Annotated in this window: 49 protein-coding genes; 30 read left to right on the forward strand and 19 right to left on the reverse strand. The window is 71.4% G+C overall.

What is annotated here, in order from left to right:
* Window positions 1–156: 156 nt before the first annotated feature.
* Window positions 157–747: a TetR/AcrR family transcriptional regulator gene (locus AB0O15_RS04545; RefSeq protein ID WP_364313936.1), complete on the reverse strand. Its 591-nt coding sequence runs from the start codon at window positions 745–747 to the stop codon at window positions 157–159.
* A 102-nt stretch (window positions 748–849) separates the two neighbouring features.
* On the opposite strand from AB0O15_RS04545, the gene AB0O15_RS04550 reads away from it, so the two are divergent.
* The 9 genes from AB0O15_RS04550 (at window position 850) to AB0O15_RS04590 (ending at window position 10,405) form a co-directional block, all read left to right on the forward strand.
* Entirely contained in the window at window positions 850–1,839 is a 990-nt protein-coding gene (locus AB0O15_RS04550; protein ID WP_364313938.1) for a hypothetical protein, read from the forward strand.
* Between the two features lie 64 nt (window positions 1,840–1,903).
* Window positions 1,904–2,161, forward strand: a complete 258-nt coding sequence (locus AB0O15_RS04555) for a hypothetical protein (protein WP_364313941.1) — start codon at window positions 1,904–1,906, stop codon at window positions 2,159–2,161.
* 213 nt (window positions 2,162–2,374) lie between these two features.
* Entirely contained in the window at window positions 2,375–3,457 is a 1,083-nt protein-coding gene (locus AB0O15_RS04560) for a BMP family ABC transporter substrate-binding protein (RefSeq protein WP_364313944.1), read from the forward strand.
* A 226-nt stretch (window positions 3,458–3,683) separates the two neighbouring features.
* A complete protein-coding gene (locus tag AB0O15_RS04565) occupies window positions 3,684–5,153 on the forward strand; it encodes an ABC transporter ATP-binding protein (RefSeq protein WP_364313947.1) in 1,470 nt (489 codons plus the stop codon).
* Complete coding sequence (locus AB0O15_RS04570) at window positions 5,150–6,409, forward strand: ABC transporter permease (protein WP_364313950.1); 1,260 nt, start codon at window positions 5,150–5,152, stop codon at window positions 6,407–6,409. Before AB0O15_RS04565 ends, AB0O15_RS04570 begins: the two co-directional genes overlap by 4 nt.
* 5 nt (window positions 6,410–6,414) lie before the next feature.
* Window positions 6,415–7,686, forward strand: coding sequence for an ABC transporter permease (locus AB0O15_RS04575; protein WP_364317043.1), 1,272 nt, complete (start codon window positions 6,415–6,417; stop codon window positions 7,684–7,686).
* Between the two features lie 35 nt (window positions 7,687–7,721).
* A complete protein-coding gene (locus tag AB0O15_RS04580) occupies window positions 7,722–8,441 on the forward strand; it encodes a cytidine deaminase (RefSeq protein WP_364313953.1) in 720 nt (239 codons plus the stop codon).
* Window positions 8,420–9,718, forward strand: a complete 1,299-nt coding sequence (locus AB0O15_RS04585) for a thymidine phosphorylase (RefSeq protein WP_364317046.1) — start codon at window positions 8,420–8,422, stop codon at window positions 9,716–9,718. The genes AB0O15_RS04580 and AB0O15_RS04585 overlap by 22 nt, the downstream gene beginning before the upstream one ends.
* Window positions 9,719–9,724: 6 nt before the next feature.
* On the forward strand, window positions 9,725–10,405 hold the full coding sequence (locus tag AB0O15_RS04590) for a DUF4272 domain-containing protein (RefSeq protein WP_364313956.1): 681 nt from the start codon (window positions 9,725–9,727) through the stop codon (window positions 10,403–10,405).
* On the opposite strand, the gene AB0O15_RS04595 is transcribed toward AB0O15_RS04590, so the two are convergent.
* A complete protein-coding gene (locus AB0O15_RS04595; RefSeq protein ID WP_364317049.1) occupies window positions 10,347–11,180 on the reverse strand; it encodes a putative RNA methyltransferase in 834 nt (277 codons plus the stop codon). The two genes, AB0O15_RS04590 and AB0O15_RS04595, sit on opposite strands and share 59 nt — an antisense overlap.
* A gap of 29 nt (window positions 11,181–11,209) precedes the next feature.
* On the opposite strand from AB0O15_RS04595, the gene AB0O15_RS04600 reads away from it, so the two are divergent.
* The 6 genes from AB0O15_RS04600 to AB0O15_RS04625 all read left to right on the forward strand — a co-directional run bounded on the left by AB0O15_RS04600 (window position 11,210) and on the right by AB0O15_RS04625 (window position 18,428).
* Complete coding sequence (locus tag AB0O15_RS04600; RefSeq protein WP_364313959.1) at window positions 11,210–12,286, forward strand: adenosine deaminase; 1,077 nt, start codon at window positions 11,210–11,212, stop codon at window positions 12,284–12,286.
* A gap of 448 nt (window positions 12,287–12,734) precedes the next feature.
* Window positions 12,735–16,235, forward strand: coding sequence for a sensor histidine kinase (locus AB0O15_RS04605; RefSeq protein WP_364313961.1), 3,501 nt, complete (start codon window positions 12,735–12,737; stop codon window positions 16,233–16,235).
* Window positions 16,232–16,636, forward strand: coding sequence for a roadblock/LC7 domain-containing protein (locus AB0O15_RS04610; RefSeq protein WP_067706828.1), 405 nt, complete (start codon window positions 16,232–16,234; stop codon window positions 16,634–16,636). The genes AB0O15_RS04605 and AB0O15_RS04610 overlap by 4 nt, the downstream gene beginning before the upstream one ends.
* 97 nt (window positions 16,637–16,733) lie before the next feature.
* Window positions 16,734–17,114 carry a DUF742 domain-containing protein gene (locus tag AB0O15_RS04615; protein WP_364317051.1) on the forward strand — a complete coding sequence of 127 codons (381 nt, stop codon included), beginning with the start codon at window positions 16,734–16,736 and terminating at the stop codon, window positions 17,112–17,114.
* Window positions 17,095–17,703: an ATP/GTP-binding protein gene (locus AB0O15_RS04620; protein ID WP_364313963.1), complete on the forward strand. Its 609-nt coding sequence runs from the start codon at window positions 17,095–17,097 to the stop codon at window positions 17,701–17,703. The genes AB0O15_RS04615 and AB0O15_RS04620 overlap by 20 nt, the downstream gene beginning before the upstream one ends.
* Before the next feature lie 206 nt (window positions 17,704–17,909).
* A complete protein-coding gene (locus tag AB0O15_RS04625) occupies window positions 17,910–18,428 on the forward strand; it encodes a GNAT family N-acetyltransferase (protein WP_364313965.1) in 519 nt (172 codons plus the stop codon).
* A gap of 18 nt (window positions 18,429–18,446) precedes the next feature.
* On the opposite strand, the gene AB0O15_RS04630 is transcribed toward AB0O15_RS04625, so the two are convergent.
* From AB0O15_RS04630 to deoC, 6 genes are all read right to left on the reverse strand, one after another.
* Window positions 18,447–19,880 (reverse strand): methionine--tRNA ligase, encoded by a 1,434-nt coding sequence (locus AB0O15_RS04630; protein WP_364313968.1) that lies wholly within the window; start codon window positions 19,878–19,880, stop codon window positions 18,447–18,449.
* A gap of 164 nt (window positions 19,881–20,044) precedes the next feature.
* Window positions 20,045–22,276, reverse strand: a complete 2,232-nt coding sequence (locus AB0O15_RS04635) for a transposase (protein WP_364313970.1) — start codon at window positions 22,274–22,276, stop codon at window positions 20,045–20,047.
* Window positions 22,277–22,310: 34 nt separating this feature from the next.
* Window positions 22,311–23,174 carry a DNA primase gene (locus AB0O15_RS04640; protein WP_364313972.1) on the reverse strand — a complete coding sequence of 288 codons (864 nt, stop codon included), beginning with the start codon at window positions 23,172–23,174 and terminating at the stop codon, window positions 22,311–22,313.
* 137 nt (window positions 23,175–23,311) lie between these two features.
* Window positions 23,312–24,121, reverse strand: coding sequence for an aldehyde dehydrogenase family protein (locus AB0O15_RS04645; RefSeq protein ID WP_364313975.1), 810 nt, complete (start codon window positions 24,119–24,121; stop codon window positions 23,312–23,314).
* Complete coding sequence (locus AB0O15_RS04650) at window positions 24,114–25,538, reverse strand: aldehyde dehydrogenase family protein (protein WP_364313977.1); 1,425 nt, start codon at window positions 25,536–25,538, stop codon at window positions 24,114–24,116. The genes AB0O15_RS04645 and AB0O15_RS04650 overlap by 8 nt, the downstream gene beginning before the upstream one ends.
* 2 nt (window positions 25,539–25,540) lie before the next feature.
* Window positions 25,541–26,467: a deoxyribose-phosphate aldolase gene (deoC, locus tag AB0O15_RS04655; protein WP_364313980.1), complete on the reverse strand. Its 927-nt coding sequence runs from the start codon at window positions 26,465–26,467 to the stop codon at window positions 25,541–25,543.
* A gap of 63 nt (window positions 26,468–26,530) precedes the next feature.
* Here deoC and upp point away from each other — a divergent pair, with 63 nt between their 5' ends.
* The 4 genes from upp to AB0O15_RS04675 all read left to right on the forward strand — a co-directional run bounded on the left by upp (window position 26,531) and on the right by AB0O15_RS04675 (window position 32,201).
* The gene (upp, locus tag AB0O15_RS04660; RefSeq protein WP_364313982.1) at window positions 26,531–27,163 is read left to right on the forward strand and encodes a uracil phosphoribosyltransferase; all 633 of its coding nucleotides are present in this window, start codon (window positions 26,531–26,533) and stop codon (window positions 27,161–27,163) included.
* 296 nt (window positions 27,164–27,459) lie between these two features.
* Window positions 27,460–28,566, forward strand: a complete 1,107-nt coding sequence (locus tag AB0O15_RS04665; protein WP_364313984.1) for a DegT/DnrJ/EryC1/StrS family aminotransferase — start codon at window positions 27,460–27,462, stop codon at window positions 28,564–28,566.
* Window positions 28,563–29,564, forward strand: a complete 1,002-nt coding sequence (locus AB0O15_RS04670) for a Gfo/Idh/MocA family oxidoreductase (RefSeq protein ID WP_364313986.1) — start codon at window positions 28,563–28,565, stop codon at window positions 29,562–29,564. The genes AB0O15_RS04665 and AB0O15_RS04670 overlap by 4 nt, the downstream gene beginning before the upstream one ends.
* Window positions 29,565–29,606: 42 nt before the next feature.
* Complete coding sequence (locus tag AB0O15_RS04675; RefSeq protein ID WP_364313988.1) at window positions 29,607–32,201, forward strand: glycosyltransferase; 2,595 nt, start codon at window positions 29,607–29,609, stop codon at window positions 32,199–32,201.
* Here the strand turns inward: AB0O15_RS04675 and AB0O15_RS04680 are convergent.
* The 5 genes from AB0O15_RS04680 to wecB are packed head-to-tail and all read right to left on the reverse strand — an operon-like array spanning window position 32,198 to window position 37,005.
* Entirely contained in the window at window positions 32,198–32,833 is a 636-nt protein-coding gene (locus AB0O15_RS04680; protein ID WP_364313990.1) for a class I SAM-dependent methyltransferase, read from the reverse strand. The genes AB0O15_RS04675 and AB0O15_RS04680 overlap by 4 nt on opposite strands.
* Before the next feature lies 1 nt (window position 32,834).
* Window positions 32,835–34,178, reverse strand: a complete 1,344-nt coding sequence (locus AB0O15_RS04685) for a glycosyltransferase (RefSeq protein WP_364313992.1) — start codon at window positions 34,176–34,178, stop codon at window positions 32,835–32,837.
* Window positions 34,175–34,717, reverse strand: a complete 543-nt coding sequence (locus tag AB0O15_RS04690) for a hypothetical protein (protein WP_364313995.1) — start codon at window positions 34,715–34,717, stop codon at window positions 34,175–34,177. The genes AB0O15_RS04685 and AB0O15_RS04690 overlap by 4 nt, the downstream gene beginning before the upstream one ends.
* Window positions 34,710–35,915 carry a glycosyltransferase gene (locus AB0O15_RS04695; RefSeq protein WP_364313998.1) on the reverse strand — a complete coding sequence of 402 codons (1,206 nt, stop codon included), beginning with the start codon at window positions 35,913–35,915 and terminating at the stop codon, window positions 34,710–34,712. The genes AB0O15_RS04690 and AB0O15_RS04695 overlap by 8 nt, the downstream gene beginning before the upstream one ends.
* Window positions 35,916–35,925: 10 nt before the next feature.
* Complete coding sequence (gene wecB, locus AB0O15_RS04700) at window positions 35,926–37,005, reverse strand: UDP-N-acetylglucosamine 2-epimerase (non-hydrolyzing) (protein ID WP_364314000.1); 1,080 nt, start codon at window positions 37,003–37,005, stop codon at window positions 35,926–35,928.
* A 197-nt stretch (window positions 37,006–37,202) separates the two neighbouring features.
* Between wecB and AB0O15_RS04705 the strand changes: the two genes are divergently transcribed.
* Genes AB0O15_RS04705 through AB0O15_RS04715 form a run of 3 tightly spaced genes read left to right on the forward strand, consistent with a single transcriptional unit; the run spans window position 37,203 to window position 42,301 of the window.
* Complete coding sequence (locus tag AB0O15_RS04705; protein ID WP_364314002.1) at window positions 37,203–39,404, forward strand: glycosyltransferase family 4 protein; 2,202 nt, start codon at window positions 37,203–37,205, stop codon at window positions 39,402–39,404.
* 17 nt (window positions 39,405–39,421) lie between these two features.
* On the forward strand, window positions 39,422–40,966 hold the full coding sequence (locus tag AB0O15_RS04710; protein WP_364314005.1) for a glycosyltransferase: 1,545 nt from the start codon (window positions 39,422–39,424) through the stop codon (window positions 40,964–40,966).
* Window positions 40,967–41,017: 51 nt separating this feature from the next.
* Window positions 41,018–42,301 carry a nucleotide sugar dehydrogenase gene (locus AB0O15_RS04715; protein ID WP_364314008.1) on the forward strand — a complete coding sequence of 428 codons (1,284 nt, stop codon included), beginning with the start codon at window positions 41,018–41,020 and terminating at the stop codon, window positions 42,299–42,301.
* A 154-nt stretch (window positions 42,302–42,455) separates the two neighbouring features.
* Here AB0O15_RS04715 and AB0O15_RS04720 read toward each other — a convergent pair whose 3' ends face one another.
* Complete coding sequence (locus tag AB0O15_RS04720) at window positions 42,456–42,971, reverse strand: acyltransferase (RefSeq protein WP_364314011.1); 516 nt, start codon at window positions 42,969–42,971, stop codon at window positions 42,456–42,458.
* 141 nt (window positions 42,972–43,112) lie between these two features.
* On the opposite strand from AB0O15_RS04720, the gene AB0O15_RS04725 reads away from it, so the two are divergent.
* A complete protein-coding gene (locus AB0O15_RS04725) occupies window positions 43,113–43,796 on the forward strand; it encodes a GPP34 family phosphoprotein (RefSeq protein ID WP_364314013.1) in 684 nt (227 codons plus the stop codon).
* A 29-nt stretch (window positions 43,797–43,825) separates the two neighbouring features.
* On the opposite strand, the gene AB0O15_RS04730 is transcribed toward AB0O15_RS04725, so the two are convergent.
* Both AB0O15_RS04730 and AB0O15_RS04735 read right to left on the reverse strand, forming a co-directional pair.
* Window positions 43,826–45,484, reverse strand: a complete 1,659-nt coding sequence (locus tag AB0O15_RS04730) for a phospho-sugar mutase (RefSeq protein ID WP_364314016.1) — start codon at window positions 45,482–45,484, stop codon at window positions 43,826–43,828.
* A gap of 23 nt (window positions 45,485–45,507) precedes the next feature.
* Window positions 45,508–47,370 (reverse strand): protein kinase, encoded by a 1,863-nt coding sequence (locus AB0O15_RS04735; protein WP_364314019.1) that lies wholly within the window; start codon window positions 47,368–47,370, stop codon window positions 45,508–45,510.
* 155 nt (window positions 47,371–47,525) lie between these two features.
* Between AB0O15_RS04735 and AB0O15_RS04740 the strand changes: the two genes are divergently transcribed.
* Both AB0O15_RS04740 and AB0O15_RS04745 read left to right on the forward strand, forming a co-directional pair.
* Window positions 47,526–49,082, forward strand: a complete 1,557-nt coding sequence (locus tag AB0O15_RS04740) for a methylmalonyl-CoA mutase family protein (protein ID WP_364314021.1) — start codon at window positions 47,526–47,528, stop codon at window positions 49,080–49,082.
* 140 nt (window positions 49,083–49,222) lie between these two features.
* A complete protein-coding gene (locus tag AB0O15_RS04745; protein WP_364314024.1) occupies window positions 49,223–50,464 on the forward strand; it encodes an amidohydrolase in 1,242 nt (413 codons plus the stop codon).
* Here AB0O15_RS04745 and AB0O15_RS04750 read toward each other — a convergent pair.
* Entirely contained in the window at window positions 50,461–51,441 is a 981-nt protein-coding gene (locus tag AB0O15_RS04750) for a DUF4349 domain-containing protein (protein WP_364314027.1), read from the reverse strand. The two genes, AB0O15_RS04745 and AB0O15_RS04750, sit on opposite strands and share 4 nt — an antisense overlap.
* A gap of 111 nt (window positions 51,442–51,552) precedes the next feature.
* Here AB0O15_RS04750 and AB0O15_RS04755 point away from each other — a divergent pair, with 111 nt between their 5' ends.
* The 4 genes from AB0O15_RS04755 (at window position 51,553) to AB0O15_RS04770 (ending at window position 54,941) form a co-directional block, all read left to right on the forward strand.
* A complete protein-coding gene (locus AB0O15_RS04755) occupies window positions 51,553–52,188 on the forward strand; it encodes an MBL fold metallo-hydrolase (protein WP_364314030.1) in 636 nt (211 codons plus the stop codon).
* Window positions 52,188–53,117, forward strand: a complete 930-nt coding sequence (locus AB0O15_RS04760; RefSeq protein WP_364314033.1) for a hypothetical protein — start codon at window positions 52,188–52,190, stop codon at window positions 53,115–53,117. The genes AB0O15_RS04755 and AB0O15_RS04760 overlap by 1 nt, the downstream gene beginning before the upstream one ends.
* Window positions 53,118–53,206: 89 nt before the next feature.
* Window positions 53,207–53,944: a hypothetical protein gene (locus AB0O15_RS04765; RefSeq protein WP_364314036.1), complete on the forward strand. Its 738-nt coding sequence runs from the start codon at window positions 53,207–53,209 to the stop codon at window positions 53,942–53,944.
* A 40-nt stretch (window positions 53,945–53,984) separates the two neighbouring features.
* Window positions 53,985–54,941 (forward strand): GNAT family N-acetyltransferase, encoded by a 957-nt coding sequence (locus tag AB0O15_RS04770; RefSeq protein WP_364314038.1) that lies wholly within the window; start codon window positions 53,985–53,987, stop codon window positions 54,939–54,941.
* Window positions 54,942–54,944: 3 nt separating this feature from the next.
* On the opposite strand, the gene AB0O15_RS04775 is transcribed toward AB0O15_RS04770, so the two are convergent.
* Complete coding sequence (locus tag AB0O15_RS04775) at window positions 54,945–55,406, reverse strand: gamma-glutamylcyclotransferase (RefSeq protein WP_364314040.1); 462 nt, start codon at window positions 55,404–55,406, stop codon at window positions 54,945–54,947.
* Window positions 55,407–55,498: 92 nt separating this feature from the next.
* On the opposite strand from AB0O15_RS04775, the gene AB0O15_RS04780 reads away from it, so the two are divergent.
* Window positions 55,499–56,899 (forward strand): NAD(P)H-quinone dehydrogenase, encoded by a 1,401-nt coding sequence (locus tag AB0O15_RS04780; protein ID WP_364314043.1) that lies wholly within the window; start codon window positions 55,499–55,501, stop codon window positions 56,897–56,899.
* Here AB0O15_RS04780 and AB0O15_RS04785 read toward each other — a convergent pair.
* Window positions 56,826–57,551: a DedA family protein gene (locus AB0O15_RS04785; RefSeq protein ID WP_364314046.1), complete on the reverse strand. Its 726-nt coding sequence runs from the start codon at window positions 57,549–57,551 to the stop codon at window positions 56,826–56,828. The two genes, AB0O15_RS04780 and AB0O15_RS04785, sit on opposite strands and share 74 nt — an antisense overlap.
* Between the last annotated feature and the right edge of the window lie 120 nt (window positions 57,552–57,671).

Genomic DNA, 57,671 nt, shown 5'->3' on the forward strand with positions numbered 1-57,671 from the left:
CAAACCGGGCGAACGGCGGGGCTCTGCGCACCTATACGCGTCACTCGCGCGACAAACCGGGCGAACGGCGGGGCTCTGCGCACCTATACGCGTCACTCGCGCGACAAACCGGGCGAACGGCGGGGCTCTGCGCACCTATACGCGTCACCTCGGCGGTCAGCGGGTGAGGATCGCGCGCATTCCGGCGGCGAACGTCTCCTTGTCAGGCTTGCCGATGATCATGCGTTGCAGGGCGAAGCCGGGCACCATGCTGAACAGCACCGCGGCCATTGCCTCGGGGTCGACGCCGGCGGGCAGCTCGCCACGCTCGGCCGCGCGCTCGGCCAGGAGCGTGAAGGTGCCGTGCATCGCCGCGTACCGCTCGCGCACGATGTCGCCGATCGCCGGGTCGATCGTCGCCTCGCCCCAGACCTGCACACCCAGCGGGAAGTTGCCGCCCGGGCCGACCTGCGCGTCGACCAGCTCGAGCACCTGTTCCATGGCGTCCGGCAGCGGCACCGGCGGCTCCTGGTCGGCGATCTCCTGGATGCGCGCGGCGATGCCGCCGGCGACCTGCTCGGCGATCGCGCTGATGATCTCGTTCTTGGACTTGAAGTAGCGGTAGACCGCGCCCACCGAGAGGCCGGCCTCGCGGATCAGGTCCTGCATCGACGTGGCATGCAGGCCGTTGCGCAGGAAGCAGGCGCGGGCGGCGGCCAGGATCTGCTCGCGGCGGGCGGTCAGGTGGTTCTCGGATACGCGTGGCACGCCCCACACTGTAAAACGAACGCTCGTTCTTGACTACGGGCGACGCCGGGGAGCATTCTGGGCAAGTCAAAGAGAACGAGCATTCGTTTTAGGAGATCCCTGATGCGATCCCACCGCACTCCGCTGACCGCGGGCCTGCTCATCGCCCTCGTCGTCGTCGCGCTCCAGGCGCTGCTGGTGCCGCTCTTCGCCGGCCCGGCCGCCAACCTCGCGCCCCGTGACCTGCCGATCGCGGTCGCCGGCCCGCCGCCGGCCACCGCCGCGATCACCCAGAAGCTGGCCGCTGAGCACCCGGGCGCGTTCGAGGTCACCACGCTCCCGGACGCCGCCGCCGCGGACGCCGCGATCCGCGACCGGTCGGTCTACGGGGCGATCGTCGTGGCCGGCCCCGCGCCCGAGGTGCACGTGGCGTCGGCCGGCAGTCCCACCGTCTCCGCCCTGCTCGGCCAGGCCGCCGGGCCGCAGGCCAAGGTCGTCGACGTGGTTCCGCTGCACGCCGGTGACCCGCGGGGCACCGGATTCGGTGCCGGCTTCCTGCCGCTCGCGATCACCTCGCTGCTGGCCGGGTTGCTGATCTTCTTCGTCGTCCGGCGCCGGGGCGCCCGGCTGACCGCGCTGCTCGGCTACGCGGTCGCGGCCGGTCTGGCCGGCGCGGCGGTGCTGCAGGGGTGGCTCGACGTGCTGCCTGGCGACTACCTCGCGGTGGCCGGGGTGCTCGGGTTGTTCGGCCTGGCCGTGGCCGGCGCGATGACCGGTCTGGGCGCCATGTTCGACCGGCCCGGGCTGGGGCTCGGCGCGGTCACGATGTTCCTGGTCGGCAACGCGCTCGGCGCGGTCGCGGCGGCGCCCGAGCTGCTGCCCCAGCCGTGGGGCGCGGTCGGCCAGGCGTTGCCGATCGGCGCCGGGGCGACGCTGCTGCGGTCGGTCGCCTACTTCGACGGCCACGGCGGGCTGACCGCGGCGATCGTGCTGGGGTCGTACGCGATCGGGGGTCTGGTCCTGACCGCCCTCGGCCGTCGCCGCACCGCCCCGGCCACGACGGAGGCCTCGCCGGTCGCCACGCCCGACCCGGAACACGCGCCGGCCCACTGAGGGCCGACCGAGAAGGCGCCGGCCCGCTGAGCGCCCGACCCCGAAGACCGCCCATACTCTCCGCGTGGTGATCTCGCGGAAATGGGCGGTCTTCCTGGTGCTGGTGGGCGTCTGGACCTGGCTGATCTGGCCGCGGTTCGGGCTGGCGATCTGGCGGGACGACCGGGCGTTCGACGGCGGCTCGCCCACCGCGTTCCTGTGGATCCACGCCCTGCTGATCGGCGCCTCGCTGGCCATCGGAACCGTCGTCGGAGTGCTCGGGGTCCGGGCCTGGCGGGCCGAACGATCCGTCGCCGACCAGGGCGCGTCGCCGAAAGATTAACGGCACGTTTCGCGGTCCACCGGGCAATTCCCCGCCGATTCCACCGAAAGCCGCAGCCTGTCCGCCGGGCGGTCGCCCGGAGGTAACGGTGCGCCAACAGTCCGGCCGGATTTCCTGACGCGGCTCTGGCCTGCGCGTACGCTCGCGGCCGAGAACTCACCACGAGTCTTCGGTGTGCTGTGGAAGGAGGGCGTTTTGCGCCCAGTACGTGGGATGCGGATCGTTGCGATTCTCGCGGCCGGTGGGCTCACGCTCGCTGCTGCCGCGTGTGGCGACGCTCCCGTTGAGACCCCGAGCGGTTCCGGCAGCAGTGCCGGCGCCGGAGCCCCATACAAGGCCTGCATGGTCACCGACGTCGGCGGCATCGACGACAAGTCGTTCAACGCGTCGGCCTGGGCCGGCGTGCAGGCGGCCAAAACCGCGCAGAGCAACATCGCGCCCGAGTACGTCGCCTCGACCGCCGAGGCCGACTACGAGCCCAACCTGCGTGGCTACGTCACCAAGAAGTGCAACTTCATCCTCGCGGTCGGCGGCCTGATGGGCGACGCCACCAAGAAGGTCGCGGCCGAGAGCACGAGCCAGCAGTTCGGCATCGTGGACAGCGCGATCGAGGGCGCCAGCAACGTCTACCCGATGCAGTTCGCCACCGACCAGGCCGCGTTCCTGGCCGGCTACGTCGCGGCGGGCTACTCGAAGTCCGGCAAGGTGGCCACCTACGGCGGCCTGAAGATCCCGCCGGTGACCGTCTTCATGGACGGCTTCGCCGACGGCGTGGCGTACTACAACAAGCAGAAGAGCAAGAACGTCCAGGTGCTCGGCTGGACGAAGGCCTCACAGAACGGCACGTTCGCCGAGTCCTTCACCGACCAGAACAAGGGCAAGGCGATCGCCAACAACTTCGTCTCGCAGGGCGCCGACGTGATCATGCCGGTGGCCGGTGGCACCGGGCTGGGCAGCGCCGACGTGGCCAAGGCGGGCGGCGGCAAGACCGCGATCATCTGGGTCGACCAGGACGGCTGCAAGAGCGCCGAGCAGTACTGCGACGTCTTCCTGACGACGGTGGTCAAGAACATCACCGACGCCGTGGAGCAGGCCGTCGCGGCCGGTGGCGCGGGCCAGCCGCTCAACGCCGACCCGGGCTACCTGGGCACGCTGGAGAACAACGGCGTCTCGATCGCGCCCTACAACAAGTTCGACAGCAAGGTCGACGCCGGGCTCAAGGCCGAGGTCGACAAGCTCAAGGCGGACATCATCGCCGGCACGGTGAAGGTGGAGTCGGCCAGCTCCCCCAAGTAGCCCTGTGAGATTTGTTCACGACGGTGGAGACCGCGTGGCCGGCCTGCGGATCGGCGTCGGTCCAGGCAGGTCGTGAACAAACCTCGATAGGTAGCATCCAGGCCGCCGCACGGTACGTGAGTCCAGCTCAGCTCACGACCGGGCGGCGGCTCTGCACCGTTTACGCCACCGGGAGAATCCGCTGAGACTCGAACTGCGCGGCATCACCAAGCGCTTCGGCGACCTGGTGGCCAACGATCACATCGACATCACCGTCGAGCCCGGCGAGGTGCACGCGCTGCTGGGCGAGAACGGCGCCGGCAAGTCCACCCTGATGAACCAGCTCTACGGCCTGCTCCAACCGGACGAGGGCGAGATCCTGGTCGACGGCGAGCCCAAGGTGTTCCGCAGCCCCCGGGACGCGATCGCGGCCGGCATCGGCATGGTGCATCAACACTTCATGCTGGTACCGGTGTTCAGCGTGGCCGAGAACATCGCGCTCGGCTCCGAGGAGACCCGCGGCGGCCCGCTCGGCTGGCTCGACCGCCGCCGCAACCGGCGCGACGTGCTGGAGACCTCCCAGAAGTACGGCCTGCCGGTCGACCCGGACGCCCTGATCGAAGACCTGCCGGTCGGCGCGCAGCAGCGGGTGGAGATCGTCAAGGCGCTCACCCGCGACGTCGACCTGCTGATCCTGGACGAGCCGACCGCGGTGCTGACCCCGCAGGAGACCGAGGAGCTGCTCGCGGTGATGCGCGGGCTCTCCGACTCGGGCAAGTCGATCGTCTTCATCACGCACAAGCTCAAGGAGGTCAAGGCCATCGCCGACCGGATCACCGTGATCCGGCGCGGGCGCACGGTCGGGACCGCCACCCCGGACACCCGCGAGGACGAACTGGCCACGCTGATGGTCGGCCGGCAGGTGAGCCTCGAGGTCAGCAAGACCGCGGCCGAGGCCGGGCGGGACGTGCTGACCGTGTCCGGCCTGGTCGTCGAGGATGACCGGGGCGTCCGCGCGGTGGACGGGGTCGACCTGGTGGTCCGGGCCGGCGAGGTGCTGGGCGTGGCCGGCGTGCAGGGCAACGGACAGACTGAGCTGGTCGAGGCGATCATGGGGCTGCGCGAGGCGCGCGCCGGGTCGATCACCCTCGACCACGAAGACCTGACCAGCATGGGTACGAAGCAGATCCTCCGTTCCGGGGTCGGTTACGTCCCCGAGGACCGCAGCCTCGACGGCGTGGTCAAGGAGTTCACGGTGGCCGAGAACCTTGTGCTCGACATGTACGACCGGCCGCCCTACGGCAACGCGCTCAGTCTGAACCCGGGCGCGATCGCCCGGGCGGCGCGGGAACGGGTCGACCAGTTCGACATCCGCACCTCGTCACCGGACGCCACCGTCGGCACGCTCTCCGGCGGCAACCAGCAGAAGGTCGTGGTGGCCCGGGAGATGTCGCGGCCGCTGCGGCTGTTCATCGCGGCGCAGCCGACCCGGGGCGTGGACGTCGGCTCGATCGAGTTCATCCACGGCCGGATCATGCACGAGCGCGACATCGGCACCGCGGTGCTGGTCGTCTCCAGTGAGCTGGACGAGGTGGTCGGGCTGGCCGATCGGATCGCGGTCATGTACCGGGGCAAGATCCTCGCCGTCGTACCGCCGGACACCCCGCGTGAGGAGCTGGGTCTGCTGATGGCCGGCATCGTCGGTGACGCGGCATGACCGACGTCACCGAGAAGACCGAGAAGACCGGGGAGCCGAAGGAAGAGTCCTTCGTCGCCCACTTCGTGCGCAACCTCTGGTCGGCCAACACGGTCACCGTGACCGTACTGTCGATCGTGCTCGCCATGGTCATCGGCGCGATCCTGATGATCGTCTCGGACGAGGAGGTGCGGGCCACCTTCGCCTACCTCACCGCCCGGCCGAGCGACGCGCTCACCGGCAGCTGGAACCTGGTCAGCACGGCGTACGCCGATCTGTTCAAGGGCGCGATCCTCGACCCGGCCGCGATCTCCGCGTGGGCCGACGGCAGCGGCACCTGGCAGGCCGCGATCACCCCGCTCTCGGAGACCCTCACGTACGCCGCGCCGCTGGTCTTCACCGGCCTGTCGGTGGCGCTGGCCTTCCGCGGCGGCCTGTTCAACATCGGTGGTCAGGGCCAGGCGGTCATCGGCTGCGTGACCGCGGCCGTGGCCGGGTTCGCGTTCCCGATGCCGATCGTCATCCACGCCGTGGTGGCGCTGGTGGCCGGTCTGATCGGCGGCGCCGCCTGGGGCTTCCTGCCGGGCATCCTCAAGGCCCGGACCGGCGCCCACGAGGTGATCATCACGATCATGCTCAACTACATCGCCGGGCTGTTCCTGAGCTGGCTGATCATCCAGAAGGGCGTGCAGAACCCGGCCCGGACCGACGCGATCAGCAAACCGGTGGACGCCTCGGCCCAGCTCGCCTCGATCGGCGGGCCGGTCCGCGTACACCTCGGCATCGTGCTGGCCGTGCTGGTCACCGCCGGCGTCGCCTGGCTGCTCAACCGGTCGGCGTTCGGTTTCGAGCTGCGGGCGGTCGGCGCCAACCCGGCCGCGGCCCGGACCGCCGGCATCAGCGTGGCCCGGACGTACACGATGCTCATGGTGGTGGCCGGCGGCCTGGCCGGGCTCGGCGGCGCGACCCAGGTGCTGGGCACGGCACACACGCTGACCCCGGCGGTGGCCGGCAACATCGGCTTCGACGGCCTGCTGGTCGCGCTGCTCGGACGCAACCGGCCGTGGGGCACGCTGTTGGCCGCGATCCTGTTCGGCGCGCTGCGCGCCGGCGGCAACCGGATGCAGTCGTTCAGCGGCGTCTCGATCGAGCTGGTCACCGTGGTCCAGGCGGTGATCGTGGTCTTCATCGCCGCGCCCGCCCTGGTGAAGACGATCTTCCACCTGCGCGCCGCCCGCTCCGCGCGGCTCGGCGCCTCGATGGCGAAGGGCTGGTGAGCGGGTTGTCGACCGCAACGGCAGATGTGGCCGGGGTCGAGGCGCCCGCCCCACCTCGGTTCTGGGACCGGCACCGCCGGCTGGGCGCCGCGCTGGTGCTGCTCGGCCTGGCCGCCGCGATCGCGTTCGGCGCGGTCGCCAAGTCGGCCACCGCCCGGTTCACGCTCAGCCCCGGCAACGAGGGCCCGGCCCTCTCCATCAACGGCCAGCTCGGCGCGATCCTGTTCGGCGTGATCACGGTCGTCTTCGGCGGCCTGCTGCTGGCCGGGGTGGCCCAGCGCCGGCGGACCGCGTTCCTCGGCCTGGGCATCGCCGGGCTGGTGCTGTCCTTCCTGAGCTGGCAGGTGGCCGGCCAGTTCATGTCGCTGGTCGACGCCGCGAACGGCGCCCTGGTCTTCGCCCTGCCGCTGATCCTCGGCTCGTTGGCCGGTGTGCTCGGCGAGCGATCCGGCGTGGTCAACGTGGCCATCGAGGGTCAGTTCCTGATGGGCGCGTTCTTCGCCGCGCTGGTCGGCACCATGGCCGGCAGCGTCTGGGCCGGTCTGTTCAGCGCGGCGCTGGGCGGGGTGCTGATCGCGGCGCTGCTGGCCGTGCTGGCCATCCGCTTCCTGGTCGACCAGGTCGTCGTCGGCATCGTGCTCAACCTGCTCGCCCTCGGCGTCACGGGCTTCCTGTACGAGCGGCTGATGCAGCCGGAAGCGGCCCGGTACAACGAGCCGCCGGACATGCCGACCTGGCGGGTGCCCGGGCTGGCCGACATCCCGGTGATCGGGCCGGTGCTGTTCAACACCACGGTGCTGGTCTGGATCGCGCTGATCCTGGTCGTGGCCATCCACTTCGGCCTGTCCCGCACCCGCTGGGGCCTGCGCACCCGAGCCGTCGGCGAGCACCCGACCGCGGCCGACACGGTCGGCATCCGGGTCCGTGGCCTGCGCTACTTCAACGTGCTGGTCGGCGGCGTGATCGCGGGCTTCGGCGGCGCCTACTTCACGCTGATCGGGGCCGGCTCGTTCACCAAGAACATGACCTCCGGGGCGGGCTTCATCGCCCTGGCCGCGCTCATCTTCGGCCGGTGGACCCCGCTCGGCGCCCTGGCCGCGGCGCTGTTCTTCGGCTTCGCCCAGAACCTGACGTTCTTCCTGAGCTCGATCAACAGTCCGGTGCCGAGCCAGTTCCTGGGCATGCTGCCGTACGTCGCGACGATCATCGCGGTGGCCGGTCTGGTCGGCCGGGTCCGCGCGCCCGCGGCCGACGGCGTGCCATACGTCAAGAGCTGACAACGAGCACAGCCGGGACTGGCAGAATCAGCCACATGGAGATCGACTGGGCCGGGTTGCGGGAAGCCGCGATCGAAGCCATGCGGCATGCGTACGCGCCGTACTCGGACTTCCCGGTGGGGGTCGCGGGGCTGGTCGACGACGGCCGGGTGGTGGTCGGCTGCAACGTCGAGAACGCGTCGTACGGTGTCGGGCTCTGCGCCGAGTGCGGCCTGGTGACCTCGCTGCACGCCACCGGCGGCGGCCGGCTGGTCGCGGTGTCCTGCGTCGACGCCACCGGCTCGCCGCTGATGCCGTGCGGCCGCTGCCGTCAGCTGCTGTACGAGCACGGCGGGCCGGACTGCCTGGTCGAGGCCACCCCGCGCCCGCTGCGCATGTCCGAGCTGCTGCCGGACGCGTTCGGGCCGGCCGACATCGAGAAGGTGACCGGCGCGACGCCGGTGCCCGAGGTGCCGACCGCGCTGGCCAAGTGGCGCGGTCGCGGGACCGTGTTCGTCCACCCCGACCTGGCCGGCGGCGAGCAGGTGTGGACGGCGTACTGGGAGCGCTCGGCCGGCAGTTCGGACGCCGTCGACGCCGAGAAGGGCGTGCTCGAGGAGGGCCCGAACTTCCCGGCCACCGCCGACGCGGTCGAGTGGGGCCGCGTGCGTACCCCTCGGATCGTGGTCGTCGACGCGTCGGGCGGCCTGTCCTGGGCCGGTGAGGGCTCCCCGCCCGAGGGCATCGACGTCCGCTGGGAGGAGGAGCCCTCGTGACCTTCGCCGCGGTGGACGTGATCCGGGCCAAGCGCGACGGCCAGGTGCTCAGTGACGCGCAGATCGACTGGGTGGTGGACGCGTACACCCAGGGGGTGGTGGCCGACGAGCAGATGGCCGCGCTGGCCATGGCGATCCTGCTGCGCGGGATGACCCCGGGGGAGATCTCCCGGTGGACCGCCGCGATGATCGCCAGCGGCGAGCGGATGGACCTGGGCGGCGTGGGCCGGCCGACCGCCGACAAGCACTCCACCGGCGGCGTCGGCGACAAGATCACGCTGCCGCTGACCCCGCTGGTGGCCGCCTGCGGCGCCGCCGTGCCGCAGCTCTCCGGGCGGGGCCTCGGCCACACCGGCGGCACGCTGGACAAGCTGGAGTCGATCCCGGGCTGGCGGGCGTCGCTAACCGGCGCCGAGTTCCGCGACCAGCTGCGCGACGTGGGCGCGGTGATCTGCGCGGCCGGCGCCGACCTCGCACCGGCCGACCGCAAGCTGTACGCCCTGCGTGACGTCACCGGGACGGTCGAGTCGATCCCGCTGATCGCCAGCTCGATCATGAGCAAGAAGATCGCCGAGGGCACCGGCGCGCTGGTCCTGGACGTCAAGGTGGGCAGCGGCGCGTTCATGAAGGACGCCGTCACCGCGGGCGAGCTGGCCCGGACCATGGTCGACCTGGGCACGGCCGCCGGCGTGCGGACCGTCGCCCTGCTCACCGACATGAGCACCCCGCTCGGGCTGGCCGTCGGCAACGCGGTCGAGGTGGCCGAGTCGGTCGAGGTGCTGGCCGGTGGGGGACCGGCCGACGTGGTCGAGCTGACCCTGGCGCTGGCCCGGGAGATGCTCGACGCGGCCGGGCTGACCGACGCCGACCCGGCGGAGGTGCTGGCCTCGGGGGCCGCGATGGACTCCTGGCGGTCGATGATCCGGGCCCAGGGCGGTGACCCGTCGGCGCCGCTGCCCGAGGCGCGGGAGACCGAGGTGGTGCGGGCGGCGGCCGACGGGGTGGTGCGTTCGATCGACGCGTACGGGGTCGGCGTCGCGGCCTGGCGGCTCGGCGCGGGCCGGGCCCGCAAGGAGGATCCGGTCAGTTTCGGGGCCGGCGTGGTGCTCCGGGTGAAGCCGGGCGCCACCGTGCGGGCCGGCGATCCGCTCTGCGAGCTGCGTACCGACGAACCGGATCGGTTCGCCTCGGCCCGCGATCTGGTGGCCGGGGCCATCGTGGTGGACGATGGCGCTCCGCCCGTACCCTCATCGCTCCTGATCGATCGGATCGCCTGACCACCGATGAACAAGGCCGCACCCGACCCCCGAGCGGTACGCAAGGCCAGCCTGGACGAGGTCGACCGCCTCGGACTCGAGCTACCGCCGGCCGGCTTCCCCCTGGTCTGGGAACCCGGCGACTCCGTCGAGCTGCGCCCGACCGCCGAGATCGAGGCCCGCGCGGCGGTGCTGCACGTGGTGGTGGCCCGCTGCTTCGGGATGCCCACCGAGGCCGCCATGCACTGGCTGCTCGGCTCGCACCTGGTCGAACAGGTCACCCCGCCGGAGTGGGAGTTCGTGATCGGCGCCAAGGGCGACCACCGGTCGTTCGTGCTGCACCACGACGCGGTGTTCGCGCTGTCCTGGCTGCTCGGCCTGGCCCGGCACCTGGACCCGACGGCGCCGCCCGAGGACCGGCTGATGCAGCAGATGCCCGACCTGCCCAGCGGGGAGGCCTTCGACAGCTGGCGGTCGCGGTCGCTGATGTCGCCGCGTGACCCGATCGAGGCGGCCGTGCTGCTCGATCTCTACTACTGCCTGGACTGGGCGTTCCAGGACGCCGAACAGAACGGGCGGCCGCTGCCGGGCGACATCAACGGCAACGCGATCGGGCAGCGGCGGTGGGCTCTCGAATGGGCGGTGGTGTTCACCGGTCCGTTCCACGAGCGGCCGCCGGACTGGGAAGAGGTCGATCTGAGCGTCTGAACACGGTGACGTCGACGGCCGCGGTCACCGTTCCGCCGTCCGGGTCGGCCGACACGTGCCGGGCGCTCGGCGTCATGTCGATCAGCGTGCGCACCTCGGCGCCGGTCAGGGTGAGGCGGCGACGGACCGTCGTGACGGATTCCGGCGCGAAGGCGGACAGCGTTTCGGCCAGCCGCTCCCGTTTGGCCGGGTCGACCGACAGCAGGCCATGCTCCGCGACCAGCTCGTGCAGATGGTCGGCGGCCGGGGTCACCACCAGCAGGATCCCGCCGGGCGGCAGCAGCCGGGCGAACTCCGGGCCGTTGCGCGGCGCGAAGACGTTCACGATCAGATCGGCCCGGGCCACCGGCAGCGGCTGCCAGAGGTCGGCGAGCACTGCGGCGGCGCGGGGGTGCGCCCTGGCCGCGCGGCGCAGCGCCGGCTTCGAGACGTCGACCGCCAGCCCGGTGGTCTGCGGGTGCCGGTCCAGCAGGGCGGCGAGGTACCAGCCGGTGCCGGCGCCGGCGTCCAGGACGAGGCCGTCGACCACCGGAGCCGCGTCGGTGAGCGCCGCCCGGATGAAGTCGTAGTGGCCGGCCGCCAGGAAGGCGTCGCGGGCCTCGATCATCGGGGCGGAGTCGCCCTCGTGCGGCATCCGGCCACGCGTCAGGTTGGCGTACCCCTGCTTGGCGATGTCGAAAGCGTGACCCCGCGGACAGCGCAGGGTGCGCTCGGCGCCGTGACTCAACGTGTCGTCGCACACAGGGCACCGCAGGTACGGCAATGCGCCGTCCAACACTCGCCCCACCCCCGTAAAGTCATCGGATGGCCATCTCGCACGCCGACATCCTCAAGGCACCCAAGGCGCTGCTGCACGACCACCTGGATGGTGGTCTGCGCCCCGCGACCATCGTCGAGCTCGCCGGGGCCGTCGGGCACGCCCTGCCCGAGACCGACCCGGAACGACTGGGCGCGTGGTTCGCCGCCGCGGCCGACTCGGGGTCGCTGGAACGCTACCTGGAGACCTTCGCGCACACCGTCGCGGTGATGCAGACCGAGGAGGCGCTGCACCGGGTGGCCCGCGAGTGCGCGCTCGACCTGGCCGCCGACGGGGTGGTCTACGCCGAGGTGCGTTATGCCCCGGAACTTCACCTGGAGCGCGACCTTAGCCTCGATCAGGTGGTCGAGGCGGTGCTGGCCGGGTTCCGGGACGGCACGGCCGAGGCGGCCGCCGAGGGCCGGCAGATCCGGGTCGGCGCGCTGCTCACCGCGATGCGCCACGCCGCCCGCTCGCAGGAGATCGCCGAGCTGGCGGTGCGTTACCGGGACGGCGGCGTGGTCGGCTTCGACATCGCCGGCGCCGAGGCCGGTTACCCGCCCACCCGGCACCTGGACGCGTTCGAGTACCTGCAGCGGGAGAACTTCCACTTCACCATCCACGCCGGCGAGGCCTTCGGCCTGCCGTCGATCTGGCAGGCCCTCCAGTGGTGCGGCGCCGACCGGCTCGGTCACGGTGTGCGCATCGTCGACGACATCACGGGTACGAGCAACGACCCGATCCTGGGCCGGCTGTCCGCGTACGTCCGCGACAAGCGCATCCCGCTGGAGCTCTGTCCGTCGTCGAACGTGCAGACCGGCGCCGCGCCGTCGATCGCCGAGCACCCGATCGGGCTGCTGCGCGACCTCCAGTTCCGGGTCACCGTGAACACCGACAACCGGCTGATGAGCGGCACCACCCTCTCCCGCGAGATGGCACTGTGCGTCGAGGCGTTCGGCTGGGGCTGGGCCGATCTGCAGTGGCTGACGGTGAACGCGCTCAAGTCGTCGTTCATCCCGTTCGACGAGCGGCTCGCCATCATCACCGATGTGATCAAGCCCGCCTACGCCAAGTTGCTGGGCTGAAACCGAGAAATTTTCGCGCATGGCGGAATGCGCGATCCGGGTTGCCGAAAACTGACCGTTTCGGTCATCGGAATCAACCTTTCGGACAGACTGGTGTCTACAAAAGCTGCAAAATGCGGCAACTCACCTTGCCGTATCCCGGCCGCCGAGCAATCGTCTGTCCTGCCACGATCCGAGAGGATCAAGTACGACCGGTGCGCGTAATCCCCCGCGCCGCATCAGTCGTCCGGAGTGACAGTAAGAGACGTAGACATATACGAGCAGTGACGACGGACCCGGCGATGTGCAACCACTCGGGCGCAACATCGCATCACACAGCCGGTCCGGGTCCGGCTGCTCTTTCTCTTTGACACTCGTCGTGATGGAATCTCGGGGGCCCGACCCCCGTGTCGGCCGTGTGTGGGGTCCGGACGAGCCGACGACGGGCCCGAATCAGGAGGACGGTGACGTGAGCAAGCGCCCCAAGCCGGCGAACGGCGTCATGTCGCGTCTTCGACGGCCGGCCGGACGGCTGCGGGACCTTCCCATCTGGTCGAAGCTCGGCCTGATCATGCTGGTTCCCACGCTCGCGACGATCATCGTCGGCGTGAGCGGTCTGGTCGACCACATCGAAGAGGCGAGCAACGCCGAGCAGGCGCGCACCCTGGCCGTCCTGTCCCAGGCGTCAGGTGGACTGGTCGACCAGCTCCAGAACGAGCGGGCCTACGCGGTCATGATCGCCCGCACCATCGACACCAAGAGCAACAAGAACGACCCGGTGCGGCTCAAGGGCGTCCAGCTCTACCAGGCCGAACACCCCAAGGTCGACGCGGCCAAGGTGCCGTACGCGCAGCAGAAGGCCGCACTCGACCTGGAGGGCCAGGACAACGTCAACATCCTGCTCACCCGGCTCGACCGGAACCTGAGCGAACTTCCCGTGGTGCGCAGTGAGGTGGTCAACCTCAACCGCAACGAGAAGGACGTCGACGACACCTACGGCAACATCATCAATGACCTCCTGAACGTCCGCGACGTCTCCGCGCAGCTCGCGTCGGACACGACGCTGGGCGACCAGATGCGCACCGCCGCCGCGGTGGCCCGGATGAAGGAATTCATCGCTCAGACCCGCGACGTCGGCATCAAGATCGTCGACGAGAAGCGGCTGACCGTCGGGCTCCGCCGGCAGCTCGACCTGGCCGAGACCGGCCGGCTGCTCGCCTACAGCAACCTGGAGCAGGTCGGCACACCCCAGGAGCAGGCGTTCTACAACGGCACGGTGAGCGGCCCGGCCCAGCGCCAGGCGACCAACCTGATCGGGCCGCTGAGCGCCCTGCAGGGGGCGAACGCCGACCGGATCGACTTCACGCTCGACAACTGGGAGAAGGCGCTCCAGGGCTACAACGGCCTGTTCCGCCAGGTCGAGACCAAGTCCGACGCCGACATCGTGACCGCCGCGACCGGTCTGCGCGACGACGTGCAGCGCCGGGTGTTCATCGAGACCAGCGCGCTGCTCGGCATGCTGCTGCTGGCCATCCTGTTCGCCTGGCTGGTCGCCCGGTCGATGGCCCGCTCGCTGCGTGAGCTGCGCCAGGGCGCCCTGTCGGTGGCCCAGTACGGCCTCCCGCACGCGGTGAACCGGCTGCGTGACCCGTCGCTGTCCAGCTCACTGACCCCGGCCCAGATCGCCGACCAGGTGGCCGAGCCGCTGCCGGTCCGCAGCCGGGACGAGTTCGGGCAGGTGACCGAGGCGTTCAACGCGGTCCACCTGGAAGCGGTGCGGACCGCGGCCGAGCAGGCCGCCCTGCGGTCGTCCGTCGCGACCATGTTCGTCAACCTCGCCCGCCGTTCGCAGATCCTGGTCGACCGGCTCATCGGTCACCTCGACCGGCTGGAGCGTGGCGAGGAAGACCCGGACCGCCTGGCCGAGCTGTTCCAGCTCGACCACCTGGCCACCCGGATGCGTCGGAACGACGAGAACCTCCTGGTCCTCGCCGGCGCCGACTCGACCCGGGTCCAGCGCGAGCCGGCCGCCCTGATCGACGTGCTCCGTGCCGCGCAGTCCGAGGTCGAGCACTACACCCGCATCGAGTTCGGCACGGTCGACCGGGACATCGAGGTGGCCGCCCACGCGGTCAACGACATGGTCCACCTGGTCGCCGAGCTGTTCGACAACGCGACCGCGTTCTCCCCGCCGAACTCGACCGTGCTGGTCGAGGCCCGCCGCCTCGGCGACGGCGCCATCCTCTCGGTGGAAGACCGCGGCATCGGCATCAGCCACGAGCAACTGCGCGACCTGAACGAGCGGCTGGCCAACCCGCCGATGGTGGACGTGGCCGTCTCCCGGATGATGGGCCTCGTCGTGGTCGCCCGGCTGGCCAGCCGGCACACCGTCAAGGTCGAGCTCCGCCCGGCCGGCGCCGAACGCGGCACCGTGGCCGAGGTGGGCCTGCCGGTCAGCGTGCTGATCTCGTCGTCCGGGGCCGGTCGGCTCCCGTCGGCCCAGCCGCAGCCCCCGCAGCAGCCGACGTTCGGCGGCGACCCGGCCGTCACCCAGGCGCGTCCGGCCTTCCCCGAGCCCCTGGCTCTGGAGAGCGGCCGCGGCTCGGGTGGCTACCCCGGCGGCCGCCCGTTCGACCCGAACCCGCCGATGTCCAACGGTGGCATGCTCGGCACCGGCCGCAACGTGCCGGCCTGGTCCGACCTCACCGGTGCGCCCCCGACGGGCGGCCCGCCGATGGGTGCGCCGATGAGCGGCCCGCCGGCCAACAGCGGCGCCAACGGGACGAATGGCGCCAACGGGAACAACGGCTACCACGGTCCGCGCAGCAACGAGCCGATCCCGCCGATCCCGGGCCCGCAGGGCTTCGCCGGTCCGGACGGTCTGCCGCAGCGGCGCAACGGTGAGAGCTACCGTCCGGGTGCGGACGGCACCGACACGATGAACGGGTTCGGTCAGCCGACGATCCCGCGCCAGCTGCCGGCCAACCCGGAGAACCAGGGTGGGTTCGGCGGGTTCGGCGCGCCGCCGTCCTCCGGCCCGCCGGCACCACCGACCTCGGCCCCGCCGGTGCCGTCGGCGCCCCCGTTCGACCGTGGCCCGGCGAACCCGCCGAACACGCCCGACCCGAACGCGTACCCGCCGATCCAGGAGCCGGTCAACGGCGCCGGAGCACCACCGGCCTGGCCGCCGGTCGCGCCCGAGCGGGACAACCCCCCGCACGTGCCCGAGAGCCTGGCCGCCGCGCTCGACATGACGGCCGAACTGCCGCGCTACCGCCCCGAGAACCGCACCGCCAACCCGGCGACACCGACCGACTCCGAGCGCGCGGTCGCGGCTCACGAGGCGGCCGCGGCCCAGGCGGCGGAGGCGCAGGCCACCGCGGCGGCCCAGATCGCCGCGGCCCAGGCCCGGCAGCAGGCCGGCGACGGCCAGGGCCAGTACGCCGACGAAACCATGGAGCTGCCGATCTTCCGGGAGCTCGAGTCGGCCTGGTTCACCACGGCCAAGCAGCCGGCTCAGCCCACCAACGACACGATCGTGTCGCAGCGGATCCCGACCGGCGAACCGACCCGCACGGTGCCCCAGCAGCCCCAACCGGCGCCGGTCGAGTCGCGCGACCTCGACCCGGTCGGCGCGGTCGCCGGCAACGGGGCAGCCAGCGGGAACAGCCCGTGGCAAACTGCGGCCGACGAGGGCTGGCAAGCAGCCCGGGCCGCTTCCGAAACTCCCGTCGAGGCCACCACCGGGGCGGGACTGCCGAAGCGTAAGCCGATGGCACAACTGGTCCCAGGCGGCGTCGATCGGGCGGAGACTTCCACCCAGCGTCGCACTCCCGAGGCGGTTCGTGGTCTGCTGTCCGCGTACCACCGCGGCGTGCAGCGTGGTCGCAGCAACGGACAACCGACCAACCCGGAGGGCAATCCGGGCGGGCAGCAGTCTTTCCAGGCTGGCAAGGAGCATGAGGCATGACATCAACGCAGGATCTTGGTTGGCTGCTGGCCAACTTCGCCGACCGCGTTCCCGGGGTCGCCCACGCGATCGCGGTCTCAGCCGACGGTCTGCTCCTGGCGTCCTCGCGGGACCTCCCGCGGGACCGGGCGGATCAGCTGGCGGCGATCGCCTCCGGCCTGGTCAGCCTGACTCAGGGCGCGGCTCGGTGTTTCGAGGGCGGCGCCGTGCTGCAGACGGTCGTCGAGATGGACAACGGGTTCCTTTTCCTGATGTCGATCTCCGACGGTTCGTCGTTCGCGGTACTCGCGGCGCGCAGCTGTGACGTCGGTCAGGTGGGCTACGAGATGGCCCTTCTGGTCGACCGGGTGGGCGAGGCCCTGACACCGGCTCCGCGGTCCGCGGCCGGCGTGCTCGGCTGAAAGGGCATGCCGCCGGAACTGTTGGCGGTTGTCCAAATGATGAAAGACAAGAGACACTTTGACAGGGCTGAGCATGGGGTGGAGGTGAGCGGTGACGATGGCCGAACGCGATGAGCCAACCGGCGCGCTGGTAAGGCCGTACGCCGTGACCCGTGGCCGTACCCGGCCCAAGCTCGAGATAGCGCTCGAAGCGCTCGTGGAGACCACCGTCCGAGGCCGTTCGGGTGGTGGCCGTCAATCCGGCGGCGGAAGCGAGCACCAATACATAGCAGCGATGTGTGACGGCGGCAGAGTTCAGTCGCTGGCGGAGATCGCGGCACGCATGCAACTGCCGCTCGGCGTGGCTCGGGTGATCGTCGCGGACATGGCCTCGGACGGCCTGGTCGCGGTGTATGAGCCGACGTCATTGGAAGACGAGACCGATGCGGTGGGCACGGAACTGCTGGAGAGGGTGCTGAGTGGACTTCGCAGGCTCTGACACGTCGCGTCGCCCGAGTTCAGGGCGCGTCACATCGGCGAAGATTGTCATCGCCGGTGGGTTCGGCGTCGGTAAGACGACGCTGGTGGGGTCCGTCTCCGAGATCACCCCACTGACCACCGAGGCGATCATGACCTCAGCCGGCGTGGGTGTCGACGACAACCGGCAGGTGCCGGGTAAGACGACGACCACGGTGGCGATGGACTTCGGCCGGATCAGCATCGACCGGGACCTGATCCTCTATCTGTTCGGCACGCCCGGACAGACGCGGTTCTGGTTCATGTGGGATGAGCTGGTCCGCGGTGCGATCGGTGCGGTCGTCATGGTGGACACCCGCCGGTTGGCGGACTGCTTCGCCGCGATCGACTTCTTCGAGCATCGACGGCTGCCGTACCTCGTCGCCATAAACTGCTTCGACGGTATGCAGTACCACAACGCCCAGGATGTCCGCGACGCGCTGGCCATCTCAAGCGATGTGCCGGTGGTCAGCTGCGACGCGCGTAACCGCGAGTCGACCAAGAACGTGCTGATCTCGCTCGTCGAGTACGTGCTGACGATGCGCCGCTCGCGGGCGGTCGCGCCGGCCTGATCGGCTTGGTGATCACCCCGTTCGGCCCTGGTGCCGAGCGGGGTTTTCGCGTGGGCTGAGTTGGCTGGTCGTCGCTTCGCTCCTCCGGCATTTCGCCCCGAGTAGCTGGCGGGCGAAATGCGTGGTGGTTGCGGTTGTGTGGCCGGGTGGGACTCGGTGCGCTTGGGCGCCCAGCTTGCGGGAGGCGGGGGGTAGAGAGGGCTGGCGTGGCGCGTGAGGTTGTGCTCGAGACTGAGCGGCTGGTGCTGCGGCGCTGGCGGGTGGACGAGGCTGTGGTCCAGCGTGAGCTCTGGGCCGAGCGTGATCCACGCGTGCCGCCGCATCGGCGGATTGATGCGGATGGGCATCCTACGGTCGCGGAGATCGAGGAATGGATACGCGGCGACCGGACGTCGTCGCTCGGGTTGCCGGCCGTCGAGCGGAAGGCCGGTCGTGACGTCATCGGCTACTGCGGGTTGATCGACGGCGGCCACGGAACGGGCGAGGAGCCGGAGCTGGCGTTCGAGTTTCTGCGCCGGGTCTGGGGTCAGGGGTATGCGACCGAGGCCTCGTCGGCGGTTCTGGAATGGGCGAGATCGGCCGGGTACGAACGTCTGTGGGCCACGGTCCGGGATTGGAACGTCGCCTCTCGCCGGGTGCTGGCCAAGATCGGGTTCGCCGAGACCGGGCGGGTGGAGGTGGACCCGGTGTTCGGAGACATGCTGTTCACCATGAGACGGCTCTAGGGGCTTTCCGGGCGGAGGTCATGAAAGTCTGCGGAAGGCGGGGGTTGGGGTTCCGACCTGGGGGCCGCTGCCCAGCTGGGATTTGAGGCGGGTGGCGGCGTCGGGGAGGAACGGGGTCAGCTCGGTGGCTATGCGGCGGCAGGTGGCGACGACGGTGGCCAGGGTGGTGTCGAAGGACGGCGGGAGTTCCCAGGGGCGGCGGTAGTCGAGGTAGCGGTTGGCGGTGGTCACGGCCTCGCGGATCGCGCCCGTGGCGGCGCGCAGGTCGAAGGCCGCCACGGCTCGGTCGATCGTGGCCGGCAGGTCGGGGGAGAGTGCTTCGGGCGTACCGGGGAGAAGGCCTTGGCGGTGTCGGTGTGCCAGCGTGAGGGTGCGGTTGACCAGGTTGCCGAGGCCGTTGGCCAGGTCCTGGTCGGCCCGGCGGATCAGGCGGGACTCGGTGAAATCGGTGTCGCCCAGCGGCGCTACCTCGCTCAGCAGCCACCAGCGCAGGGCGTCGGGGCCGTAGCGGGCGGCCAGGTCCACCGGATCGACGGCGTGGCCGGCCGACTTCGAGAGCTTGGCGCCGTCGACGGTCAGGTAGTCGTGGACCAGGATGCGGTCGGGCCGCGGGCGGCCGGCCGACAGCAGCAACGCCGGCCAATAGACCGCGTGGAAGCGGGTGATGCCCTTGCCGATGACGTGGGTGCGCTCCACCGAGCCGGCGGCCCACCAGCGGTCGTAGTCGGCGCCCTCCAGCGCGGTCAGATAGTTGGCCAGGGCGTCCCACCACACGTAGATGATCTGGCCGGGGTCGTCCGGCACGGGAATGCCCCAGCCGCCCGCCCGGGACGCCGGCCGGGAGACGCTGAGGTCGGCCAGCCCGGCCCGGACGAAGGCCAGCACCTCCTCGCGGCGGGCCGCCGGCTCGACCGACAGGGCGCCGGACTCCAACAGGGCGAGGATCTGCTCCTGGTAGCGGGACAGCCGGAAGAACCAGTTCCGCTCGGTCACCGGCGCCGGTGCCACCCCGTGCTCGGGGCAGCGCCCGTCAACCAGCTCGGCAGCCGCCCAGAACTGCTCACAGCCGCCGCAGTAGAGCCCGCGGTACTCGCGGAGGTAGAAGTCGCCCCGCGCGGCGCAGGCGCGCCACAGGGCGGTCACGCCGGAACGGTGGCGCTCGTCGGCGCTGGTCCGGATGAAGTCGTCGAACGACAGCGACAGGGGTCCGCGCAGATCGCGGAATCGGGCGGCGTTGCGGTCCACGAACTCGGCGACCGGCACCCCGGCCGCGCGGGCGGCGGTCACGTTCTTGAGCGCGTTGTCGTCGGTGCCGGTCAGGAAGCGGGCCGGCCGGCCGCGCAACCGGGCGTGCCGGGCCAGCACGTCGGCCTGCACCAGTTCGAGGGCGTGGCCCAGATGGGGCGGAGCGTTGACGTACGGAATGGCCGTCGTGACATAGAGGCTGGTCATGATCTCCTCCGCGGAAGGAAGTCCCGTCGGAGGAGCGGACCGACCCCCGGACGGGGGTCTGGTCGGTGTCAGCGCACGACGAAAGGCCCCATGGTGGGGCGCATCATCAGGTCGGTACGCATGGCCGGAATGCTGGCACGCGCCCTGAGGCACATGCCAGCCATTTAGTTCCGGTAGCCGGCGCTGTTGCGGTAGTCGTCGGCGGGCTGGCCGTCGCGGGAGAAGTCCCAGCCGCCGGCCGACTCGCGGCCGGGCCGGCCGCCGATCGCGTAGCCGCCGATCTCCTGCCCGCGACGCCAGCCGCGGAAGTAGCCGGTGGTGTGGGCCGCGATGGACGCCGCGTCGCGGACGATCCGCTGCGGCTGCTCCTCGCGCAGCGGCGAACCCGGCACCAGGTTGGCCTGAGGCACCCGCTTGGGCAGCCCGGCCGTGGTCTGTGCGGCCACCGCCGGCGTCGCCGCCTTGGCCGCGGCCTTCCAGCCGGTGTCGTTCGGGTTGGTCCAGTCGAGGTCGGCCGGCTCGTCGCTCTGGCCGGTGAACCAGGCCGACCGGGCCGCCGCGAAGATCAGCAGGTCGCCGTCGCCCTCGGCGGAGACGGGCGGCGTGAGGCTGCGGTCGAGCGCGGTCAGCGTGGTGCGCCGAGCGGTGCGGCCGTTGCCATTGCCATTGGCATTGGCATTGGCCCGCGCGGTGTCGACCAGGCTCAACCGGGGCGGCTCGGTGACCGCGGTGACGTCGGCGGGCACGTTGGCCAGCCCGCTCAGCGACGACTCGACCAGGCGCAGCGCCGGCGGCTCCTTGGGCATGTCCTGCCACGGCGGACGGACCCGGCCCTCGGTGGCGCCGTTGCCGTTCGACGCGGCCGGCGGCTGCGCGGCGTTGTCGTCGCTGGTGTTCATCAGCGGCCAGTTGGCCCGGGAGCCGGGCGGAGGCGCGTCGGCCGCGCGCGGCTGGGCCGGCATCGGCAGCGAGTAGTCGGTGGCGCCGTTGGCCGCGGGCCGGGCCCGTTGCCGCTCGGCGCGCGCCTTGCTCATCGCCGCGTCGGTCAGCGTGGGCCGGAACTCGCGGCCGGACTCGGCCGGGGAGACCGGCCGGGCGCCGGGTGTGATCGGGGTCATCCCGGGCGGAGGCGGGGGCACGGACACCGGACGGTTGCCCGGGGTCGGTTGGGTCGGCAGGTTCGCGGCAGCCGGCATCGGCGCCGTGGGGCGGCCGGACAGCGGCGCGGGCGCCATCGGCGGCGGCGTGATCGGGGCGGGCGCGACCGGCGGCGCCGTGAGCGGGTGGGGCGTGACCAGGCCGTTGCCGAGCGCGGGCTCGGGACGGTTACGGCGCGGCAGGCGGGTGCCGGTGTCGGACGGCCGGGTCATCCGGGTGCCGGTGTCGGCCGGGCGGGTCATCCGGGTGCCGGTGTCGGCCGGGCGGGTCGGAGCGGCCGCGGGCTCGGGCGCGCGGCGGGCCCCGGCGGACCGGCGGGTGCTGGTCGCGGGCAGGGTGACCCGGGCCGCGAGCGTGCCGATCAGCGACTCGCAGGCGTTGTCGGAGCACCGGACCGCGCCGATGGCCTGGCGCACGGTGTCGGCCGCGGAGGGGGACAGCGACTTGTTGACGCCGCCCCGGCGCGGTGACTCGTTGATGGCCACCACGAGCGCGGTGACCGCGGCGGTGACCTGGTCGTCGGTGCCGGCGCCGGCCCGGGTGAGCTCGGTGGCGACCTCGAAGGCGGTCTGCTCGGCCTCGCCGCCACGGCCACCGAGGCGGCCGGGCTCGGGCAGGGCGTCGAGCACGGCCATGGCCAGCGGGTGGGCCGGGTCGGGGTACGCCCGGAGCGCCGCCGGGTAGAGCTCGCGGAGCACCTCACGCAGCGCCGACGCGGCGGCGTGGCGGCCGTTCAGCATCGCCACGTGAGCCGCCAGTATCGGCTTGTAGCTGGTCAGCTCGCGGGGCGCGGGCACCGTGGTGGCGGCGATCGCCCCGGCCTGGAGCGCGCGGGCCAGGCCGACGGCCCGGCGGGCGGCCGGCGCCGCCTGCATCTCTTCCACGGAGTCGTCGTCGGCGAACCGCTCGGCGTAGTCGTCGGTGGCGTCGTCGTCGGTCACGACCAGCGGACGCCCGGCGGCGGTGAGGAGGGACGTGACCATGTGGTCGTCACTGTCGGCAGCCACGGCGGCATCGGTGAACCCACTGGTCCGCTCCACGAGCAGCGAACCCAGCTGGGCATAGCCCGACGGGTCGTCGCTGATCTCGTGAAGCCCGAGCAGCCGTCCCGCGTCGTCCACCACGGCGATGGTCAGTGACGCGGTCGTTCCCGCTCGCACCGATTCATCTGCCGACGCCAGACCGCAGTACACGCGCACGAGCGCCACGGCGCGTCCTCCTCCCCGGACTCTGCTCATCTAGGACCAAACACTGATGGTCCCTGTTGAGGGGTCAGTCGCGCCAGTCCACAGCGGCAGAGATCTTCCCGATGATCGAGCGCCAGCCGAGACTTGCCTGTTGTGCCCCGATTTTCTTCAATCGGCGGCGGCCGAGATAACCGCCCATTCCGCCGGTCTCCGCCTTGCGCAGAGACTCATCGAGGTCGTCCAACGGTGAACCAGGCGCCAATGCCAAGATCACCGGCTTGAGCCGGAGGCCGTGACCCAGATCACGCGCCACCTCGCCCGCCGCGATCAGGAGCGGCAGGTCCCACGTGTCGTGTCCGCCGCGCAGGTTCTCGACGACCAGGTCCAGCTCGTACCGGTCCTCGGGCAGCGGGTCGATGTCGGTCGACTCTACCCGGTCGGCGACAGTGCTCCAGCTGTCCAACTGGGTCATATCGTGCGGAGCACCCGAACGAATGAAGCTGACCAGCGATTCCGGCGTCTTGAAGGTGAGCAACCGGCCGCGGTGGCTGAGGAAGATGGGAACTTCCTCGTCATCCGGCTCGGGCTCGTCGTCCTCGAAGTCGGCCGGGTCGGGCTCCTCGGCGTCGTCATCCGACTTGCCGTCGGCCTTTTTCGTCTTGTCGTCGTCCTCGGCCAGCAGGGCCTGGAACTCTTCGTCGACGATGACCTCTTCTTCGGCATCCTCGGCGGCGCGGGCCGCGGCGGCCCGCTCGCGGACCTCGAAGGGGTCGTCCTCGTCGATCTGGGTCTCGGTCGGCGTCAGCTCGGACGACTTCCGGTACGCCCGCAGGGTCAGCCCCACGCCACCGGGCATCGCGATCTCCACCGGGGAGATGCGAACCTCGTCCCACAGCTCACGTCCGGACAGGCCGGCGGTGGCCTCGGACTCGTCGGACTGGGTGGCCACGGTGACCTCCGGGTGATTTTCGGGCGGACTATCAGGGTGACTCTGCGCACAGACACCCTAGTCGAGGTTCCAAAACCGGCTTACAGGGCGTCCGGATGCGCGGCCGAACGGCGAACTTCGATCTGGTCGAGCCGTACTCAGAAGCCCTTGGGGTGCCAGACCGTCTTCGTCTCGAGAAAAGCCGTCATCGGCCGCAGCCCGGGGTCGGCGGTGAAGTCGGGCTCACCGGCCGGGCGTAGCACCCGTTTGAGCGTGCCCCCGGCCGAGCGTTCCAGGTCGGCCGCCAGCTCGGGGTCGGTGACACCGGTCAGGTCGAGCCCGTTGACGTCGTCGTGCGACGCCAGCCAGGGCGCCACCTCGGCCGGGTCGCCGGTGAGAATGTTCACCACGCCGCCGGGCAGATCGGACGTGGCCAGCGTCTCGGCCAGGGTGATCGCCACCTGGGGGCCGGTGCTGACCACGACCGCGGTGTTGCCGGTGACGACGGCCGGCGCGACCACGCTGACCAGGCCGAGCAGCGACGGCGGGGCGACCACGCCGACCACCCCGGTGGGCTCGGGCGAGGACAGGTTGAAGAACGGGCCGGACACCGGGTTGGCGCTGCCGGTCACCTGGGCCAGCTTGTCGGCCCAGCCCGCGTACCAGACCAGCCGGTCGATGGTCGCGTTGAGCTCGTGGCCGGGTACGTCGAGGGTCTTGAACTCGCCCCGGCGGGCCTCCAGCATCTCGGCCGCGCGGTAGAGGATCTGCCCGCGGTTGTACGCGGTCGCGCCGGCCCAGCCGGGTTGTGCCTTGCGGGCCGCGACCACCGCGTCCCGAGCGTCCTTGCGGGAGGCGCGGGCCACGTTGTCGCCGTCCACGAGATCGGTCCGTCCTGACTCGCTCCGCGGGAACTTGCCGCCGATGAAGAGCTTGTACGTCTTCCGAACTTTCAACCGCTCAGACAAGGTACGCCTCCAGGCCGTGCCGGCCGCCCTCCCGGCCGTAGCCGGATTCCTTGTAGCCGCCGAACGGCGAGGCGGGGTCGAACTTGTTGAACGTGTTGGCCCAGACCACGCCGGCCCGCAACTTGTCGGCCACGGCGAGGATCCGGGACCCCTTCTCGGTCCAGATGCCGGCCGACAGCCCGTACGGCGTGTTGTTGGCCTTCTCGATCGCCTCGGCCGGGGTACGGAAGGTCAGCACCGAGAGCACCGGCCCGAAGATCTCCTCGCGGGCGACCCGGTGGGCCTGGGTGACGCCGGTGAAGATCGTCGGGGCGAACCAGAAGCCCCGGTCGGGCAGCTCACACGGCGGCGACCAGCGCTCGGCGCCCTCGGCGTCGCCGGCCTCGGCCAGCTCGGTGATCCGGGCCAGCTGGGCGGCCGAGTTGATCGCGCCGACGTCGGTGTTCTTGTCCAGCGGGTCGCCGACGCGCAGGGTGGCCATCCGGCGCTTGAGCGACACCATCAGCTCGTCGAACAGCGACTCCTGCACCAGCAGCCGCGACCCGGCGCAGCAGACGTGGCCCTGGTTGAAGAAGATGCCGTTGACGATGCCCTCGACGGCCTGGTCGACCGGCGCGTCGTCGAAGACGATGTTGGCCGCCTTGCCGCCCAGCTCCAGCGTGAGCCGCTTGCCGGTGCCGGCCACCGAGCGGGCGATCTGGCGGCCCACCTCGGTCGAGCCGGTGAAGGCGACCTTGTTCACATCCGGGTGTTCGACCAGGTAGCGGCCGGTGTCGCCGGCGCCGGTGACGATGTTCACCACGCCGGGCGGCAGGTCGGCCTGGCGGCAGACGTCGGCGAAGAACAGCGCCGACAGCGGCGTGGTCTCGGCCGGCTTGAGCACCACGGTGTTGCCCGTGGCCAGCGCGGGCGCGATCTTCCAGGCCAGCATGAGCAGCGGGAAGTTCCACGGGATGACCTGGCCGGCCACCCCGAGCGGGCGCGGCGACGGCCCGAAACCCGAGTAGTGGAGTTTGTCGGCCCAGCCGGCGTAGTAGAAGAAGTGGGCCGCGACCAGGGGGAGGTCGACGTCGCGGGACTCCTTGATCGGCTTGCCGTTGTCGAGCGACTCGAGCACGGCCAGCTCGCGGGAGCGCTCCTGGATGATCCGGGCGATCCGGAAGAGGTATTTGGCCCGCTCGGCGCCGGGCCGGTCGGACCAGGCCGGGAAGGCTCGGCGGGCGGCTGCCACGGCCCGGTCGACGTCTTCCGGGCCGGCCAGCGCGACCTCGGCCAGCACCTCCTCGGAGGCCGGGTTCACGGTCTTGAAGCTGGCCTTGCCGGGGCCGAACTCGCCGTCGATGAACAGGCCGTACGACGGCTCGATGGTGACGATCGAGCGGGACTCGGGCGCGGGGGCGTAATCCAGGAAGGACATGATCAGTCCAGCGTGAAGTAGTCGGGGCCGGCGTAGTGGCCGGTGGTGAGCTTGGTGCGTTGCATGAGCAGGTCGTTGAGCAGCGACGACGCGCCGAACCGGAACCAGTCCGGGCTGAGCCAGTCGTCGCCGGCGGTCTCGGCCACCATGACCAGATACTTGATCGCGTCCTTGGTGGTCCGGATGCCGCCGGCGGGCTTGACGCCGACCTGGCGGCCGGTCTGCTCCCGGAAGTCGCGGACCGCCTCGAGCATGATCAGCGTGACCGGCGGGGTGGCGGCCACCGGCACCTTGCCGGTCGAGGTCTTGATGAAGTCGGCGCCGGCCCACATGGCCAGCCAGGAGGCGCGGCGGACGCTGTCGTACGTGCCCAGCTCGCCGGTCTCCAGAATGACCTTGAGATGGGCCGGGCCGCAGGCTTCCTTGACCGCCACGATCTCGTCGTAGACATGCCGGTAGTCGCCGGCCAGGAAGGCGCCCCGGCTGATCACCATGTCGATCTCGTCGGCGCCACCGGCCACCGCGTCGCGGGTGTCGGCCAGCTTGACCTCGAGCGGCGCCTGGCCGGACGGGAACGCCGTGGCCACGCTGGCCAGGTGGACGCCGGAGCCGCGGAGCACCTCGGCCACCGGCGGGACCATGGCCGGGTAGACACAGACGGCGGCGACCGGCGGGCAGGTCGGGTCGGCCGGGTCGGGCCGGACCGCCTTGGCCGCCAGCGCGCGCACCTTGCCGGTGGTGTCGGCGCCCTCGAGCGTGGTCAGGTCGACCATCCGGATGGCCAGGTCGATCGCCGCCGCCTTGCTGGTGGTCTTGATCGACCGGGTGCCCAGGGACGCCGCCCGCGCCTCGACGCCGACCTTGTCCACGCCGGGCAAACCGTGCAGAACTGAGCGTAACGACGCGGTCGGGTGGAGCGTGGCAGTCATGAGTCGGATGCTACGCGCTGGGCCTGCGGGCTGATCCGGTAAAGAACCAGTAGGTTGATCGCCGTGGACGTACTCGTGGTCGATCACCCGCTCGCCCTCTCCCGGCTCACCGCGATGCGCGCCGCCGAGACCGACAGCGGCGCCTTCCGCGCCGCGTTGCACGAGCTCACGACCATGCTGGTGTACGAAGCAGCGCGCTCCTTCGCGATCGAGAAGTTCCCGATCTCCACCCCGGTGGCGCCGACCGAGGGCGTCCGGCTGGCGAGCCCGCCGCTGATCGTCCCGGTGCTGCGCGCCGGCCTGGGCATGGCCGACTCGGCGCTGGCCCTGCTGCCCGAGTCGTCGATGGGGTTCGTGGGGCTGGCGCGCGACGAGGAGACCTTCGAGCCGCGGGCCTACATGGAGTCGCTGCCGGGCGACATGAGCGGCCTGCCCGCCCTGGTGCTCGACCCGATGCTGGCCACCGGCGGCTCGCTGGTGCACTGCTGCCGGCTGCTGGCCGACCGCGGCTGCGACGACATCATCATCTGCTGTGTGCTGGCCGCGCCCGAGGGCATCGCCAAGCTGGAGTCGTCGGGTCTGCCGCTGCGGTTGGTCACCGCGTCGATCGATGACGGACTGAACGAGAAGAAGTACATCGTCCCGGGGCTCGGTGACGCCGGCGACCGTCAGTTCGGCGGCATGCCGCGGTTCTGATTCGCTGAACTTTGCGGTAACGCGAGATTTCCGCGCGAAGTCGAGTTCGTCACATTCGCGCCCCCGGACCCGCGTTGACGTCCCCGTCCATTTCCCCTTTGCCGCCCCGGCCGTTGTAATAGCCGAAGTGGACGTCGCCGGCGAGCATCATCACCACGCTCCGTCGATCTCGCGACAACAGAAGGCCCCCGGTGGCCAGGACGGCTCACACCGTCGTCACCATGGGCCGTGGGCCTGGTGGGATGAGGTACTGTTCCCGCCGCCTGCGTATACCGACAGTCATTTGGAGGACGCCCATGTCCGGGCCTCAGGACGCCATCCCTCCCGCCAAGCCTGAGATCGGCGATGCCGAGATCGAGGCCGCCGTACGCGTGCTCCGCAGTGGCATGGTCGTGCAGGGTCCCGAGGTGGCCGCGTTCGAGCAGGAGTTCAGCCCCGTCGCGGGCGACGTGCACTGCGTCGCCGTGAACTCCGGCACGTCCGCCCTGCACCTGGCGCTGCTCGCGCTCGGCTTCGGTCCGGGCGACGAGATCATCGTGCCGTCCTTCTCGTTCGCCGCCACCGCCAACGCGGTGCGCCTGGTCGGCGCCGAGCCGATCTTCGCCGACATCGAGCCGGGATCGTTCAACCTCGACCCCGACGCGGTCGCCGCCGCGATCACCCCGCGCACCGTCGCGATCATGCCGGTCCACCTGTACGGCCACCCGGCCGCCATGGACCGCCTGGTGCCGCTGGCCCAGCAGCACGGCCTGGCCATCATCGAGGACGCGGCGCAGGCCCACGCCGCCGAGCTGAACGGCCAGAAGGTCGGCAGCTTCGGCGCCGCCGGCTGCTTCAGCTTCTACCCGACCAAGAACATGCACTCGCTCGAGGGCGGCATGATCACCACGCCCGACGCGGAGATCGCCCGTACCCTGCGGCTGCTGCGCAACCAGGGCATGGAGGCGCGCTACCAGAACGAGATCGTCGGCACCAACACGCGGCTCACCGACGTGGCCGCCGCGATCGGCCGGGTGCAGCTGGGCAAGCTGGCCGGCTGGACCGAGAAGCGCCGCGCCAACGCCGCCTACCTGGACGCCAACCTCCAGGGTGTCGTGGTGCCTCCGGTCGCCGCGGGCGCCAAGCACGTCTACCACCAGTACACGATCCGGGTGCAGGGTGACCGGGACGCGTTCCAGGCCGGGCTCAAGGAGCTGGGCATCGGCAACGCGGTCTACTACCCGATCCCGATCCACCGGTTGAAGCCGTTCCTTGACAAGGACGGCAATGTCGGCGACTGGAAGCTGCCCGAGACCGAGCGGGCCGCGGCCGAGGTCGTCTCGCTGCCGATCCACCCCAGCCTGACCCAGGAGCAGCTCGACCGCGTCGTCGAGGGCGTCAACACCGTGGCGGCCCGGGCATGAGCGGGACGGCGGGACTCCGCGCCGGCCTGATCGGCCTCGGCGCGATGGGGCGGAACCACGCCCGGGTGCTCAACCTGCTGGACGGCGTGGAGCTGGTCGGCATCCTCGACCCGGCCCCGAACGCGACCGGCCCGGCCGGCGTGCCGGTGGTGGCCGACCTCGACCAGCTGCTGGCTCTCAAGCTGGACTACGCGGTGGTGGCCTGCCCGACCGGTCTGCACGAGGAGATCGGTCTGCGGCTGGCCGCCGCGGGTGTGCACGCGCTGATCGAGAAGCCGCTGGCCCCCTCGGTGCAGGCGGCCACCAAGCTGGCCGAGGCCTTCGAGAAGGCCGGTCTGGTCGGCGCCGTCGGCCACATCGAGCGGTACAACCCGGCGCTGCAGAGCCTGCGGTCCCGCCTGGAGGCGGGCGAGCTCGGCGACATGTACCAGGTGGTCACCCGGCGGCAGGGCCCGTTCCCGGGCCGGATCGCCGACGTCGGCGTGGTGATGGACCTGGCCACGCACGACATCGACCTGACCGCGTGGGTCACCGGGCGTGACTACGCCAACGTCTCGGCCCGCACCGTCTCGCGCAGCGGCCGTCCGCACGAGGACATGGTCTCGGCGGTCGCCTCGCTCGGCGACGGCCTGATGGCGACCCACCTGGTGAACTGGCTCAGCCCGTTCAAGGAGCGGTCCACCGTGATCACCGGCGAGCGCGGCAGCTTCATCGCCGACACGCTCACCGCCGACCTGACCTTCTACGCCAACGGTGCCAACACCACCGAGTGGGAGGCCATCCGGGCGTTCCGGGGCGTCGCCGAGGGCGACATGGTCCGGTACGCGATCCCGAAGCGTGAGCCGCTGCTGGTCGAGCACGAGCGCTTCCGCGACGCGGTCGAGGGCAAGGAGAGCGATATCGTCACGCTGCGTCAAGGCACGCGTACGGTTGAGGTCGCCGAGGCCGTCCTCCGGTCCGCTGTGGACGGCGTCACGGTCGCTGTTCCGACACGGTAGAGTCCCGGCGGTTCGTACGCTTCGGGCACGAAAGGCAACTCCATGACTACCCCCGCTCCGGCGCCGCGCCTGCTGGTGATCGTCGCCAACGGCATCACGGGTGATTCCCGGGTGCAGAAGACCGCGATCGCCGCGGCCCGGGCCGGGTGGGACGTGACCTTGCTCGGCGCCGGCGGCCGTCGTGGCCGCCGGCTCGAGTCGGTGATGGGCTCCGTCAAGGTGGTCCGTCTGCCGGTCACGGCCAACTTCGCCGCGCGCAGCAAGGGCCACCCGGTCCGCCGTCTGGTCACCCAGACCGACATCCGCAACCGGGAGGGCCTGGCCGGCGTCCGCGCCGCCCACCAGGCCTGGCTGCGCGAGAGCACGGCCCGCATCGGCCGGCTGCGCGCCGCCGGTCCGGCCGGCAAGCCGGTGGCCAAGGCGCTGGGCGGCGTGGTCCGCGCCCGTCGGCTGTGGCACCAGCTGCGGGTCAAGGCGTTCTACTGGGAGCAGGGCCAGACCCTGCGGCCGACCGGCAACTGGCGCCGGGACTGGCCGTCGCTGGTCGACCTCGACCTGACCTTCGGGCCGGTGATCGAGGAGTTCAAGCCCGACCTGATCCACGCCAACGACATCACGATGATCCACACGGCGGCGCTGAGCGTGGCCCGGATGCGGGCGCGCGGCGAGAAGGTCGCCTGGCTCTACGACGCCCACGAGTACGTGCCCGGCATCGACTCGTGGAAGCCGGCCGAGGCCCGGGCCTACATGAACGTCGAGAAGGAGTTCATCAAGCAGGCCGACGCGGTGGTCACGGTGTCGCCCGAGATCGCCGACCTGCTGCGCAAGGACTACAGCCTGGCCGAGACCCCGTTGGTGGTGCGCAACACGCCGATCCGCGAGGGGGTCGGCCGGACCGATCCCAAGCCGTCGGTCCGCGAGAACGCCGGTCTGGCCGATGACGTTCCGCTGATGGTCTACTCCGGCTGGCTGGCGCCCGAGCGCGGCCTGGGCACGGCCATCACGGCCATGCCCGACCTGCCCGGCGTCCATCTGGCCATCGTCTCCGGCCGCAACACCCCCGAGCGCGAGAAGCTGCTGGAGCGGGCCGAGCAGCTCGGCATCATGGACCGCGTGCACGTGGTGCCCTACGTGCCGCAGTACGCCGTACCCGACTATCTCTCCTCGGCCGATCTCGGCCTGATCTGCTCGCAGCGCACCCTCAACTACGAGATCTCGCTGCCCACCAAGTTCGCCGAGTACCTGCACGCCGGTGTCCCGATCGTGGCCAGCGACGTGAAGACGCTGGGCGCGGCCGTGCGCAAGCACGACATCGGCGAGGTGTTCGTCGCCGACGACCCGGTCACCTTCGCCGAGGCGGTCCGCAAGGCGCTCGCCCGTCGCGACGAGCTGATCTCGCACATCACCGAGCCGCTGCTCGAGGAGCTCTCCTGGGAGCACCAGATCGACGGCCTCACCGACCTGTACGCCAAGATCTCGCCGAAGAAGCCGGCCGGTCCGCGGCCCGACGTGTCGTGGGCGGTGGACGAGACGACCGCGCCCAAGCCGGTGACCAGCAAGCCGAGCGAGCTGGGCGCGTGGCGGCCGCTGGCGCCGACCACACCGATCCGGCTCGGCCTCGGCCCGGCCAACTACGCCGGCCAGATGGCGACCTTCGCCCAGGCCATCTGCCGTGAATATCCCGAGGTCTCGGCCGAGGTGACGATGCGGCACAACCGGGAGACGTTCCTGTTCCCGGCCGACGTCTACGTCGAGACCGACCGCCAGGGCGAGTTCGAGGTCCAGCTCGAGCAGATGCGGCGGATCATCGGGCGGTACACCCACCTGATCGTGGACGCGTTCCTGCCGGTCTTCGGCTACCTGAACGGCGACACCATCGAGGGTGACCTGCCGGCGCTGAAGCGGGCCGGCATCAAGGTGGCGCTGCTGGCGCACGGCAGCGAGATCCGGCACCCGGGCCGCCACCTGAAGCGCCACGAGTTCTCGCTGTTCCGGGACGCGCCCGACGGCATCGTCCCGCGCTACACCGGCCGCGCCGACAAGAACAAGAAGATCGCCGAGGCCAGCGGGCAGCCGCTGTTCGTCACCACCCCCGACCTGCTCGACGACCTGCCCACCGCCACCTGGGCGCCGCTGGTCGTCGACGTCGACGCGTGGACCAGCGACGTGCCGGTGATGGAACGCTCCCGCCCCCGGGTGCTGCACGGGCCGTCGCAGCGCTGGACCAAGGGCACCGACCGGATCCTGCCGACTCTGCAGACGCTGCACGACAAGGGCGCCATCGAGTTGGTGCTGGCCGAGCGGGTCAGCTGGGACGAGATCCGCGAGATGGTGAAGACCTGCGACATCGTGGTCGACCAGTTCGCGGTCGGGTCGTACGGCACGTTCGCGGTCGAGGCGATGGCCGCGGGCCGGCCGGTGATGGGCTACCTGGAGGACCGGGTGCACACCACGGCCGGGGTGCGGCCGCCGATCGTCAACGCCACGCCCGACACGCTGGGCGCGGCGCTCGAGTCGCTGCTGGACGATCCGTCCCGGACGGCGAAGATCGGCGCGGAGTCGGCCAACTACGCCCGCGAGACCCACGACGGTCGCCGCACGGCGCGCGCGTTCGCCGACTTCTTCGGCCTGGTTTAACCGGCTCGACGGGCGTGGAGGATCGCGCCGTGGGTGCTCTCCGGACTGGAGAGCACCGTGGTCGCCTCCACGGCGAAGCCCGCCTCGGACAACCTTTCCGCGACCGACGAGGCTGTGCGGTGGTGGACGTGCACGTTCATGGGGTGGCCGCCGTAGCCCTCGGTCTTCAGGCGGGTCTGATCGCCCGCGTGGAAGGCCAGCAGCAGGGGCCCGCCCGGTCGTAGGGTCCGGTGGAAGTGGGCCAGCACGCCGGACAGGGCCTCGTCGGGGACGTGGATGAGGGAGTACCAGGCCAGCAGGCCGCCGAGCGTGTCATCGCGCAGCGGCAGGTCGGTCATCGAGGCGACCGCGAAGCGCAGCGCGGGATGGTCGCGGCGGGCCTGATCGATCATCCCCGGTGAGAGGTCCAGGCCGAAGGCGTCGACGCCCAGCGACGTCAGGTGCGCGGTGATGCGGCCGGTGCCACAGCCGACATCCGCGACCGGGCCCCGGGACGAGGCGCGCTCGGCGAAGGCGGCCAGGGCCGCGCGTTCATAGGGCGCGTCGGCCAGGAGGTCGCGGAGCAGCGTGGCATAGCTCTCCGCGACCGTGTCGTACGACGTCCTGGCGTTCTGGAGCCAATCCGAGGTCACGTCACTTGCGCTTGATGAGCGAACGCAGCTTCTGTTCGAACGGGATGAGCACGCGGTCGCGGGTGTACTGCTGCGCGTGCTTCAGGGCCGCCTCACGGGTCTCCGGCGTCAGGTCTTCGGCCGCCTTGCCCGCGGCGATCATGGCCTGGGCCACGTCGACCGGGTCGAGGCTGTCGGCGTTGAACCACAGTGGATAGCCGGCCAGCACCTCGGCCGCCGCGATGCCGGGGGCGTGCACCGACACGATCGGCTTGGCGTTCGCCATGTACTCGAAGATCTTGCCGGACGTCACGTACTTGGCCCCGCCGGCCAGGAAGACCAGGACGTCGCTCTCGGCGTAGGTGTGGGCGACCTCGGTCTTGGAGACCGGTCCCCGGTAGATGATGCCGGTGTCCTCACCACCCACCCGGTTCTCCTCGTCGATGCCGAGGACCTGCATCAGCCGCACGTGCCCGGCCCGGAAGAAGCCGAGGTGGCCGTAGAGGTTGAGGGTGGCGTCGGACAGCGACGGGTGGTTGCGCGCCTCGATGAACGCCTCGACCATCTCCTGCACCGGCTGGGCCGGCGTCAGCGTGCCCACGTACGAGAACCGCAGCGGCCGCACCGACTTGTGTGGCGCCACACCCTCCTCGAGGACGTCCTGGTCCCAGCCGTTGGGGACGATCATCATCTTGTCGGCGTCGGCCGGGTACCGCTCGGCGTGCCAGTGCCGGAGCGCCTCGTTGACGAAGATGACCGCGGACGCCTTGTGCAGCACCCGCTTCTCCCAGGCCCAGGCGCCGTGGCCGGCCGGGTAGAGCGGCTTGTCCTCGAACAGGTCGAGCGTCCAGGCGTCGCGGTAGTCCACGACGTACGGCACGCCGGTGAACTTGTTGATCAGGTAGGCGGCGGCGAAGGCGGCGAACGGGTTGCCGGTCGCCACCACCACGTCGAACTTCTGCTTGGCGTGCATCCGCAACGCCTTGGCCACCGCGGCCATGCCCCACGAGTGGTAGTGCTCGGGGAAGAACTTCTGCGTCTTGTTGTAGAGCGCCAGCGCGAGCATCGGCGAGTTCCGGCGGAACCGGCTGAACCGGCGGATGTCGCTGGCCCAGACGAACTGGCTCAGCCACGGGCGCTCGACCCGGACCCGCGGGTCGATGGTCTCGGCCAGCTTCTCGTCGACCGAGCCGATCGCCTCGTACAGGAACTTGAGCGGCGCGGCGAAGACCGTGACGTCCCAGCCGTCGGCGACCAGGTGGTTGGCGGTGGCCCGGGCCCGGTAGACCCCGCTGGCCCGCGACGGCGGGAAGTAGAACGAGAGGTAGAGGACTCGCGGACGCCGGCTTCCATCCGTGGTGGTCATCGCTCTCCCATCGAGGCCGCCGGGGCGGTGTCCAGGTTGTACGCGACGCGGGGCACGTCGAAGATCTGCAGGAAGGTCACCGCGGCCGGCATCGACGCCGGGTCGGTGACCACCAGCAGGTCGACCCCGGCCCGGGAACCGAGGTGCTGCCGGATCAGCGCGGGCGGGCGGGCCGCCGGCCGCCGGCGCAGCAGGGGAAGGAACGTGCGCTGGTGAAGCGGGGTGGCGACCCGCCGGTCCCAGGCGCCGGCGGCGCGCTGGGACAGGCGCTTGACCGGGCCCAATCCTACGAGACGGAACGCCGCCCGTGGGCCCCGGACGAGCAGCGCCTGCTCGGCCCGCATCCAGCCGTACCGCTTCTCCAGCTTGTCCACGTCGATGACGCGTATCCGCTTGTCCAGCCGCTCGTTCTTCCATGCGGCGAAGTCCCGGACCACGAGCGTGGCTTCGCCGCCGGCGTCGAGCACCCGGACGGCGTCGATGGCGGCGGCTCGCTTGCGGGTTCCGCCCTCGGCCAGGAAGAGCACGTGCTCAGTCATCGGTGTCCCCGAACCAGGCGCGATGGTGGGCTTCGGCGGTGGCGGCGTAGCCGTACCGGCTCTCCAGCCGGTGGCGGGCCCGGCCCAGGTCGATCTTGTCGGGGAACCGGTCGCGCAGCCGCCGGAAGCCGGCCACCAGCGCGTCGCTCGCCTCCTCGACGTCGATCATCTCGCCGGCGTCCTCCTCGATGCCGGCGAGCGTCTCCTCCGGACCACCGCAGCGGGTGACCAGCACCGGCATCCCGGCGGCGGACGCCTCCACAATGGTCATCCCGAACGTCTCGAACCGGCTGTTGTGCACCAGCAGGTCGTGTTCGCGCATCAGGTCGAGGGCCCGGTCGGGCGGCTGGAGCCCGAGGAACGTCACGGCGTCGCTCAGGCCGAGCTCCTGGACCTTGGCGCCCAGCGGGCGGCGCAGCTCGCCGTCGCCGACCAGGGTCAGCTCGAGCGTCTCGTCCTCGGCCCGGCATCGGGCGAACGCCTCGAGCACCCACCGCACGCCCTTGCGCTCGGTCAGGCTGCCGACGTAGAGCCAGCGGCGCAGCTCGGTGACCGGCTTCGGCCGCCGGACGTCGAAGGACACCGGGTTGGGCATCAGCTGGATCTTGTCGCGGTGGTGCGGGAACGCCTTGATCAGTGGGTCGCTGACCGCCGCGCCGACCGCGAAGAAGCCGGCGCACCGGGTGAGCAGTTCGTCGTACATCTCCTTGGCCTCGGGCTGGGCCAGCACCCCGCCGAGGAAGGTGGCGTGCTCGGTGACGAAGAGCCGGGCGTCGGGCGCCTTGTTCCGCAGCGCGCCCCAGCCGCCCTGGAGGCCGACGTGGGCGTGCACGACCGGGGCGGGCAGCGGCTTGCCGTCGAGCACGGCGCTCAGCGTCTCGGCATGGCGGCGGCCGATCGCCGCGTAGCCCGGGCTCACGGTCAGCGGCACCGGGGTGTGAATGAGCCGGGCGCCGCCGGCCGTCGGGATCGCGTGCGGTGGGCGGTGGGTCCGGCTGAGCAGGCTCTGGTACGCGGCCTCGATCGGCCCGCCGTCCAGCCGGTGTCCCCACTCTTCGCAGTGGTACACGGTCATGTCGGTGCCCGGTCCGGTGGCGTCGACCATGGCCCGCACGAAGGCGCCGCGGAACGCGTGGTCCGCGCCCGGGTACCAGGGTGTGACGACCGCGACCGGTGAGGGGTGTGATGGGGTGGTCACGGATGCCTCGTCAGCTGCGTTGCAGCACGTCGACGACCCGCTGGGCGGCGTGGCCGTCACCGTAGGGTGCGCCGCGCTCGGCGTCGGGGGCCGGGCGGGTGGCCAGCGACGACCAGTCGGCGCCCAGCGTCCACGGGTCGGGCACCAGGTGGTTCCAGCCGTTGGCCAGCGTCTCGGGCCACTCGGTCTCGGGCCGCAGCGTGGTGCACGGCCGGGCCAGCAGGTAGGCCTCTTTCTGCAGGCCACCGGAGTCGCTGACCACGCCGGCCGAGCCGAGCACGCCGGCCACCATCCCGGCGTACGGCAGCGGCCGGCCGGAGTGCAGCGCGCCCTGGTTGAGCTTGAGGCCGAACTTCTCGGCCCGGGCGACCAGCCGGGGGTGGGCGAGCAGGGCGACCGGCACGGGCAGCCCGGCCAGCGCGTCCAGCAGCGCGGCCAGCCGCTCGGGGTCGTCGGTGTTCTCGGCGCGGTGCAGCGTGGCCAGCAGGTAGGGCTGCTCGGGATCGATGCCGGCGGGCAGCTCGGGCTTGATCCCGCCGCCGGCCAGCACGTCGTCGCGGACCCGCATGCAGACGTCGACCATCACGTCGCCGACCAGCACCGAGCGCTCGGCCAGGCCCTCGTCGGCGGCGTGCCGCATGGCCTCCTCGGTCGGGCAGAGCAGCAGGTCGGCCGCGTGGTCGGTGAGCACCCGGTTGTGCTCCTCGGGCATCCGCCGGTTGAACGAGCGCAGCCCGGCCTCGAGGTGGGCCACCCGGATGTGCTGCTTCACCGCGGACACCGCGCCGGCCAGCGTGGAGTTGGTGTCGCCGTAGACCAGCACCCAGTCGGGCTGCTCACGCTCGAGCACCGGGTCCATCGCGCTGAGCACCGCACCGGTCTGTACGCCGTGGCTGCCCGAGCCGACGCCCAGGTGCACGTCGGGGTCGGGGATGCCGAGCCCGGTGAAGAACACGTCGGACAGGTCCGCGTCGTAGTGCTGGCCGGTGTGCACGATGACGTGCTCGTGTTCCGTCTCGGCGAAAGCGGCCGCGATCGGCGCGAGCTTCACGAGCTGTGGGCGGGCGCCCACGACACTCAGGACCTTCACGAATATGCTCCTCGGCTCGGATGGGAGGATGTCTCGGCCGCAGCACACGATACGTGAGCCCGGCGTGTCGTCCGGCCGCAGTCCCCACGCCTGGAGGGGGCGGCGTCGTGCTGGAGAGGGCACCATACTGTTAGCCGCCGCGGCGCCTGGCGTGGGCCGCCAGATCACACGCCGCGACTTCACGCGAAGGAGTTCCGTTGGCCACCCCAACTTCCCCGGTCGTCTACGTCGCGTTGGGTGCGCGCCGGATCCGGGCCGCACGGACGCTCGCCGCCGAACTGGCGGCCACCGGCCGGACGGTGCTTCTGGTGGTGGCCGATCTGCCCGAATGGTCCGGCGTTGAGGTGCCCGGCGTCACTGTCCGTAAGGTCGGCTCGGCCGATCCGGGCAAGGCGCTGCGGGTGGCGCGCAAGCTCCTGCTCTCCCGGCGGGGGCCGCTGGCCGGTGCGGGCCTGCTGATCGCGGGCGACCCCGAGGCGTCGCCGATCGCCGACGCCGCCCACCGGCAGTTCCCGGGTCTCGAGGTACGCACCGACGTGGTGACCGACCCCGGGCGCAAGCCCGCCGCGGCCGACGTGACCGTCGTCACACCCTGGTACCCGTCGCCGAACGACCCCTTCGCCGGCGCCTTCGTGCGGGCCACGACCGAGGCTGTCGGCAAGGAGGCCGGCACGATCACCACCCTGCACGCGGAGAACTGGTTCTACTCGCCCAAGGGCGTCACCGGGAAGCTGATCGGCGTCACCATCGAGCGCGAGCTGCGGCGCGACGCCGGCCTGGTGGTCGAGGACACCACCGAGGGCGAGCTGGTCCGGGCGGTCGTGCCCCAGCAGACCAGCGGCAGCTGGGCGACGTGGGGTCAGGAGCAGGTCGAGCGGCTGGCCGAGGCGCTGCCCACCGGCCGGATCGAGGCGCCGGTGGTGCACGCGCACACCGGGCACTACGCGGGCGTGGTGGCCGCGGCGCTGGCCCGGGACGACGCCAAGATCATCGTGACCGAGCACGCCACCTTCCTCGACCAGATCTTCGAGCACCGCGCGTCGCGCAACGCGTACGGCGAGATGCTCGCCCGCGCCGACCGGGTGCTCTGCGTCGGCCGGGCCCTGCTCGACCAGATCGTCGAGAAGTTCCCGCAGCACGAGAAGAAGCTCTCCATCGTTCCCAACCCGGTCGACTTCGACCAGTTCGCGGTCCGGCCGGCACCCCCCGCCGCCCCGCTGCGCTGGCTCTACGTCGGCCGGATGCTCGAGCACAAGGGCGTGCACACGCTGCTCGAAGCCTTCGCCAAGGTGGCCGCCGAGGACGACCGGGTGACGCTGACCCTGGTCGGCAACGGCAAGCTCGAGGCCCAGCTGCGCGAGCGGATCAAGGAGCTCGGCCTCGGCGCCCGGGTCACCCAGCTGCCCCCGGTCCGGCCCGAGGAGGTCACCGGGCTGCTGCACGAACACGACGTGCTGACCCACGCCAGCACGTCCGAGACGTTCGGGATGACGATCGTCGAGGCCATCGCCACCGGGACCCCGGTGCTGGCCGCCCGCAGCCAGGGCCCGGCCGAGACGCTGCACGGGCTCGATCACGTCGCCGGGCAGCTGTTCGAGGTCACCGAGGACCCGGACGAGATCGTCACGGCGTACCGGAAGCTGGTTGACGCCTGGGACGGCCTCGACCTGGCCGAGGCCCGCCGTCAGCTCCGCGAGCGCTACGGCCGCGAAGCGGTCGGCGCCCAGCTGCGTGAGATCTACCGCGAGGTGCTGGCCGGGCCGGCCGCCGGAACGACCGACGCGGTGGACGAGCCGGCCGCGCCGCCGCCGGTCACCACCGCCGAGACCGACCGGATCACCCTGGTCGCGATCGACCCGCCGGCCCCCCGGACGGCCCGCCGGTTCATCTCCGACCTGCGTGAACGCGGCTACGCGGTCGATGTGATCGCCTCCAAGCCGGACAGCTTCAAATGGTTCGCCGACGACGACGGCGTCAAGGTCTACGGCGTCGGCGAGGCCGAGGAACACCGGTTCCCCCATCGGCTGGAACACGTCGTGGTCAAGGGCTTCCCGCGCCGGGCGCTGGGCTACCTGCGGGCGCGGGCCAAGGACGTCCGCGACCCGATGCCGGAGGCCCTGGCGATCGCCGCGCAGCGCGGCCACAAGTACGTGGCCGACCGCGTCCAGGGGCGGATCTACAACCCGTACTACTCGGTGGTGCGCCCGCGCGTGATGTGGAAGATCGCCCGGCGCCGGGTGCTGCCGAAGCTCGACCTGCGACACACCCGGCGGATCGTGGTCTACGGCATCGCCGGCGTGACCATCGGCTGGGGCCTGGCCCGCCAGAACCCGTCGATCGTGGTGGGCACCGACATGTCCCTGCCCGAGCCGCTGCCGACCGGGCGCGCCGAGTCGTGACCGGAACGGCGCCCGATGTGACGGCGATCGTCGCCGTCTACAACACGATGCCCTACCTCCGCGAGACGCTGACCTCGCTGGCCGGGCAGACGATCGGGCTCGACCGGCTCCAGGTGATCGCCGTGGACGACGGCTCCACCGACGACAGCGGCGCCGAGCTCGACCGCTGGCAGCGCCGCTACCCGGACACCATCACGGTGATCCACCAGGCCAACTCGGGTGGTCCGGCCGCGCCCAGCAACCGTGCACTGGAGCAGGCCACCGGCCGGTACGTGTTCTTCCTCGGCGCCGACGACCACCTCGGCGCCGAGGCGCTGGAACGGCTGGTGCGCGCGGCCGACGAGCTGTCGGCCGACGTCGTGCTGGGCCGGCTCGTCGGCGCCGGCGGCCGCTGGGTCAGCCAGCAGATCTTCGACCCCGGCGACCGCGACGACGTCACGCTGACCAACTCGGCGCTGCCGTTCGCGCTGTCCAACACCAAGCTCTTCCGCCGCTCGCTGCTGGAGGAGCACCACATCCGCTACCCCGAGCAGCTGCGCTCCCAGAGCGACCAGCCGTTCACCATCCAGGCGGTGGTCAAGGCCCGGCGGGTGGCGGTGCGCTCGGACTACAAGTTCTACTACGCGGTACGCCGGAAGGACTCCAGCAACATCACGTACGGCACCCCGCTGCACGACCTGCTCTCCGACACCGCCGTCCTGATGGACCTGGCCGCCGACCTGATCCCCGACGCGGCCGCCCGCCACCGGGTCCTCCACCGGCACTTCACCTGGGAGGCCAGCAAGGTCCTCAACCAGCGGTTCCTCGACTCGATCCGGGCCGAGCAGAGCCGGGTGCAGGACGGCATCAAGAAGCTGGCCGAGACTTACCTGACCGACGACGTGCGCCAGAGCCTGGAGGCCCACCGGCGGCTGCTGGTCAGCGTCGCCCAGTTCGGTTCCCTGGACGACCTGATCACCGTCCTGGCCCACCACCTGGCCAGCAAGAACCAGCCGGTGATCGTCGAGGGCGAGCGGCACTACCTCGGCTACCCGTTCTTCCGCGACCCGGAACGCGACTTCCCGGACGAGTGGTACGACGCCACCGCCACCCTGGGCCCGCGCGTCCACCAGGCCGGCCCGGCCACCGTCCGGTGGGGACGCGACGCCGACGGGCGGCGCTCCCTCGTGGTCGAATGGCAGAGCTCGCTGACCGACCTGGACCGCACCGACGAGCCGCGCCCCCGGGTCTTCGCCGGCGATCACGTGGCCGCGAAGACCGAGATCCGCCCGGGCGGCGCCATCCGCGCCGACTTCATCCTCGACAACGTGCTCGCCGAGGACGTCCACCGCAAGCGCCGGGCGTTGCGCTTCGTGCGTACGGTGGGTGGCGAATTCCACAGCCTTCCGGTGACCGTGAGCGGCCGGGGCAAACCCCTGGCGCGTATTCTGCACCGTCGTGGACTGCGGATGTGGTCGGTGGCGCCGGATACGAACCGTGACGGCCAGCTACGCATCGTGGTCAACCCTGTGACACCGCGCCGGTTCGCCGGCGCCGTTCTGCGTCGGCTTCGCCTGCGCTAGGCCAATTCTGTCCGGCGCGACCGCGCCGCCCCGAGGAGGAAAGACCCCCGCATGAAGATCTGTGTCGTCGCCCTGGGCAAGATCGGGCTGCCGCTCGCCGTCCAGTTCGCGTCCAAGGGACACACCGTGCTCGGTGCGGATGTGTCGGAGCCCACCGTCCGCAAGGTGGCCGAGGGTGTCGTGCCGTTCCCCGGCGAGGCCGACCTGGACGTCAAGCTGAAGGAGGCCGTCGACGCCGGCCTGCTGACCGCCACCACCGACACCGCGTCCGCGGTCGCCCAGTCCGACGCGGTCGTGGTCGTCGTGCCGCTGTTCGTCGACGGCGACGGCAGGCCCGACTTCGGCTGGATGGAGTCGGCGACCAAGGACATCGCCCGCGGCCTCAAGCCCGGCACCCTGGTCAGCTACGAGACCACGCTGCCGGTCGGCACCACCCGCAACCGCTGGGCGCCGCTGCTCGAAGAGGGCTCCGGCCTGGTCGCCGGCCGCGACTTCCACCTGGTGTTCAGCCCCGAGCGGGTGCTCACCGGGCGGGTCTTCGCCGACCTGCGCAAGTACCCGAAGCTGGTCGGTGGCGTGGACGCCGGCTCGGCCCAGCGCGGCATCGAGTTCTACCAGGCCGTGCTCGACTTCGACGACCGCCCCGACCTGGACAAGCCGAACGGCGTCTGGGACCTGGGCTCGGCCGAGGCGGCCGAACTCGCCAAGCTGGCCGAGACCACCTACCGCGACGTCAACATCGGGCTGGCCAACCAGTTCGCCCGGTTCGCCGACACCATCGACGTCGACGTCAACCTGGTCATCGAGGCGTGCAACACCCAGCCGTACAGCCACATCCACCGGCCCGGCATCGCGGTCGGCGGGCACTGCATCCCGGTCTACCCGCGGCTCTACCTGTGGAACGACCCGCACGCGACGGTCGTCCGGGCCGCCCGCGAGGCGAACGCGGCCATGCCGGCGTACGCGGTCGACCTGCTCGCCGCCGCGGTCGGCGACCTGACCGGGCTGGGCGTGCTGGTGCTCGGCGCGTCCTACCGGGGCGGCGTCAAGGAGACCGCGTTCTCCGGGGTCTTCGGCACGGTCGAGGAGCTCAAGCGCCGGGGCGCGGTGCCCTACGTCTCCGACCCGATGTACTCGTCGGAGGAGCTGACCGCGCACGGCCTGCCGCCGTTCGAGGGTCAGGACCTGGGCGCGGCCATCCTGCAGGCCGACCACGCCGAGTACAAGAACCTGACCAGCGACGACCTGCCCGGTGTGAAGGTGCTGGTCGACGGTCGCCGGACGACGGACCCCGACAAGCTCGTCGGCATCCGCCGCATCGTCATCGGCGGTTAGGCACGGAACGATCGCGGGGCGAGACTCCGACCCCGCGATCGCCCCGTCGTTGAGATGGCCCGTGGTTTCTCACGCCCGCCGGGTTTGCGGGTGGCAGAAAAGCGCGAGTCATCTCAGCGGCATTTTGGGGGCGATCGCCGCGGAGCGGAGCCGGTCAACTCTGCGGGGGATTCTCCATGTCACGGGAGATGATCTCGCCGGACCAGTTCACCCAGGCCTTCGGGCGGGCTGGGTTGCCGGCGACCAGCTGGTAGGGCGGGACATCCTTGGTGACCACCGAACCGGCGGCGATCATGGCGCCCTCGCCGACCTCGATGCCGCAGATCAGGGTGGCGTTGGCGCCGATCGAGGCCCCCCGGCGGATCAGGGTCGGGGTGATCTTCCAGTCGGTGTTGTGGGCGCGCGGGCGCAGGTCGTTGGTGAAGACCGCGCACGGGCCGACGAACACGTCGTCCTCGATCGTGACGCCCTGGTAGACCGAGACGTTGTTCTGAATCTTCACGCGGCTGCCCACCACCGCGTTCGAGTCCAGGTAGACGTTGCGCCCGATGACGCAGTCCGCGCCGACGGAGGCCGAGGACCGGATGTGCGCGATGTGCCACACCTTGGTGCCGGCGCCGATCTGGGCGCCCTCCTCGACGTCCGCGCTCGCGTGCACGAAGTAATCCATCCGCGCATCCTCGCAAGCGTGCGCGCAACGGCCGTCACCGGGCGTCAGTCGCACACAGCGTGACCGGCGGATCACCCGGTTGAGTCCGACCTCTGACCTCGGGGGTGATCAGCGTGACCGCGGCCACTATCGTTCCATGGCATGACCTCCATCGCGCTGGCTGAGGAGCTGCTCCTCCTCGCTTACGACGACCAGACCGGCAAGGCGACTGGTTCCCGCATCGGTCTCGACCTCGGCATGGCCGCGGCCGTGATGGTCGACCTGGCGCTGGCCAACCGCGTCGCGTACGTGGACGGGTATCTCAAGGTCATCGACGACACCTCGGTCGAGGACCCGATCGCCGACGCCGTGCTGGCCAAGGCCGCGGCCGACGAGCCGCACACCCCGGCCCAGTGGCTTCAGCGGCTGCGCCACGGGCTGCGCACCCGGGTGCTGGCCGACCTGGTCGCCCGCGGCGTCGTACGAGACGTGGACGAGACCCAGATGGGCGTCATCCACGTGCACCGCTACCCGACGACCGACCCGGCGGTGGAGGCCGAGATCCGCAAGCGCCTGGCCGAGGCGCTGATCACCCAGGGCATGCCGGACGAGCGGACCGCGGCCCTGTGCACGCTGCTGGTGGCGGTGCGGATGGAGCCGGCGCTGCGGCTGCCCCCGGAGGAGGCGGCGCAGGCCCACTCGCGGCTGGAGGCGATCGCCAGCGGCGCCGGGTTCAGCGGCACCGCCAACCTGGAGGACTCGATCGTGCGGCCCAGCGTCGCGCTGGTCGTCGCCACCCTGGGCCGCGCCATCCAGGCCGCGCTAGGCACCCCCCGGCAGGTTTAGGCCTTATTTCACATTCGCTTCCGGGGCGTTCAGACTGTGCCCGAATGTGGAATGAGGCCTAGCGCTTTCGCCGTCTCGTCTTTCAACGCGGCCACGGCTTCGCTCGCGGCCGCGCGGTCCCCGGTCAGGGTCGCGGCCGTCGCCGGGCGGACCACTTCCAGGTACGCCTTGAGCTTCGGCTCGGTGCCGGACGGCCGGATCACCACCCGCGCCGACGCCGTGCTCAGCCGCAGGATGTCGTTCTCGGGCCGCAGGTCCTCGAACGTCATCGGTTCGCCGAGCAGGGTGGCCGGTGGCGCCCCGCGCAGGTGGGACATGGCCCGGCCGATGTCGGCCAGGTCGTCCACCCGCACCGAGAGCTGATCGGTGCGGTGCACGCCGAACTCCACGTCGAGCTCGGCCAGCCGGTCGGCGAGCGTACGCCCCTCGGCCTTCAGCCCTGCCGCCAGCTCGGCCACCAGCAGGGCCGCGGTGATGCCGTCCTTGTCCCGCACCAGGCCCGGGGCGACGCAGTAGCCGAGCGCCTCCTCGTAGCCGTAGGCCAGGTCGTCGTCGGCCCGCACGATCCACTTGAAGCCGGTCAGCGTCTCGCCGTAGGGGACGCCCCGGGCCGCGCAGATGGCCCGCAGCAGGCTCGACGAGACGATCGTGGTGGCGTACGTGCCGGGGGCGCCGCGGCGGATCAGCTGGTCGGCCAGCGCCGCCCCGAGCTGGTCACCGGTCAGCGGGGTCCAGGACCCGTCCGGCCCGGGCACGGCGACGGCGCAGCGGTCGGCGTCCGGATCGTTGGCGATGGCCAGGTCGGCGCCGGTGGCCGTGGCCAGGGCGAGCAGCCGGTCCATCGCGCCCTTCTCCTCCGGGTTGGGGAAGGCCACGGTGGGGAAGTCGGGGTCGGGTAGGGCCTGCTCGGCCACCACGTGCGGCGCGGGGAAGCCGGCGCGCTCGAAGGCCGCGGCGAGCACGTCACCACCAACACCATGAAGCGGTGTGTACGCCACGGTGAGCGCCCGGGGGCCGGCCGGAAGGGTGGCGGCCGCGCGGTGGACGTACCCGTCGATGATCTCCTCGCCGAGGACCCGGCCCGGACCGCCCAGCTCGACCGCCGCCAGCTTGTCGACGGCCTGGATGGCCGCCTCGATCTCGACGTCGGCCGGCGGCACGATCTGTGCGCCCGCGCCCGAGGTTCCGCCCAGGCCGGCGCCCAGGTAGACCTTGTAGCCGTTGTCCTGCGGCGGGTTGTGGCTGGCGGTGACCATCACGCCGGCCACCGCGTCCAGGGCTCGCACCGCGTAGGCCAGCACCGGCGTCGGCAGCGGCCGGGGCAGCAGCAGCGCCGCCCGGCCCGCGCCCTGCGCCACCTCGGCCGTGCGTTCGGCGAACGCCCGCGACCCGTGCCGGGCGTCGTAGCCGATGACCAGCGGCCCGTCCGCGCCCGTGCCGCTCAGCCAGCCGACCAGCCCGGCGGCGGCGCGCGTGACGACGGCCAGGTTCATCCCGTTCGGCCCGGCCCGCAGCCGCCCGCGCAGCCCGGCCGTGCCGAAGGTCAGTGGCCCGGCGAACCGGTCGGCCAGCTCACCGGCGCTGCCCGGCAGCCCGTCGAGCAGCGCCCGGATCTCGGCCCGCGCGACCGGGTCGGGGTCATCGGCGAGCCAGGCCTCGGCCCGCTCCCGCACGTCGTCAGTTGACATGCCCCGTGCATATCACGGCGCCGTCAGGCGAGCGCGTAGGAGCTGAGCATCTCGTCGAAGATCGGGGTGCTGTCGGCGAACGTCGCCTCGGTGGTGGTCAGGAAGAACGAGTACGCCTTGCCGTCCCGGATCACCGCGCCCCACTTGCCGTGCCGCCCCTCGGGGCCACTGCCGCAGGTGTATTCGAGCACCGCGCCGTCGCGGCCGGCGATGCTCTGCGGCTCGAGCGAGACCTGCTTGTAGGGCTTCGGGCAGTTGGTCGACCTGGTCCTGAGCGTGTTCTCGGCGACGCCGAGGAACTTCTCGGGCGTGGCCTTGGACGTCTCGACCAGGATGCGGACCTTGCGCAGCCTGTTCTTGGGATCGACGTAGTCGACCCAGGAGCCGCCGGACTTGCGGCTCCAGCCCTTCGGCACGTTCACGTTGATGCCGCGGTCGTGGTATTCCTGGGTCGGGAAGGCCGCGGGCGGCGGCGCCTGGCTCTGCTGGCCGGCCGCGGTCGGCGTTTTCGCCGGGTCGTCGCCGCCGGGGATGGCGATGACCAGGATCAGCGCGATGAGCACGACGAGCGCGCCGCCACCGGCGATCAGCTGCTGCTTCGGCGACCAGCCCTTGACCGTGGTGACGGCCCGGTCGGCCGTGGTCCGGACGGTGGCGACGGCGTTGTCGACCATCGCGCGCCGCTTGGCCGACGGGCTCTGCACGATCCGCCCGCCGCCGTACTGGTTGCCGGTCGAGGCCGGGGCGCCGTTGTCCCAGGAGCGGCGGGGCGGCACGACCGCGGTGGTGTCGCCACCCGCGGTCGGCGGACCCGGAGGCATCGCCTGGGTGCGATCGCTCTGGTCGACCTTGGCCAGGTGGCCGCTCAGCGAGTCGCCCGGCTGGAGCATCGCCCGGCCGCCGATCTGCCCGCTCGGCCGGGGCGCGTGGATCGGCTGGGTCTCCTGCGCCGGGGGCCGCTGGCTGGGCACCACCGAGTAGGGGTCGGTCGTCATGTGTGGCGGCGACTTGCTGGCCAGCGGGCCGGCGAGTTGCTGCCGGAGCATCGTGCGCGCGGTCTGCGCGTCGAACCGGCGGGACGGCTCCTTCTCGAGCAGGCCCATCAGGATCGGGTCGAGCGAACCGGCCCGCACCGACGGGGTCGGCGGGTCTTCGACGACCGCGTGCATGGTCTCGATCGGGTCGCCCTTGTCGAACGGCGGGCGGCCCTCGACGGCCGTGTAGAGCGTCACACCCAGGGAGAACAGGTCGCTGGGTGGGCCGAAGTCGTTACCCATCGCGCGCTCGGGCGAGATGAAGTGGGGTGAGCCGAGCACCATGCCCGGGGTGGTCAGCTGCACGTCGGTCGGCAGCTTGGCCACGCCGAAGTCGGTGAGCACGCAGCGGCCGTCGGTGCAGATCAGGACGTTGGCCGGCTTCACGTCGCGGTGCAGCACGCCATGGGCGTGGGCGACCTCGAGCGCGCCCAGCAGCGCGATGCCGATCTTGGCGACCACGCGGGGCGGGATCGGGCCGTCCTCGATGATCATGTCGGCCAGGCTGCGGGCCTCGAGCAGCTCCATGACGATCCAGGGCCGGCCGCCCTCGTGCACCACGTCGTAGACCTGGACCACGGCCGGGTGTTGCAGCGCGGCGGCGGCGCGGGCCTCGCGCATGGTGCGTTCGTACATCGAGTCGCGGTCGCTCGGCGCCAGGCCGGGCGGGAGGATGACCTCTTTTACGGCGACGTCGCGACGCAGCAGGGTGTCGGCGGCGCGCCACACCGTACCCATGCCGCCGTGGCCCACCGCGGCCCTGAGGGTGTACCGATCGCCGATGAGCGTGCCTGGAGCTGCGCGTCCGCTGGTGGGAGCGTTGCCGCCGCTCCACGTCGGAATCTGAGTCACAGAGATGCCACCGAGGGATCTAGGGGCCGGGGGACCGAACCCCGCTATCTTGCCGCTTCGTACCCCTTTTCGGAAAGTCGATGGGGCATTCGTTACGGTCCTGATGACGAGGCGTAAAGGCGTTGTCGCGCAGTGTCGACGACTAGTATCGGATCGTGGAAGCTGAATCCGGATTCACCATCAAACCGGTGTATAAGGAGCTTGTTTCCGGCGATCTCGGCGAGCCGGGCGAGTTTCCGTACACGCGCGGTGTCTATCCGACCATGTACACCCAGCGACCATGGACGATGCGGCAGTACGCGGGCTTCGGCACGGCCGCCGAGTCCAACGCGCGCTACCACCAGTTGCTGGCCAACGGCACGATGGGCCTGTCCGTCGCGTTCGACCTGCCCACCCAGATGGGGTACGACTCGGACGACGCGATCGCGCACGGCGAGGTCGGCAAGGTCGGCGTGGCCATCGACTCGCTCGACGACATGCGCCGGCTCTTCGACGGCATCCCGCTCGACCAGGTCTCCACGTCGATGACGATCAACGCGCCCGGCTCGGTGCTGCTGCTGCTCTACCAGCTGGTGGCCGAGGAGCAGGGGGTGCCCGGGTCGGCCCTGAACGGCACGATCCAGAACGACATCCTGAAGGAGTACATCGCCCGGGGGACGTACATCTTCCCGCCCAAGCCGTCGTTGCGCCTGGTCTCCGACACCTTCGCCTACTGTCACGCCGAGATTCCGAAGTGGAACACCATCTCGATCTCCGGCTACCACATGGCCGAGGCCGGCGCGACTCCCGCGCAGGAGATCGCGTTCACCCTGGCCAACGGCATCGAGTACGTCCAGGCGGCGATCAACGCGGGCCTGGCCGTGGACGACTTCGCGCCGCGCCTGTCGTTCTTCTTCGTGGCCCGCACGACGCTGCTCGAAGAGATCGCCAAGTTCCGCGCGGCCCGCCGGATGTGGGCCCGGATCATGCGCGACGACTTCGGCGCGACCAACCCCAAGTCGATGATGCTTCGCTTCCACACCCAGACGGCCGGGGTCCAGCTGACCGCGCAGCAGCCCGAGGTGAACCTGGTGCGGGTGGCGATCCAGGCGCTCGGCGCGGTGGCCGGCGGCACGCAGTCGCTGCACACCAACGCGTACGACGAGGCGCTGGCCCTGCCGACCGAGAAGTCGGCGCGGCTGGCGCTGCGGACCCAGCAGGTGCTGGCGTACGAGAGCGGGCTGACCGGCACCGTCGACCCGTTCGCGGGCTCGTACGCGATCGAGGCGATGACCGACGAGGTCGAGCGGATCGCCAACGAGCTGATCGAGCAGGTGTTCTCGTACGGGTCCGCGGTCGAGGCGATCGAGCAGGGTTTCCAGAAGCAGGAGATCGAGACTTCCGCGTACCGCATCGCCAACCAGGTGGACGGCGGCGAGCGGGTGGTGGTCGGGGTCAACCGGTTCGTGGCCGACACCGAGGAGCGGTACGAGCCGTTGCGCGTCGACCCGGCGATCGAACGGGGTCAGGGCGAGCGGCTGGCTACGCTGCGTGCGGAACGGGACGGCCCGGCCGTGGAGAGCGCGCTGGCCGACATGGCGAAGGCCGCGGAGGGTACGGAGAACGTGTTGCCGTACATGAAAGAGGCGTTGCGGCGGCGTGCGACCGTCGGGGAGGTCTGCCACTCGCTGCGCGGGGTGTGGGGGGTCTACCAGCCGGTCGAGCGGTTCTGATGCCTTTTTCCAAGTTCGCTTCCGGGGCGTTTTGGCTGGTGGGGAATTTGGAAAAGGGCACAAGGTCGTCACCTGGGAGGGGGATCACCCGTTGGGTGGTCTAGGCTGTCGCGCCTCAACGGACTATTGCCGAGGGAACTGTGACCACTGTGCTGACCGTGCCGGAGGGCACAACCGTGGGTGATCAACCGGGTCCGCTGCCGGGCCGGCTCGACCACTGGCTGGCCGCCCGAGGCGCCGATCTGGTCACGTTCCGTCGCCATCTGCATGCGCACCCGGAACCGTCACACCACGAGTTCGAGACCGCCGCGCTGATCGTCCGCGAGCTGACCGCCGCCGGGCTCAAGCCGGAGCTGCTGCCCAAGGGCAACGGCGTGCTCTGTGACATCGGGACCGGCGACCGGGTGATCGCCTTCCGCGCCGACCTCGACGCGCTCCCGCTGCCCGACATCAAGGACGTGCCGTACCGCTCCACGGTGGACAATGTCACCCACGCCTGCGGGCATGACGTGCACACCACCGTGCTGCTCGGCCTCGGCCTGGCACTGGCCGAGCTGGAGCGGGAGGGCGCGCTCCCCGGCCGGATCCGGCTGATCTTCCAGCCGGGCGAGGAGAGCATCCCGTCCGGCGCCCCCGAGGTGATCGCCGCCGGCGCGATGAAGGACGTCGCCGCGATCTTCGCGCTGCACTGCTACCCGCAGCTGCCGGCCGGCCTGGTCGGCGTGCGCTCCGGCCCGTTCACCGCGGCCGCCGACATGGTCGAGGTGACGCTGACCGGCCCGGGCGGGCACACCGCGCGGCCCCACCTCACCGCCGACCTGGTGCACGCGCTGGGCCGCGTCGTGGTGGACGTGCCGGCCCTGCTGGACCGCCGGGTCGACCCGCGTGCCGGGGTGTCGATGGTGTGGGGCGCGGTGCACGCCGGCGAGGCGGCCAACGCGATCCCGGGCACCGGCTACGCCCGCGGCACCGTCCGGATCCTCAACCGGGAGGCCTGGCGGGCGGCGCCCGACCTGATCACCAAGCTGATCAAGGACGTGGTGGCGGCGACCGGGGCCGAGGCCGAGGTGACCTACACCCGTGGCGTGCCGCCGGTGATCAACGACCGGATGGCCTCGGCCGTGGTGGCCGGTGCGGCCGGCGCCGCGCTGGGCGCCGACCACGTCGTCGAGGCCGAGATCAGCATGGGCGGCGAGGACTTCTCGTTCTACCTGGAGCACGTGCCCGGGGCGATGATCCGGCTCGGCACCGGCACCCCGGGCAGCGACATCCGCCACGACCTGCACCGGAGCGACTTCGACGTGGACGAACGCTGCATCGGCCACGGCGTCCGGGTGATGGTGCACACCGCCCTGGCCGCGCTGGCCACCGGCGCCTTCTAGTCGTCTCCGGCCGCCGCGGCCACCGCGGGCTGGGGCGTCGCGGTCGCCGGGGCCACCACGGTCCGGCGGCGCCGGCGCAGCGCCCAGATCAGCAGCCACACCGGCACGCCGACCACGATCAGCCAGGGCAGCAGCGCGCCGAGCACGGTCACCAGCACGCCGAGCGAGGCGAGCAGCGCGTTCCAGCCGCCGCGCAGGCCGGCCAGGAAGCCGGGCGGCTCGTCGCCGGGCGGCCCCACCTGCGCGGCCGGGCTGAGCAGCACCACGGTGATCGTGGAGAGCGCGGTCAGGTCGGCCAGGCGGCGCTTCTTGGCCTCCAGCGAGGCCAGGTCGGACTCCCGGGTGGCCACCTCGCGCTCCAGCATCACCAGGTCGTTCAGCGACTTGGCCTGGCCGAGCAGCCGACGGCCGCTGTCCACCCGGGCCTGCTGCACCTTGATCCGGGCGTCGAGGTCGACGGTCTCCTCGGTGACGTCCTGGGTGTTGATCTCCCGGGACTCCTCCTTGCCGTCCTTGCCCAGCTTGGCCAGCTGGTCGACCACGCCGCTGAACTTGCCGGCCGGTACGCGCAGGGTGAGCGTGGCGTTGGCGCCGCCGTTGTCGCTGTTGCGGTTGTCGCCGCCGACGAAACCGCCGGACCCGGCCGCGATCCCGACCGTGCGGGCGGCGGCCTCGTTGACGTTCTCGACGCGCAGCGTGATCGACCCGGTGTAGATGATCGAGCGCTGGTCGACGCTCAGGTCGGGCGCCTGGGCCGGCTCGTTCTTGCCCTCGGCCGGCGCGACCTGGGCCTGGTCCTGGGCCCCTTGAGCCGGCGCGGCCTGCTCGTTCGGCTGGGCCGGCGCGACCGCGGGCGCCCCGCCCGAGTCGCCCCGGCTCTCTGAGGCGGCGTTGTCGGCCGAGTCGGCGCCGCAAGCGGTGGTGGTCAATAGGAATCCGGCCGCGAGCGCGGCCGTGATCAGTCGTGTGATACGCATGGCATCCTCCGAACCCCGTTTCGGTCAGCGCGGGTCAGACGTGCGGCACACGCTGTGCGGTTCCGGCAGACTGCGGGTTGAGGAGTCACGATTCGGCTGCGGAGGGGTCCCGTGCAGATCACGAAGTTCACGCATTCCTGCCTGCGCATCGAGGGCGACGGGGTGCTCGTCGTCGATCCCGGCGGTTTCAGCGAGCGGTCCGCCCTGGCCGGCGCCGACGCCGTCCTCATCACCCACGAGCACCCCGACCACCTGGACGTCGAGGCGGTCACCGAGGCCGTGCGGCAGCGGCCCGGCCTCACGGTGTTCGTGCACCCCGACGTGCTCCCGAAGACCGAAGCGTTCGCGGCGGCGGTCACCACGGTCGAGCCGGGCGCCGAGTTCCTGGCCGCCGGGTTCACCGTGCGGGCCTTCGGCGGGCAGCACGCGGTGATCCATCCGGACGTCCCGCGGATCGCCAACATCGGCTATCTGATCTCCGACGGCACGGCCAACCTCTATCACCCGGGCGACTCGTACCACGTGCCCGAGGGCACGACGGTGGAGACCCTGTTCGTCCCGCTGCACGCTCCGTGGGCCAAGGTGTCCGAGACGATCGACTTCGTGCGTACGGTACGCCCGGAGCGCGCCTTCGCCCTGCACGACGGCCTGCTCAACGACAACGGGTTCGGCATCTACCAGGGCCTCATGGACCGTCTCTCCGGCACCACGTACGCCCGCCTCGCGCCGGGCAGCACCATCGGCTGATGGCGGCCGCGACCGACGCCCTGATCCGGCGGATGTACGAGGACCCGCCGGACGGCTTCGTCGCGGCCCGGTCCGCGGCGATCGCCGCGGCGAAGAAGGCCGGTGACACCGCCGCCGTGAAGCGGCTGACCGCCCTGCGCAAACCGACCGTGGCCGCCTGGCTGGTGAACCTCCTGGCGCTGCGCAAACCGGAGCTGATCGACCAGCTGGTCGAGCTGGCCGAGGCGTTGCGGGTGGCCCAGCGCACCCTGAAGGGTGACGAGCTGCGTGAGCTCTCCACCCAGCGCCGGCAGATCGTGTCGGCGCTGGTCGGCGAGGCCCGCAAGCTGGCCGTCGCGCGCGACCGCGGGCTGGCCGGCAAGCTGCCGCTGGGCGAGGTGGAGGCGACGCTGAGCGCGGCGATGGCCGAGCCCGACGTCGCCGAGCAGGTGCGCACCGGGCGCCTGGTGCGCGCGGCCTCGTACGCCGGCTTCGGTGAGGTTCCGCGTCCCCGCCTGCGCCTGGTCACCGATCTCGAGGAGTCCACCTCGGAATCTTCTTCGGACGCCGACGAGGACTCCGAGGACGATGACGAGGACGAGCCGGCGATCTCCGCGCGGGAGCGTGCCCTGGCCGACCGCCGCCGCCGGGAGCACGAGGAACGCCGCCGGAACGTCAAGAAGGAGCTGACCGCGGCCCGATCGGCCGAGAAACGCGCCGACGACCAGCTCGAGAAGGCCGAGTCGGCCGAGCGTGACGCGGGTCATGCCGTCGAGGACCTGGACAACGAACTGGCCGAACTGGAGCGTCGCCGAACCGAGGCGCAGGCCGAGGTGGGCCGCCGCAAACTGGCCCGGCGGACCGCGGAACGGGAGGCCGCGGCCGCGCGGCGCCGGGTCGGTGACGCCGAGGCGGCGCTGGAAGATCTGGATTCCTCCACCCCGGACTGATGTGCACATTTCCGAACGGGTTCCGGAAATCTCGGTACGGGCTGTTGGGGTGATTTTCAGGATTCACGCGTAGAGAGCAGAATCGCCACGTGACCCCCGAACAGGCCGCCGCCACCGCCCGACCGGGACTCGCGAAGCTCGTGGGCGCGTTCGCCGAGTCGCCGCAGACGCTGCGGCGTGCCCGGCTGCTCGGGTTGTCCGGGTGGGCCTACCACGTGTCGGCCCGCGCGGGCGCGCTCGGCGACGTGCGGCCCGAGACGGTGACCGCGGCGATCGGGTTCATCGCGCCCGAGGCGGTCACCGACGGCTGGGAGGCGACGGCGAAGACCTCCGAACCGATGGAGGTGGCCACCTGGCACCTGCACGAGCTGTGCCGCTGGGGCGCCGACGAGCTGGGCGGCTTCCCGCGGGTGGGCCGGCTGCTCGAGCTGTCGCGGCGGGTGGTGTCCGCCGTGGACGCCGCCGGGTTGCCGCTCTTCGCGGCCTGGCGGGCCATGCCCCTCCCCGATTCCTCACCCGGCGCGCTCGCGGCCGTCCAGTTGCACCTGTTGCACGAGCACCGCATGGGTGTGCAGGTGGTGGCGATCAGGGCCAGCGGCCTCACCCCGCTGGAGGCGATCATCGCCGGGCCCGAGGGCGAGACCGGCGCGGTGGCGTTCGGGTGGCAGCCGCCCTACCCGCCGGCCGGCCCGATCGTGCGGCGTCTCATGTGGGCCGAGTCGGTGGCCGACGCGCTCGCCGGGCAGGCCTTCGGGGCCCTGAACCGTGAGGAACGGGTCGAGCTCTGCGGCCTGCTCGAGTCCCTGGTCCATCGCCTCACCTCGTAAACACCTACCGACCAGGGCGCTCGTGTGGTCGGATGCTCTGGTGAACGCGCTGCCCGCCGGCTGGTCGACCCGCCGGCCCACCCTTGACGACGTGCCCGACCTGGTCAAACTGACGCATGCCAGCGATCTGGCGGCGGTCGGCGAGCCCGACTTCGGCACCGACGACGTGCGTGAGGCGCTGACCGACGCGAACACCGACATGACCGTCGACTGCTGGGTCGCGCTCGACCCGGACGACACCATCGTCGGCTGGGCGTACCCCCACAATCCGACCGGCGGCGGCCGCGACTTCATCGAGGTCTACACCTGGCCGGGGCGCGGCGAACCGTCCCAGCGGCACCTGCTCGACCTGATCCTGGCCCGGGTGGCGGAGCGGGGCGCGGCGTTCGGCCACGACCCGTACGAGGTCCGGGCCGGCGCCATCCCGACCGAGCACGAGTACATCGCCGCGCTCACCGACGCCGGCTTCGAGTTCCACGCCCAGCACGCCCGGATGTCGATGTCCCTGCGGGGCGTGTCCACGACCCCGCCGGAACCGCCCGAGGGCGTGACCGTGCGGGTGCTCGACCACGAGGACGAGGCCGAGCTGCGGCGGTTCCACGCGGTCATCCAGGAGGCGTTCCGCGACTCCGACCACCAGGCCACCGAGTTCGGCGTGTGGATCCAGCAGGTCCGGGCCCAGTCGACGGTGACCTGGTCGGAGTGGTTCGTGGCCGAGGTCGACGGGCAGATCGCCGGGGCGTTGCAGTCCGCCGACGGTGACGGTTCGGCCGAGGACGAGGGCTGGGTGAGGTCGCTCGCCGTGCTCCGGGCGTACCGGCGGAGGGGTGTGGGTGAGGCGCTCCTGCGCCGAGCCTTCTCGACCTACGCCGCGCACGGCCGGGCCCGGGCCGGTCTCGGCGTGGACATGGCCAACCCGACCCGGGCGGCGCGCCTCTACCGCGCGGTCGGCATGCACCCGCTGTACGAGGCCAACATCTACCGCCGCCTGGCCTGAGGGTCAGGCCTCGGGTGGGGCGGTGCGGGTCGGACGCTGGCGGAGGTCGCTGACGTAGTCGTCGGGCGCGCCCGCCTTCTCCGCCGCGTTCGCGATCTCGGAGAGGTACCAGGCGGTCGGCATGCCGCCCTCGTACCCGTCGAAGACGTAGACCCACGCGGTGAACTCGCCCTCGAGCGAGGCGACACGGACGGTGAGCTTCTGGTACTTGCCCGCCGTCACCCCCTCGACCTCGTCGAGTTGCGCCGCGTCCCACGGGTGGACGTCGTAGACGGACACGAAGACCCGATCGCCGGGTGACTCGACGATCGTCGTGACCGACCCCTCCCAGCCCATTTCCCCCTCACCGGCAAAGGTGAGGCGCCAGCCTTCGATCCACCCCACGCCAACCATCGGCGAGTGCGGACAGTAGGCCCGCATGCGGGCAGGGTCCAGGTTCGAGCCATACGCGGCGTAATGACGCACGGCGATGACGATAACCGGAGAGGCGGGTGGGGGAGAATACGAGGGGTGCGTGTCGGCAGGCATGCCACGTATTTTTTGGAGGTTTGATCCCTGTGACCCGGATTGTGATCATCGGCGGCGGGCCGGGCGGGTACGAGGCGGCCCTGGTCGCCGCGCAACTCGACGCGGACGTGACCCTCGTCGAGGCCGACGGGGCCGGTGGCGCCTGCGTTCTGTCCGACTGTGTCCCCAGCAAGACCTTCATCGCCAGCTCCGAGGTGGTCACCGGCTACCGCAACAACGAGAGCTTCGGCGTCAGCGGCCCGGGTCTGGACGGTGTCACGGTCGACGCGGCGGCCGTGAACACCCGGGTCAAGAAGCTGGCCCTGGCCCAGTCCGGCGACATCCAGGCCAAGCTGATCAAGGCCGGGGTCGACGTGGTGACCGGCCGGGCCAAGCTCGGCGAGGACACCCTCGGGCACACCCACCAGGTGCTGATCACGCCGGCCGGCGGCGAGCCGTACGCGGTGGATGCCTCGACCGTGCTGCTGGCCACCGGCGCCACCCCGCGCGTGCTGCCCAGCGCGGTGCCGGACGGCGAGCGGATCCTCGACTGGCGGCAGGTCTACGACCTGGCTGAGCTGCCGGAACACCTGATCGTCATCGGGTCGGGGGTGACCGGCGCCGAGTTCGCCAGCGCCTACCTGGCGATGGGCGTACCGGTCACCCTGGTCTCGTCCCGCGACCGGGTGATGCCGCACGAGGACGCCGACGCCGCGATGGCCATCGAGCGGGTCTTCCGTGAGCGCGGCATGACGATCCTCAACCAGTCCCGGGCCGAGTCGGTCGTCAACTCCGGCGACGGGGTCACGGTCACGCTGTCCGACGGCCGGGTGGTCGAGGGCTCACACGCGCTGATGGCCGTCGGGGCGATCCCGAACACCGCCGACCTGGGCCTGCCGGAGTACGGCGTGCTGGTCTCGGACGGCGGCCACGTGACCGTCGACCGGGTGTCCCGCACCAACGTGCCCGGCATCTACGCGGCCGGCGACTGCACCGGCGTGCTGCCCCTGGCCAGCGTGGCCGCGATGCAGGGCCGGATCGCGATCTGGCACGCCATGGGCGAGGCGGTGGCGCCGTTGCGGCTGCGTACCGTCTCGGCCAACGTCTTCACCGACCCCGAGCTGGCCACGGTCGGCGTCACCCAGAACGACGTGGACGCGGGCCGGGTGCCGGCCCGTCAGGTGATGTTGCCGCTGACCGGCAACGCCCGGGCCAAGATGGCCGGGCTGCGGGACGGGTTCGTCAAGCTCTTCTGCCGGCCGGCGACCGGCCAGATCGTCGGCGGCGTGGTGGTCGCGCCCAAGGCGAGCGAGCTGATCCTGCCGATCACGATGGCGATCGAGAACAACCTGACGGTCGATCAGCTCGCGCACACCATCACGATCTACCCGTCGCTGTCGGGGTCGATCGCCGAGGCGGCTCGCCAGCTGATGCAGCACGAGCTGCAGTAGCTTTCTCTTCCTTGCGCCCGCCGAAGAGGGCCAGGATCCAGCCGGCCGTGCCGAAGATCACAGCGGCGGTGGCGGCGATCGCGAACAGCCGCCACGCCGACTGGGTCACCGCGGTGCCGCCGATGTGACCGACCAGCCCGCCGTAGGTGGCCCAGGCCACCGCGGCGGCGCCGTCGTAGGCGATGAACAGCTTGATCGGGTAGCCCCGGCGGCCGGCGTGGTAGCCGCCGGCCATCCGCCCGCCCGGCACGAACCGGCAGAGCAGCAGCACCAGCGGACCGGGCCGGCGCAGGCCCCGGGTGAACCGCTCGGCCGCCCGCTTGGTCCGCGACGGGTGGTCCTCGCCGTCCTCGTCCTGCTTGGGCCCGAACCGGGCGCGTAAAGCGGACAACCGATCACCGAGCCAGTGGTTTCCGACGTGACCGGCTGTGCGTCCGAGCACGAACGCGATCACGTCGCCGGTGAACATGCCGAGCGCACCCACCGCGATCACCAGGGGCAGTTCGAGCCCGCCGTACACGGTGAGTGCTCCCGTGGTGATCATGATGGCCTGGATCGGTACCACCGGGATCACCGCGTCGACGGCCAGGAAACCGAAGAGCGCGAGATACACCCATGCCGGTGTCGCCATGGCGGCCAACAGATCGGTCATCGGGAAATGCACCTCACGGCAATCGGCGTCACGTCATTTTGCGTCCGCACCCCTGTGAAGGCGCTGAGTCTCAGCATGCGCCGAGTACCCCGACTCGTGACGGTGATGCCCGCCACGCTA

This window comes from Actinoplanes sp. NPDC089786 (genome assembly GCF_040684855.1).
In the GTDB taxonomy this organism is placed as follows: Bacteria; Actinomycetota; Actinomycetes; order Mycobacteriales; family Micromonosporaceae; genus Actinoplanes.

Bases quoted from the DNA above. Each gene is read 5' to 3' on its own strand.
- AB0O15_RS04560 (WP_364313944.1), top strand. From the start codon at position 2,375: ATGCGGATCGTTGCGATTCTCGCGGCCGGTGGGCTCACGCTCGCTGCT.
- AB0O15_RS04630 (WP_364313968.1), bottom strand. From the start codon at position 19,880: ATGACCAGCCTCTATGTCACGACGGCCATTCCGTACGTCAACGCTCCG.
- AB0O15_RS04760 (WP_364314033.1), top strand. From the start codon at position 52,188: ATGGCGGCCGCGACCGACGCCCTGATCCGGCGGATGTACGAGGACCCG.
- AB0O15_RS04610 (WP_067706828.1), top strand. From the start codon at position 16,232: ATGACATCAACGCAGGATCTTGGTTGGCTGCTGGCCAACTTCGCCGAC.
- AB0O15_RS04730 (WP_364314016.1), bottom strand. From the start codon at position 45,484: ATGTCAACTGACGACGTGCGGGAGCGGGCCGAGGCCTGGCTCGCCGAT.
- AB0O15_RS04615 (WP_364317051.1), top strand. From the start codon at position 16,734: ATGGCCGAACGCGATGAGCCAACCGGCGCGCTGGTAAGGCCGTACGCC.
- AB0O15_RS04600 (WP_364313959.1), top strand. From the start codon at position 11,210: ATGGCCATCTCGCACGCCGACATCCTCAAGGCACCCAAGGCGCTGCTG.
- AB0O15_RS04670 (WP_364313986.1), top strand. From the start codon at position 28,563: ATGAGCGGGACGGCGGGACTCCGCGCCGGCCTGATCGGCCTCGGCGCG.
- AB0O15_RS04785 (WP_364314046.1), bottom strand. From the start codon at position 57,551: ATGACCGATCTGTTGGCCGCCATGGCGACACCGGCATGGGTGTATCTC.
- AB0O15_RS04550 (WP_364313938.1), top strand. From the start codon at position 850: ATGCGATCCCACCGCACTCCGCTGACCGCGGGCCTGCTCATCGCCCTC.
- AB0O15_RS04690 (WP_364313995.1), bottom strand. From the start codon at position 34,717: ATGACTGAGCACGTGCTCTTCCTGGCCGAGGGCGGAACCCGCAAGCGA.
- AB0O15_RS04665 (WP_364313984.1), top strand. From the start codon at position 27,460: ATGTCCGGGCCTCAGGACGCCATCCCTCCCGCCAAGCCTGAGATCGGC.
- AB0O15_RS04720 (WP_364314011.1), bottom strand. From the start codon at position 42,971: ATGGATTACTTCGTGCACGCGAGCGCGGACGTCGAGGAGGGCGCCCAG.
- AB0O15_RS04650 (WP_364313977.1), bottom strand. From the start codon at position 25,538: ATGTCCTTCCTGGATTACGCCCCCGCGCCCGAGTCCCGCTCGATCGTC.
- AB0O15_RS04570 (WP_364313950.1), top strand. From the start codon at position 5,150: ATGACCGACGTCACCGAGAAGACCGAGAAGACCGGGGAGCCGAAGGAA.
- AB0O15_RS04725 (WP_364314013.1), top strand. From the start codon at position 43,113: ATGACCTCCATCGCGCTGGCTGAGGAGCTGCTCCTCCTCGCTTACGAC.
- deoC (WP_364313980.1), bottom strand. From the start codon at position 26,467: ATGACTGCCACGCTCCACCCGACCGCGTCGTTACGCTCAGTTCTGCAC.
- AB0O15_RS04580 (WP_364313953.1), top strand. From the start codon at position 7,722: ATGGAGATCGACTGGGCCGGGTTGCGGGAAGCCGCGATCGAAGCCATG.
- AB0O15_RS04685 (WP_364313992.1), bottom strand. From the start codon at position 34,178: ATGACCACCACGGATGGAAGCCGGCGTCCGCGAGTCCTCTACCTCTCG.
- AB0O15_RS04635 (WP_364313970.1), bottom strand. From the start codon at position 22,276: ATGAGCAGAGTCCGGGGAGGAGGACGCGCCGTGGCGCTCGTGCGCGTG.
- AB0O15_RS04750 (WP_364314027.1), bottom strand. From the start codon at position 51,441: ATGCGTATCACACGACTGATCACGGCCGCGCTCGCGGCCGGATTCCTA.
- AB0O15_RS04590 (WP_364313956.1), top strand. From the start codon at position 9,725: ATGAACAAGGCCGCACCCGACCCCCGAGCGGTACGCAAGGCCAGCCTG.
- AB0O15_RS04715 (WP_364314008.1), top strand. From the start codon at position 41,018: ATGAAGATCTGTGTCGTCGCCCTGGGCAAGATCGGGCTGCCGCTCGCC.
- AB0O15_RS04675 (WP_364313988.1), top strand. From the start codon at position 29,607: ATGACTACCCCCGCTCCGGCGCCGCGCCTGCTGGTGATCGTCGCCAAC.